Source organism: Pseudoalteromonas nanhaiensis (assembly GCF_051235485.1).
Classification (GTDB): Bacteria; Pseudomonadota; Gammaproteobacteria; order Enterobacterales; family Alteromonadaceae; genus Pseudoalteromonas; species Pseudoalteromonas lipolytica_C.
On sequence record NZ_JBPNYQ010000001.1, the window covers coordinates 173015 to 230685 of the forward strand.

The window sequence follows — 57671 nt, forward strand, 5'->3', positions numbered from 1 at the left end:
ATGGTGTAAAAAGGGACTGTCAATTAGGCCCAAGGTGTCTACTTCTAAATTAGCTGTATTAATAGCTTTATAAATTAGCGTATTTTCAACATACCAAAATATTCCCACTTTGTTTTTAATCATAAGACTCTCCTGTTAAAGCTCCCATCAAAACTCGATTTGATGGCACTTAGAACCCTTTATGGAGCTAAAATGTAGGATGTCTTATGTCATATTTATTTAAAGTTAGAGTAATATCTAATGGCAGAATAAAGGGGGCTGCATAATGAAAATAGTTATAAGGACTGTCTCGCTAAAACTTGGCGCCATAAATGGCGACCTACATAATACCGCTTACCGATTTTTTCTCCCCTAAGCCGCTACTTCAACACAATTACGGCCATTACTCTTCGCTTTATACAATGCTTTGTCGGCAATGGTGAGTGTTTCTTTTATAGTAGTTGCGGCATGGGCTACGCTGTGAACACCAATGCTCACTGTAAATTTAACTGTTTGCGTATCATCAACATTAATAATGGTTTCTTGTGCTTGTTTGCGAATTCGTTCGGCAACCTGCTTGGCATCTTCAAGGTTACAATTAAGCAGTAATACGAACTCTTCACCGCCGTAGCGACAGGCTATATCGCCTTTGCGCTGCTTTGCTGTAAGTATATTGGCAAACTCAATAATAACTTTGTCACCAATATCGTGCCCATAGGTATCGTTTATATTTTTGAAATGATCGAGATCGGCAATCAGTAAAGATAATGGCTGATTATTTGTGGCTGTTGCTGCAATTAACTCTTCACTTTTTCTATCGAAGTAGCGACGATTAAACAGGCCTGTCATTGGATCTGTGTCGACTAAGCGAGTGAGCTCTTTTTGCTGCGCTTTTACTTTTTCAAGTGTTTTAATTCGGTATGAGAGAATAAACGCCATCATTAAAGCTTCGAGTAAAATGCCTATTCCCACGCCATGACTATTGATCACGTTAGCTTCACTGATCCCTTTGTAATAAAGCACTGCCAACATATTGAAAATGACGAACATAGAGTGACCAAGTAAAAAGTATTTTGCTAGCGGGTTTCCTTTGCGCCATAGCGAAATAGATACCCCAAATGTCACCGTCATCATAAGTGCGGCTAAGCTACTAGCTGGCTTTAATGCGCCAACGATATCGAATAAGCTGTAGATAAAGTCGCCAACAAGCAACAATAATATAATTGAAAGGGCAATATGCTCTTTAGGGTAATGTTTCTTGGTCTCGAAAATGAGCATTACAAAGATCACCAAAAAGCTTGGCATACTGAGTAAGTTTGAGTTTAGTTGGAAAAGCTCTGCACTAAATACACCAAAAAAGTTTGCCGCTACACCGTAAGATAACGCCACCCATACGGTGCCTGAAATCAAGTATAGGGCGTATACGATGTTTTCGATTTTTCGGGCCGATAAATACAAGAAAAAGTTATATATCATTAGCGCAAGCATCATTCCAACGAGTAGCGCAATGTAATTACCGTTACCGACTAATGCACGTTTAGAGTGCTCTTCGTCATATATATTAAGAGTAAACCACTGGTGTGAGTAAGTTACAGATTTCACATAAAGGATTTTTTGCTGAGCTGGTGCTAAAGCAAACGAAAAAACGGCACTCCCGCCAAACATATTGGCTTTTACCCCAGATTTATCTAAATAAACATCTGTTTGATTAATGAGTTGCCCATTGTGGGTTTCGTAAAATCCCACCTCTTCTAGATGGTAAGCATCGGGGTTGTGAACAAATAAACGTAAGCTATCGCTATAGTTATTTTTGATGATTATTTTTGACCAGGTCGTTTTTGCGTTAGTACCTAAAGTGAGCTCATTTTTACTGTTAATAAAATTTTCACTTTGTATCTTAGTGAATGGAGTATTGCCTTGCTTATCGATGAAATAGCTCATGTTGAATTGCGTAAGATTAACGCTGCGCTCGTTAATAGAGATTACAGAGTTAGCCTGATCCGCATAGCTGTTTTCTGTCACAATTAAGCATAGTAAATAGAAAACAATGAGCTGTGATAAGCGTGCAATCATCCTTAATGCCTACATCTTGATATTAATAATAAAGTGTTATTTTTAACTTAAAACACAGGATTGTCGAGCGAATTTTATCCAAAATAAAAAAGCCGCTATACTTAGCGGCTTTGTTGGTTGCGAAAATATTAACGCAGGTCGAAACGATCTAGCGTCATCACTTTAGTCCATGCTGCTACGAAGTCATCAACAAACTTCTGTTTAGCATCGTCAGATGCGTACACTTCAGCAATTGAACGTAGCTCTGAATTTGAACCGAAGATTAAATCTACTGGTGTTGCTGTCCACTTAAGTTTGCCTGACTTACGGTCACGGCCTTCGTAAACACCTTCTTCAGAAGACTTAGACCACTTCGTTGACATATCTAGTAGGTTAACGAAGAAATCATTGCTTAATGTGCCTGGTTTTTTCGTGAATACACCGTGTTTAGTTTGGTCAGTATTCGCGTTAAGGGCGCGCATACCACCTAGTAGTGCAGTCATTTCTGGTACTGATAAGCTCAGTAAGTCAGCGCGCTCAACTAACATTTCAGCAGGTGATTTCCATGCTGAGCTGTAGTAGTTACGGAATGCATCTGCTGTTGGCTCAAGTACTTCGAATGATTCAACGTCAGTCATTTCTAATGACGCGTCCATACGACCTGGCTTGAATGGTACTGTGATAGAGAAACCAGCGTCGCTTGCTGCTTTTTCGATTGCAGCCGCACCACCAAGAACAATCATATCTGCTAGTGAAATTTCTTTACCGCCAGATGCTTTTTTGTTGAACTTAGTTTGGATTTTCTCAAGTTTGCTCAGTACTTTAGCTACTTCTTTCGGGTTGTTTACCGGCCAATCTTTTTGCGGAGCAAAACGAATACGTGCACCGTTTGCGCCACCACGCATATCTGTGTCGCGGTAGCTTGCTGCTGATGCCCAAGCAACACGCACGAGTTCAGATACAGATAAACCAGAATCTAAGATGCTTGCTTTAAGTGACGCGATATCTTTGCTATCAACAAGTTTGTGATCAACCTCAGGGATGTAATCTTGCCAAATTAATACTTCTTCTGGCACTAAGTCACCTAGGTAACGAGCACGTGGGCCCATGTCACGGTGGTTTAGTTTGAACCATGCTTTAGCAAATGCCAGTTCGAACTCTTTCGGATCGTTTAAGAAACGCTCTGAAATCTTACGGAACTCAGGATCTGCTTTTAACGCGATATCAGTTGTGAACATGATAGGCGCATGACGCTTACCTTTAATGTGTGCATCTGGCACTAGGTTAGATGCTTGACCATTTTCAGGGATCCACTGAGTTGCGCCTGCTGGGCTCTTCGTTTTAACCCACTCAAAGCTGAACAAGTTTTGTAGGTAGTTGATTGACCAACGTGTTGGTGTCACTGTCCATGCGCCTTCAAGACCTGAAGTAACAGTATCTTCTGAATGACCTTTACCACATTTGTTTTTCCAACCTAAACCTTGCTCTTCGATAGCCGCAGCTGCTGGCTCTTTATCTAAGCAGGTCGCTTTTTTCGCACCGTGTGCTTTACCAAAGCTGTGACCACCGGCGATAAGTGCAACGATTTCTTCATCGTTCATTGCCATGCGGCCGAATGATAAACGAATGTCTTCTGCTGCGAGCAGTGGATCAGGGTTACCGTGAGGGCCTTCTGGGTTTACATAAATTAAGCCCATCTCAACTGCCGCTAATGGGCCTTTAAGTTTGCCTTTTTTGTCACGACGTTCGTCAGTTAGCATTTTGCCTTCAGGGCCCCAGTATACGTAATCTGGCTCCCAATCGTCTTCACGACCACCGGCATAACCGAAGGTTTTGAAGCCCATTGATTCAAGCGCAACGTTACCTGTTAACGCCATTAAGTCAGCCCAAGAAATGCTGCGACCGTATTTTTGTTTTACAGGCCAAAGTAAGCGACGCGCTTTATCAAGGTTCGCGTTATCAGGCCAGCTGTTTAGTGGGTCGAAACGTTGTTGACCACCGCCTGCGCCACCACGACCATCAAAAGTACGGTACGTACCTGATGCGTGCCACGCCATACGGATGAAGAATGGACCATAGTGACCGTAGTCAGCAGGCCACCAATCTTGAGAATCAGTCAATACTTTCTCAATATCGGCTTTCACTGCGTTTAGGTCTAACTTTAAAAATTCTTTTTTGTAATCAAAGTAAGGACCCATTGGGTTTGATTCTGCCCCATGGGCACGAAGTTGGCTAAGATCTAATTGCTCTGGCCACCAGAATTGGTTTGATTTGATGTCGTTTGTAGCTTGTACGCCTGTTGCCACCAATAGTGATACCGCAACAGCTACTTTAGACAAAGCTGACGTTGATTTCTTAAACATTGTGTTGTCTCCAGTTAGAAGTTGGGTGAAATATAGTTATGTTCTGATTAACTTTCCACTTACAAACTGGGGTTTAAATCGATTGATAAAATCGAAAAAACAGATTGTTTGATTGATTTTATAGAACAAAGCCAGCAAAAATGCTGGCTCTGGGGGAGGTGTGCTTTAAGCTGAAAATCAGCTTGTTGCTTATTCTTCAATAAAAGGGATGCCGTTTTTGATCCAATCAGCAGCAGGCTTGCCTTTTAAGTAATGATCAAAGTATTCCATCATGCGCACCGAGAAATCCACTTGATTAGGGAATTTCTTCAAGTGATGTGGTTCACCTTCGTATTGTAAGAAGGTGGCATCTTTACCTGCGCGACGAAGCGCTAGATAGTACTGAACCCCTTCGTGCCAAGGCACAGCGTCATCTTTGTCACCAAACATAATCAGAATAGGGGTATTCACTTTATCGGCGAAGAACACCGGTGAGTTTTCGATGTACAGCTCTGGCGCTTCGAATAAGGTTTTACCAATGCGGCTTTGCCCTGTTTCGTATTGGAATTGACGCGCAAGGCCTGATTTTAAGCGAATACCGCTATACGCACTGGTCATGTTAGATACAGGCGCACCCGATACAACCGCCTTAAACATATCTGTTTGCGTGATCATAAAGGCACTTTGATAGCCTGCCCATGAGTGACCTTGTAAACCAATTTTGTCTGGATCAGCAATGCCTAAATCAATTAACTTTTGAGTGGCATTGATCATCGTTTGGGTTGACGATTTGCCCGGATGACCAATTTCAAAACGGATATCAGGTAAGAAAATCGCATAGCCATTTGAGGTAAACATCGGGAAGTTAGGACGATGATTTAATTCCATTTTCGGGAAGTCATACATGCGTTGGCTCATATAGCGGTAGAAGTACACAACCACCGGAACCTTATCGCCTTTTTTGTAGCCCGCTGGCTTGATTAATACGCCTTGTAAATCTTCACCATCAAACCCTTTGTAACTAATAAGCTCAGGTTTTTCACCCCATGCAAAGTTGCTAATTTGTGGGTTTAGGTTGGTAACACGCTGTGGCTTTTTAAAGCTAAAGTCAGTTTGGTAGTAATCAGGGAATTGCTGATATGTTTGCGCAGTAAATAGGTATTTGTCGGCATTTTTTGCCTTTTTCACCACATCATAGCGCTTTTTACCCGATAGTACTTTGCTTACTTTATTGCTTGCTAAGTCAAGCTTGGCAATTTCAGTTTGCTTATCTTGCAGGTTGGTTGCGCTTAGCAATAATGTTTCGTCTTTGGCAAAGCCCACTTGGTCTTTATCTAGTTTAATAACACGATATTGGGTATTGGTTTCTTTACCTTGGGTTAGGCGCGTTGCCTTTTTTGTTGCGACATCAAAAGCCCAAATATCAAATTTGCTGTAAACCAGTACTTGGCTGCTGTCGTTTAACCAGCCCGCAAAACCATATCCCGGTTGAGGTGATGGGTAGTCATGCTTATCATCGGCAAAAATAGCATTAATTGCTTTAGATAAGGTCGAAACCTTGTTGTTACCTAAATCTTTTAGCTGAACTTGGCTGTCTTGGAAAAATGCTGCAAATTGGCCATTTGGCGCAAGGCTTGGTCTAAACGGATAGTCGCTGATGATAGCGGTTTGTTTACCAGTTTTAACATCCACGCTGAAGTAATCTGCGTAAAAACCGCCATACATAACACGTTCTAGGTAAGGTAGGTCTGAGTAACCTAATAGAGCTTCGCGATGAGTATTAAGCGAAACCTCTGGCATGTTTGGTGTGCTAAGCTGCACAACTTGCTGACCATTTACATGATAAACCGCTTGGTAGTGGCGCAGCTTATTGGCTTTGTTCCATTGCTGCTCTTCGCGTGGTTTTATTTCAGCGTCTTTGTTGTGCCAAACGTTTAGGCCTTTTTGGTCGCGAATGGTATCGAAATCATATAAAGAGGCTTCACCTTTGTATTCTTTTAAGGCAACTTTTGCAGCGAGTTTAGGGTGGTTTTCAAAGTATAAACGAGCGCCATCGTCAGACCATGTTAATGATGCTGTTTTGCCGATAGTCCAGCTGCTATCTGTAGAGTTAATGGTTGAAAGTGCGCCGTTTTGTAAAAGCTGTAAGCTGTGGTCGCGTCGGCGTGTATCATCATTAACGTAATTACCAACTAACAGTGCTGCGGTATTACTGTTTGGTTGCCATGCAATTTTATTTGCAACCACACCTGGCTCATCAATCAACACGCTAGTTGCAAAGCCATTATTAAGGTCAACTAACACTACTTGGTTGTCGGCCCCATCACTGTAGCTTTGGCTTGCTAATAATTGCTCGCCAGTACTGCTCATCGCATAGCTAAATACATTATTTACAGTGTGAGTGGTTTTGTCTTGTAGGTTAACAAGCACTAAATCAAAGCTTTTGTCTTTTTTGTCTGGCTTGATTTCGCTGCTGTTTTCGTCTTTTTCTTGGTCGTCTTTTTTATCTGCTTTTTCTGCTTTCTTATCGAGTCGGTAAGCAAGCCATACACCATCATCAGATAACGCGTAGTCTTTTACATCGTTAAACGTTTGTTGCTCACCATTTTTAGTATTCACTAAAACTAGGTTATTTTTTAGTTCATCTTTTTTCTTGGTGGTTTCTTTTTCAAGCAGGGTAGGTACCTGAGTAAAAGCCACCCAGTTTGCTGCTTTATTAATAGTAGGGCGAGTACCGCGTTCAACGCTGGCAAGCAGGGTGTTATTGTTTAATGTATAAACCTGACCTTGTGCATTACCGCGATACGGGTCAGCACTAAAGCTAAGAATTTGGCCATCTTCAGAAAGTTGGGTGCCTTTTGCGTATTTAAAATCAAACACGTCTTTAAATTGCAGAGCTTCTTTCGCACTAACTTGTGCACTACCAAGGCTTGTCACCAAGGCTAAGCTCAAAAGTGATAATTGCGCTTTCATTCATCTTTCTCGTTGTTTTTAAAATGATGCACCCAGTGTAGCGTTTTAAATTAACAATTCGAGTAGATACGATAAGTGGCGTGTTTGGGGAGTTGGACGGGAAAGTTTCAAGGGAAAAGTTACAAGGGGAAAGTTAGAAAGCAACTCGTTAACTTTACTCTTTCCCCTAACAACTCACTACAACCAAATCTTTTGTAACTCTGGCCATTGTTTTTCAAATTGTGCACTTGGTTTTGCTTTAAAGTCGCTGCGCACGAATTGATTCATCTTACCTTCTACGTAGGCGAGTAAGAAGTTGGCTAGGGTGGTTTCGTCTGATTGAAATGCTTTGCCTTCGCGCAGTTTACGCTCGCGTAGCACTTGCTTGAACTGAGTTTCTAGCTTTTCAAATAGGCCTTGTACACGCTCACGTAAACGCTCTTGTTCACCTTGCAAGGCATCACCGGTCAAAATGCGGGTAATACCCGGGTTTTTCTCAGCAAAGGCTAATAATAGCAGTAAAATATTGTACACACGTGTTTGGCTTTCTTTCTCATTTTCTAAAATGAGGTTAATGCGTGATAACAGGGTATCTTCAATAAACTCGATTAGGCCCTCAAACATCCGTGCTTTACTCGGAAAATGACGATACAACGCAGCTTCAGACACACCTACCTCAGCCGCTAGTTTTGCAGTTGTGATACGTTGACCTGGGCTGGTTTCTAACATTTGTGCGAGTGCTTGCAGAATCTGCTCTTTGCGATTACTTCTTTTTGTCGCAGGCATGACCATTCCTTTCTTATAATTTATTACTTGCGCTCTTAGGAGTCAGACAAGCCATTTTTTGTGCAAATGAGAGGCTTATGTTAATGTTTTATTCAGTTTCTTTCCAGCATTTTTACAAACGCTTGGCAAGCTCAGTCATCACGCTCATGGCCAAATCTTTTTTACTTCCCATCGCTAAATCTAGCTGCTCATTGTGCCAGAAAAGTGTTAAAGCATTATGATCAGAATTAAAGCCAAGGCCTTCTTTTGATACGTCATTTGCGCAGATCATATCGAGATTTTTGTTCTTTAATTTACCTTGTGCATAGCTTGCAACATCTTGGGTTTCGGCGGCAAAGCCCACTGTATAAGGACGGTTTTTGCTAAGCGCTGCAACGTTTGCGATAACATCTGGGTTTTTAACTAAGGTGAGGGTTAGTTCATCACCTTGTTTTTTCATTTTTTGCTCATGAATTGCTGCTGCACGGTAATCGGCTACTGCTGCACAGCCTATAAAGGCATCTGATTTTACGGCTAGTTGCATTGAGGCGGTGAGTAATTGCTCTGCACTTTCTATAGTAGTAAGCAGGGCATTAGCAGGTGCTTTAATTGTCACTGGGCCAGAAATTAAGTTGACCTTTGCACCTAAAGCAAGTGCAGCCTCGGCAAGGGCATAACCCATTTTGCCAGAGCTGTGATTAGAGATATAACGAACTGGGTCGAGGGCTTCTCGGGTTGGTCCTGCTGTAATAGTAATGGTTTTGCCAGCAAGTAATGGCTCTACTTCAGGTTGTGTACAAAGCGCGACTAACTCGTGAGGCTCTAACATACGGCCTGCGCCTACATCACCACAAGCCTGCTCGCCTTTACCTGGGCCCCAAATAGCCACGCCACGTTCGCGAAGTGTGGCAATATTTGCTTGTGTAGCAGGATGGGCATACATTTGCTGGTTCATGGCAGGTGCTACAGCCACTTTTGCAGGGGTGGCTAATAGAAGTGTTGTCAGTAAATCATCGGCAATACCCATTGCCATTTTCGCTAAAATATTACTGGTTGCAGGGGCAACTAAAATAAGGTCGGCCCATTTAGCAAACTCAATATGGCCCATTGCTGCTTCTGCTGCTGGGTCGAGTAATGAATCAGAAACAATTTCACCGCTTACCGCTTGCATTGTTAAAGGAGTAATAAAGTGTTTTGCCGAGTCGGTCATGACGACTTTAACTTCGCAGCCTTGATCTTTTAAACGGCGGACAAGCTCTGCACATTTATAGGCTGCAATACCACCACTCATACCTAGCAGGATTTTTTTATTTACTGATTTAGTCATTACGTGAAATTTAACTTTTGTCGATATGGGCTAACGATAGCAAATCTTTACCGATAGCATGAAGTTTTCTTTTTCATGACAGGAAAAAACTGGATTTTCTAGGTTTTATAGTACAGTTTAGTCATTGATATAGTTGTTTTAAGGATGAAGCAATGCCATTAACCGATTTACCTCTATCAGCAAGGCCTCGCGAGAAGCTACTTGCTAAAGGTGCTAAAGCACTTTCAGATGCAGAGCTATTAGCAATATTTTTACGCACAGGCGTGCCGGGCATGAATGCTATTGAGCTTGCAGAGCATTTACTCAGTATAAATAGTACATTGCAAAACTTGTTTAACGCGAGCGAACAAGAATTCTGCGCACAAAAGGGCTTAGGGGCCGCTAAGTATGTTCAGTTGCAAGCGGTACTTGAATTAAGCCGGCGCTATATGCTTGAGCAATGTAAACGCGAGGCACTATTTAATTCGCCACAAGCTGTGTACGACTACTTAACTATTCAGTTGCGTGGTTTGCAGCAAGAAGTATTTATGGTGCTGTATTTAGATAACCAAAATCAATTAATTAAAGACGAAGTGCTTTTTTACGGCACTATTAATGCAGCTTCTGTGTACCCACGCGAAGTCGTTAAAGCAGCATTACGTAATAATGCCGCGGCGCTGATTCTTGCCCATAACCACCCAAGTGGAGTAGCTGAGCCAAGTCAGGCTGATAAATTGATCACCACGAAATTGCAGCAAGCGTTAGCCTTAGTTGATATAAATGTGCTGGATCACATCATAGTGGGAGGTGAAAATTGTGTGTCGTTTGCCGAAAGAGGGCTTATATAAAGCTTGTTAGGCTATAGAGTGTGTTAAAAATGAGCAGTTTAGGGCGATTTTAGAAATTAGTTTAATTTAAATGCAGTTTTTACTTTCCCTAAGGGCATTCGATCTTTATAATTAGCCGCTATCAAATTTACACATGAGCTGATTGGATAAGATCTGTTACTTGATCTTTGCCTGTATAAGCTGTATAAAGAGCGCCCTTCGATTTATCCCGGGGCACAAATACTGGCCTAAGGGAAAATTAAGCTCGAGCGAAGTTATTGGAGATATATAGACATGTCTAAAGTATGTCAAGTTACAGGTAAGCGTCCAGCGGTTGGTAACCACCGTTCACACGCGAGAAACGCGACTAAACGTCGTTTCCTACCTAACCTACAAACTCACCGTTTTTGGGTTGAAAGTGAAAAACGTTTTGTAACACTACGCACTACTACTAAAGGTATGCGTATTATCGATAAAAAAGGCATCGACGCGGTTCTTACAGAAATCCGTGCTCGTGGCGAAAAAGTTTAAGGAACTGAATCATGCGCGATAAGATCCGTTTAGTTTCAACTGCTGGTACTGGTTTTTTCTACACTACCGACAAGAACAAGCGTAACATGCCTGAAAAAATGGAAATCAAAAAATACGATCCTAAAGCTCGTAAACACGTGATTTTCAAAGAAGCTAAAATCAAGTAATTTTAGTTTTCAGAATCTCAAAAACCCAGCCTCGGCTGGGTTTTTTGTTTTTAGCGCTTAGAAAATCTTATTAGAGCACAATAATCTAGCTTGGCTTGCTGTTTTATCTTGCTTAATTATCAATCTAAGCGTAAAATGCGCGCTCATTTCGGCTTATTAAATTTAATTCCTTGCCTTAAACCGACTGGCCGAAACGGTAGAAGGCTCTATTAACCGTAAGGAATATCCATGCGTCATTACGAAATCGTATTCATGGTTCACCCTGATCAGAGTGAGCAAGTAGCTGGTATGATCGAACGTTATACTGGTTCTATCACTGAAGCTGGTGGTACTATCCACCGCCTTGAAGACTGGGGCCGTCGTCAATTGGCTTACCCAATCGACAAGCTTCACAAAGCTCATTATGTTCTTATGAACGTTGAAGCACCTACTGAAGTAATCAGCGAGCTAGAAACTACTTTCCGCTACAACGATGCAGTGCTTCGTAACTTAGTTATGCGTACTAAAGACGCTGTAACTGAAGCATCTCCTCTTGCGAAAGAAGAGAAGAAAGAAGCACCAGCTGCTTAATCGTTTTGAGTTCAAGCATGGCGCTTGCAGTTGAGACAAAAAGATGAGCCAACCGCTTAATCCTTATATGAATCAGCTGACACTATCTGGGGTTGTATGTAAAACCCCAAAGTATAGTCAAAGCCCTGCTGGTATACCGCATTGTATTTTTGTTCTTGAACATAAATCGATGCAAGTTGAAGCAGACCTTAACCGTAATAGTTATGTCAGGCTTCAAGTTGTTGCCAGCGGCACGCTATTGCAACAACAGACTCAACAATTGCACGTTGGGCACCAAGTGCAGGTGACGGGGTTTTTAAACCGTCACGAAGGTCGAAATGGCTTAAGCCAATTGGTCTTGCATGCTCAACATATAGAAAGAATTTTTTGAGGAATTATACTCATGGCACGTTATTTCAGACGTCGTAAGTTCTGCCGCTTTAAAGCGGAAGGCGTACAACAAATCGATTATAAAGATCTAGCTACTCTTAGAAACTATGTTACAGAAAGTGGCAAAATCGTACCTAGCCGTATCACAGGTACTAGCGCTAAATATCAGCGTCAGCTAGCAACTGCTATCAAGCGTGCTCGCTACTTAGCCCTTCTTCCATACACTGACTTACATAAGTAAGCAGCGGATTAACAGTTTTTAAAAGGTGTAGAGACATGCAAGTTATTCTACTAGACAAGATCGCAAACCTAGGTGGCCTAGGTGACCAGGTTGTAGTTAAATCTGGCTTCGCACGTAACTTCCTTTTCCCAAAAGGTAAGGCAGTTCCTGCAACTAAAGCTAACATCGAAACTTTCGAAGCACGTCGTGCTGATTTAGAAGCTAAGATCGCTGAAGATCTAGCTGCTGCTCAAGCTCGCGCTGACAAGTTAGAAGCATTAGCTGAAGTTACACTAGTTTCTAAAGCTGGTGACGAAGGCAAGTTATTCGGTTCTATCGGTACTCGCGACATCGCTGAAGCTATTTCAGCTGTTGGCGTTGAAGTTGCTAAATCAGAAGTTCGTTTACCTCTAGGTACTATCCGTGAGACTGGCGAATTTGACGTAGCAATCGCAGTACACTCAGACGTAACGGCTACTATCAAAGTAATCGTTATCGCTGAAGCTTAATAGCAATATTAAGTAAAAAAGGCCGCGCTTAGGTGCGGCTTTTTTGTGCCTGAAATTTGAGTAATAGCCACTTTCTGAATTAGCCTTAAACACGCTTAATTGTAGCGTTTTGTACCGCTATCAACTCATAGGTTTACGGTAAATAGTATTAGTTTTCATATTTTAAACACCTAATAGATAATCCTATAATCTTACCTATTTTACAAACAAGCATTCTTTTTTCTTAATTTTATTCTTCTTATTAGTATAATCGGATGAATAAAGGTAAATTGGTTAAAATTGACACTGACAACGCTGTCATTTATATTGTTTTAACAAAAAAGTATTAGAGGTATTAAGATTGTTAAATGCGCTCGTGTTAAGTCGACAAGGTAAGCAACGTGGTTTTACATTAGTTGAATTACTTATTGTTGTAGCAATTATAGGTATTCTCTACAGTGTGGCATTACCCGCTTATACTGAGCATATGCAGCGCAGCCGACGCGCTGATATTCAACAAGAATTACTTCAATATAGTGCAAGTCTTGAGCGTATCTATTCGCGAAATGGTGGATATCCCAATACATTCACAACGCAAGATACTAGCTATTACTCTTTTACTTATACTGCCACCGATAAAGCTGCTGGTGCAGTGAGTGATTTTAAAAACCGTGGCTACAGTTTAAAAGCAACGCCTAATACGGGCTCTGCACAAGCGGGCGATCGCTGTGGTGAGCTTGTCGTTAACCATGATGGTAGTTACAGCGCGACAGCCAATGATTGTTGGGAGTAACTAAATTGCGTCGTTTAGTTGGTTTTACCCTAGTTGAATTATTAGTGGTGCTCGGTGTTATTGGGATTTTGGCAAGTCTTGCATTGCCATCTTTTAGCCAGCAGATTTTGCAAGATCGCGTCATTACTACCGCAAATCAACTCAACAACGTTTACAAATATGCACGCAGTGAAGCTGTAAAACGCGATAAGTCGATTCGATTAGTTGTGAGTGATAACCGCTGGGAAGTGACTTTAAATGAAGCCGGTGTTGATACTATTTTAAAAGCATTTTCTGTGACAAAAGCTGGCGTTAGCGTCAATTTGGTCTCATTAACGGTGAGTGCCAGTGGTGAGGTTGATAGACAAGCAAGTATTCGTATTCAAGATGAGCATGTTAACACCACAGACTATGTGATGTGTGTACTTAAAAGTGGGCAAAATTGGTTAGTTGAAAGTTCACAGCGAGGGTGTGCATGAAGAAACAAGCAGGTTTTTCATTACTAGAGGTCATGATTTCTGTTGTTATTGCTGGGATAGCGTTATTGGGTTTAGCTGCAGCGCAGTTGAAGTCTTTACAGTATGCGACCAATAGTTTTCATTATACGGTGTCACTTATTCAAGGCCAAAACACAATTGAGCGTTTATGGCCGCATGTGTGTGAAATTCAAAAAACCGATCCCGCTTTGTTTCAGGATGCCACTTTTAGAGAAAGCCTTAAGCCACAAGTAAACGACTACCAACTGACGATTCCGGCTTCTTACAGTAACGATATGCAAATAAATGTTGGCTGGGTTGATAAACGTATGACTGATAACGCTGAAAACCAAATTAGTTTAAACGCCAGTTTTCCCGATTTATCGGCGGCTTGCTAATGATGAAGCGTGGTAAGGGTTTTAGTTTAGTTGAGCTGATGGTTGCACTTGCAGCAGGGGCATTTTTACTTGCAGGCGTGAGTTTATCTTATTCGGCTATTAAAAGTACGATTGCGGTAAGTAAAGAACTTGAAAACGCCCAAGAAGTGATTCGCTTCACAAGTAAAGTGTTCACCCGAAGTATAAAACAAACGCAATTAACGCCAATCGTTAGTGCAGATAACAGCACGATCACAATTACGCAGCCAAGTGGCGTTATTGCCTGTGATGGCTCTATTACCACGTCTCAAGTGACAGAAATCTATCGTTTAAATGGCAACGACTTATTATGCTCGTTAAATGGTGCGGTTGCCGAACGCTTACTAACTGGTATTGAAGCATTATCGTTTAGTTTATCTGGTGACTTGGTCACGATAAGTGTCAAACCACGGGATTTACCAACTCAATTTGGTCAAGGTATCAACATCGATATTGCCTTAACGAACGCAATTTTACTCAAAGCATATGGGAATAGTCGTGTTTAATAAACAAGCTGGTTTTACGCTTTTTACGGTTCTTATTTTAACCAGCATGGCGAGTATTGTGGTGCTGAGTTCATTACGCGAAACAATTGTACAAGAGCGCTTAAGTGGTAATTTTCAGAAAAAACTAAACAGTCGTTTACTAGCCGAAAAAGGTGTTTTTGAACAAGCTAAGTTATTGCAGCAAACTATTAATCGAGAAGGTATTCTCGCGGTTGATGAGTTGATCAATAAAACAAGCGATGCCTCAGGAGTGGGCGTTATCGCTGCTGATGCCACGTTTAATGCCAGTGTAAGTAAAAATGCCGATGGTGAACTAGAAATTGCCAGTTTAGGTCAGCGTTTTGAGGGAGATGCACAAAGTAATCTAGTTGCACGTTTTGCACTGCAAGGAGCTAAAGGAAGCTCTGTATTTACTAATGCGATGGTGGGTTGTAAAGGAGTTAACTTATCGGGGAGTGGCAGTATTGATAGCTACGACTCTAGCAAAGGTAGCTATGAAGAAACAAAATCGAATGATGGCGATGTATCGACCATCGCTGGTGATTCGGATGTTGTGCTGTCTGGTCATTCACCTATAAGAGGTGATGTTAAGGCTACAGGGGTTATCTACTTAAATGGTTCATCACCGATTATAGGTAATATTCATTCAAATACCGGGGTGTATATTTCACCAGGTAGTGGTTTACGTGTTGACGGTAACGTCTACACAGGTGGGTATTATACCCATCGTGGTGGCACTGTGTCAGGTGTTGTTAGAGCCAATGGCGATGTCAAAATGCAGTGGTCAACGTTTATTACAAATAACCAAGGTGAAGCGCTGGATATTATGTATGGTGGAACAGGTGACTTTAAAGATACCTATAATAATCAGCAAAATGGTGTTCATTACAGTGATAGTAAGTTTAATGTAAACCCAAATGTTGCACCTGTTACCGTTGCAGATCCTAGTGCACCAGATTACGATCCGAGCAACCCTGACACCAACTGTGATCCACTTATACTTCCAGAGAAAATGGTCGATATTCTCGATGAGGTTACTGACTATGATGCTGTTTCGATTGGGCCAACACAGCAATTCAAGCTGAACACTCAAAAAGGTTTTTTTAGTCAAAATGGTCGACAAATTATCTTTCCGACGTTTGCGGATATTTTCTTGTTTGATTCAAATCCACAAACAAAAACAAGCGGTAGTAATAGTAAGGAATCTATATTTGCACTAGACCGATTAAAAATGACCAGTGACGGCAAAATGGAGGTCTCTGGTGGTGATGTTATTTTATTGGTTGATGGTGACTTCTCAATGGAAGGCGACACGACTCTTACAATAAAGAAAGACAGCAGTTTAACCGTGTTAATCACCGGCAAAGTGAGCATTGGTGCGGGAGCAAAAGTAATCACTGAACAAGAAGGATTAACCAGCAGTGGTCATCCTTCATTGTCATTTTATTCAACATTTAATGGCATCAATGGAGTGCAATTTAGTGGAGCTGCTAATTTATATGCTGCGATATATGCGCCCCTCACAACGGTAAAATTATCTGGTAGTGGTGAGCTATTTGGTAGCGTTCGTGGCTCAAGTATCACAGCAACAGGGGGCAGTGGTGCCCATTACGATGCAAGTTTGTTGCAGGTTAAAAATGGCACGACACCGTCATCTCCAGCTCGTATTGTGTTTTTAGGTTGGCGCTACAAAACCGCAGAAACAAGCGAAGACGAAAGCGACGCATCACCTGCAGAATAACGCAAATCCCCCAAATAAAATTGTGTAAGCTCAATTATTTGTAGCTTACACAAAAAAATTTAATTTCATTTAAACCTTTTGAATCCCCCCTTACGTCTAATACACTAAATTCACAATAATAATCATAAAGGACAACATCCAGGATGTTGATAGATGCAGAACAAGCGTTCGTCCAGCAAAGTGAGCATGCCTTGATCGAGCGGGTTAAAAGCGGTGATCAAGCTGCCTATGCAACACTTTATGAGTTGCATGTGAAGCGAGTATATAGCCTTTGTTTACGATTGCTTGCAGATAAAGAGCATGCAGAAGATGCCACGCAAGAAGTGTTTGTACAGCTTTGGCATAAAATTGCTAACTTCGATGGACGCTCACAGTTTTCGACTTGGTTACATAGTGTTACCAGCAATATTGCGATTAGCTACATTCGCAAACACAAGAGTTGGCTGCAAAAAGTCGTGAGTTTTGAACAAAGTGGTATGGATGAGCAAAGCGCTGCAGATTGCGACGGCTTTAACGGCCTCGATAAGTTAGTGCTGAGATTACCTGAACGAGCACGTATGGTCTTTGTGCTGCACGCCATTGAAGGTTATCGCCATGAAGAAATAGCGAAAATGCTAAACATGGCAGTTGGTTCAAGTAAGTCGCAATTTCACCGTGCAAGGCAGTTATTAAAAGAGTGGTATGAAAATGAGTAAGCAAGAATTTGAACAATTTTTAAATGACTCGCTTAACCAGAAGCAAGATATTAGCCCAGATAAAGATCTCTGGCCGGGTATTGAGCGAGCAATTGCTGAGCCGCAAACGCAGCAAATTGAGAAACCAACTCATGGCTGGAATAAGCTCGCGGCTGTGGCTGCTTGTTGTATTGCTGCACTGTTGACCGTACAGCTTTTTGTCGGTCAAGGTGAATCAAATAGCATGATGGCAATGAGTGATTATTTCACTAAGCAAAAGCAAGGTTTATTGGTGCAGTATCAAAATCAACCTGCATTAACCGATAATTGGCAGCAACAGCTTAAAGAGTTAGAAGAAGCAGAAAGCGCCATCAAGCAAGCACTTGAGAATGAACCTGAAAATCCAGCTTTATTACAAATGCTCTCACAGGTTTATCAGCAACAACTGGACTTAATTAACAAGGTGCATGCACCGAAGTGGCAAACGATTTAGGAGTGACAATTATGAAATTACTAGCTTTAACATTAGGATTATTGCCACTGATGGCAATGGCAGGACAAACCATTAATGAACAAATTGATGTGCCTGTAAATAAACGTATTTTTATTGAAAATCAACGGGGTGATGTACGCATTGAAGGCTGGGATAAGCCTCAACTTAAAATCGAAGGTGAGCTTGATGATAAAGCCGAAGGTTATCGTTTAGAGGTTGAAGGCAGCCGTGTTGAATTTATCGTCAAAATGCCGCGTAACTTACGTGGTTGGAATAACGGTGACGGTTCACGTTTAACCATTTACATGCCAAAAAGCAGTGAGCTTGAGTTTGCCGGTGTGAATGTAACCGTCAGTGCTAAAGAGCTTGAAGCCGGCGCTGAAATCGATACCGTCAACGGCGACATTACAGTGCAAAAAATTAGCGGCAACATGAGCTTTGAAACAGTCAATGGCGATGTAAATGCCCATGATCTTAACGGTGATATTCGCTTTGAAACAGTCAATGGTGAAATCAACGATAAAAACTCACAGGGTTCCTTACGCTTTACTGCAGTTAATGGTGATATAAAATCAAAAACAAAAGCGCAAGATGTTCGCCTTGAGAACGTAAATGGTGATATTGACTTTGCCTTTGATGCAATTAAAAAGCTACGCATAAACACGGTAAACGGTGAAGCGGAAGTTCACATCAACAAGCTGCTAGCAGATGCCAATATTCGTTTTGAATCAGTCAGTGGTGACGCCGAGTTTTACTTCCCTGCAGATGTATCGGCAAAGTTTGAAATTGAAGCTCATGCAAACGGTAAAATCGTTAATGAGCTGAGTGATGACAGAGCAACGAAGGCTAAATACGGCCCATCTAGCGACTTAGAATTTAGTATTAACGGTGGCGATGCTGATATCGAAATGGATACGATTAGCGGACGCATTGAACTTCGTAAACAGAAATAACGATTACAGTTCACTCAATTACAATATTTCACTCAATTACAATAAAGCGGGAGGACTTCCCGCTTATACCAATCGTGTTAAGTTGTTGGTCTTAAATAGCGACAGATAAATGAAGTGATAACAAGGCAGAAATTTTGACATGTAGTTACTCTACTTTAGACATTTCTAACGCAGTTAGCGCTTTATTTAGCACGCTAGAATGACCAAATATTTAAGTCGATTGGTATTAACTATTTGCACAGCCTTAGCAAGTCGATAGAATAGAGCCATTCAATTTAAGTTTTGTGAAGTTATGGCCAAACCAGATAAGCAAGTCGACACATTAAAAGTTCCTCCCCATTCAATTGAAGCTGAGCAATCTGTTTTAGGTGGTTTAATGCTTGATAATCAAGCGTTTGACCGTGTTGCTGAGTTAGTGGTTGCACAGGATTTTTATACCCGCACCCACAAGCTAATTTTTGAAGCAATGGTGAGCCTTGCTGAAAGTGGCGACCCTATCGATTTGATCACTATTTCTGAAAGCTTAGAAAAAAATAATCAGTTAAGTAGTGTCGGTGGTTTTGCCTACCTTGCCGAAATTGCCAAAAACACGCCAAGTGCAGCGAACATTGATGCTTACGCGAATATTGTTCGTGAACGTGCTGTTATCCGTGAAATGATTGGTGTTGCGAACGAAATTGCCGAAGCTGGCTTTAGCCCTGAAGGGCGTACCAGCCATGATTTGCTCGACTTTGCCGAAAGTAAAGTATTTAAAATTGCAGAGCAACGCACAAAAAGTACTGAAGGGCCGCAAAGCTTACATAGCATCTTAGAAAAAACCGTCGATAAGATTGAAGAGCTTTATCAGTCGCCGCAAGATGGTGTAACCGGTGTAAGTACAGGTTATACCGACCTTGATAAAATGACGGCAGGTATGCAGCCTTCTGACCTTATCATCGTGGCGGCACGTCCATCGATGGGTAAAACCACCTTCGCGATGAACTTAGCCGAACACGCAGCTATGACACAAGATAAGCCTGTGCTTATTTACTCACTAGAGATGCCTTCAGAGCAAATCATGATGAGGATGCTGGCATCGCTAGGTCGCATTAACCAAACTAAGGTGCGTACTGGTCAGCTTGATGATGATGACTGGGCGCGCCTGTCGTCAACCATGGGCTTGTTGATGGAAAAAGGTAAGATGTATGTTGATGATGCATCGGGCCTAACACCCACAGATGTACGCTCGCGTGCACGTCGTATTGCCCGCGACCATGGCGGTATTAGTATGATCATGGTCGACTATTTACAGTTAATGCGTGTACCAAGCTTATCTGATAACCGTACCTTAGAGATTGCTGAAATATCTCGCTCATTAAAAGCACTGGCAAAAGAACTGCAATGTCCGGTTATTGCATTATCACAGCTAAACCGTACTCTAGAGCAACGTGCCGATAAACGCCCAATCAACTCCGACTTACGTGAATCAGGCTCGATCGAGCAGGATGCCGACTTAATCATGTTTATTTACCGTGATGAAGTGTATAACGAAGACAGTGCTGAAAAAGGCGTGGCCGAAATCATCATTGGTAAGCAGCGTAACGGCCCAATCGGTAAAGTACGTTTAACGTTCCAAGGTCAATTCTCGCGTTTTGATAACTACGCGGGTCCAGCTATGGATGACGAATACTAATGCGCTTAGCCATTGCCGAAATCAACCTTCAAGCTCTTGCCCATAATTTAGCGCAAGTGAAGCGCTTTGCGCCTGGTTGCAAAGTAATGGCGGTGCTAAAAGCCAACGCCTATGGTCATGGCTTAGTAAAAATTGCCCAATACTTAAATGATGCCGACGCTTTTGCGGTAGCACGAATTGACGAAGCGTTAGCGCTACGTGCCGGTGGACTGACAAAACCGATTGTATTGCTTGAAGGTTTTTTTCATCAAGACGATCTGCCAATTTTGCTGGCGAATAACTTTCAAACCATCATTCATGATGAGAATCAGCTCACCAGCCTTGAAAATGCAATGCTTGATGCACCGATTGCATGTTGGTTAAAAATTAACACCGGCATGCATCGCTTAGGGATTGCACCATCGCAATTTGAGTCTTTTTACAGTCGCTTAAAAGCAAGTCCTAATGCCCGTGATGACATTAAATTAATGACGCATTTTTCGTGTGCCGATGACATCAATGATGAAAAGACCGCTCAGCAAATTGCTTTGTTTGATTCATTAGCTGATGGCAAAAGCGAGCAGTATTGCCTTGCAAACTCAGCTGGCATTATTGCTTGGCCAAAAGGTCATGGCGAGTGGGTACGCCCGGGGTTGATGCTCTATGGCGTATCGCCAATGCTTAATGGTGTTGGTCAACAGCACGGGCTTGAACCTGTTATGCGTTTAACGACACGCGTTATTGCGATTCGTGATGTTGAGGCTAATCAATGTGTTGGCTATGGTGGCCGTTGGTGTAGTGATAAAGCCACAAAGCTTGCCGTAGTTGCGATGGGCTATGGTGATGGTTATCCGCGTCATGCCGAGCAGGGCACACCGGTTATTATTAAGTCGCAGCGCTATGGTATTGTCGGCAGTGTGGCGATGGATATGATCACGGTCGATATTGGTGATAACCACGACAATATCAAAGTAGGAGATGAGGTGATCATGTGGGGGCCTGAGCTTCCTGTTGAAGAGATTGCCCAGTGTGCGACCACCATTCCTTACGAGTTACTGTGTAATATCACCCCGCGAGTAAGCTACGAGTATCAAGAATAACTATTCTTTAATAAAATACACGTCGCTAAAGCCCATTCGTGCGAATTCTTGATCACGAAAATTACGCACTGCTGCAGAGCCTTTTGAAGTCATTTCGACTTGCTGTTCCATCTTTAAATAATTCGTTAAATCAATGCCTTCAGCCGCAGCTATCGCATGATACATATCGCGGTATTTATCTTTAGCAAAATTAATTTCGCGCGGTTGGTTTTTAAATTTATAAGTGATGCGGCGTGCCATAATGAGTCCTCAATGTTTATCGGGGCTGATTTTACACTAAAAAATAGCCAGAGCCATGACTTGTTAGTATAAGCGAGTTACAATGCAATACTTTGAAAATACTCGGTAACGCATATGAAACTTTCAGTAGAGATCAGCAAGTATCCACTTCACCAAGATTATATTCCGTTTATTAAAGGTTTTATTGACCGTGTAAATAGTTATGAAGGTCTAAAAGTGATCACCAATACCTTATCGACACAGATTTTCGGTGATTATGATTTAGTGATGTCTGTACTTAATACTGAAATCAAACGTTCATATGAAGAGTTTGGTAAAGCTATTTTTGTTTGTAAGTTCTTACATGGTGACTTGTCGCCTAGCGAAGACTAATCTCTAAAGTAGCGCGTGTTATGGAATTTTTGAGCGAAACCTTCTCAGGCTTTACTGCCATGTCGCATTGGGAATACATTGCCGTTGCATTGTCGATGGCGTATTTACTGTTAGCGATTAAAGAAAGCCTATGGTGTTGGCCTGCCGCGTTTTTGAGCACCTTTATTTATACCGTAATGTACTGGAATGGCGCACTGTTGATGGAGTCGCTACTTAATTTTTACTATATGTATATGGCGGTATATGGTTGGGTAGTTTGGCGCCGGGGCATGAACAATAAAGATCATCTGCCAATAATTTCTTGGTCGTTGAAGCGCCATGCAGTGATTCTGCTTGCTACTTCATTAGCTTCAGTTGTTATTGGTTTTGTGATGACCAATTACACCCATGCTGATTTTGCTTATTTAGACAGTTTTACCACCTGTTTTGCTGTGGTGACAACCTACCTTGTTGCTAAGAAGGTACTGGAAAACTGGTTATACTGGATTGTGATTGATGCAGCTTCGATGTATTTGTACTTTGAAAAAGGTTATTACCCAACCTTAGTGCTTTTTGTGTTTTACACCATTATGGCAGCGTGGGGCTTTAAAACTTGGTACGAAGAATACGAGCAGCATCAGGCTAAGCCGCTTGCACAGCTATAGATGAAAACTGAGCAACAAATTCACGCGTTGTTTGCGCGTTTTGACCCCCATTTAATTATTATCTCAATCAGCCCGCTGGTTGAGGGATTAAGCAATGATAACTACTTAGTAAAAACCTCAAATAAAGATTTCTTGGTTAAGCACTATCGCGACCACTGGCCTGCAATTGGCCTTGCTGCGCAAACGCACTTTGCAAAGCAAAGCTGCTGCCCTGCACCGCTTTGGTTAGAGCAAGCAACCGATACCGCTATTTTTGAATACGTGGCAGGAAACATTGCAAGCGGGGAGTTCTGTAGTAGCTTATTGCCTGATTTAGTGAATTTACATCGTTATCCTGTGCTAACTGAGCCTATGGATATTGCCTACGAAATTAACTATTACCAGCAAACACCCCGTTACCAGCAACACGCAGAGCTAATTAAGCAATCACTGGCTTATATTGCTTCAGCACCAAAAGATATGGGCTTTTGCCATAATGATTTAGTAAAAGAAAATATCATTGTGAATGAATCAGGTATGTTTTTGATCGACTTTGAATATGCCAAAAGTAACGATGTTTATTTTGACTTAGCGGCGCTAGTGGTGAGTTTTGCACTGAATGACGAGCAGCAACTAGCATTACTTAAAAGTTACCATGCGCTTGTGTGCGACCATCACGAGTTTAACTTATCAGTTGAAAAGCTCGCGGCGTTTCATGCATTGTTTTTACTTTTATGTATTTGCTGGTATGAACAACGTGGTGCGATGGACAAAGTGGCGCCACTGCTTACACAGCTTAACCACTTCATATTAAAAGTTAAAAACTAAAGACCGCCAATTCGCTCGGCAAGCTCTTTATATTTTTTTACGTCTTCTGGATCAAACAAAGGCTCACCTTTGTCATCTTGTGATTTAGAGATCAGTAAATGTTCGCGAGCAAGGCGTTTTACACGTTCAACTTTGACACCTAAAAATTCCGCCACTTGCTCTGTAGACATTAAACTCATGATCAAATTCCCCTTATGCGGCAAAGAATGCCACCTTGTTATTAATTTTACTAAGTATACGTTAATACCTTGGTTCTGCCCGAAAGTGAAGTGTTTTAATGCAAATTGCTGAATTTATGTGCATATAGAGAGCTCGGCGCTAGCATTTAATGACAGATGCCATTATCATTGCCGGGTTGTCATGCTGATATCGCGAGTCAGTACTGGCGACGACAAATGTGCTCTCGTGGTGAAATGGATATCACGTGGCCCTCCGGAGGCTAAGTTGCAGGTTCGATCCCTGCCGAGAGCGCCATTTGCTCTTCACTTTAATATCTTCTAAGCTCGATTTACTCTTTAATAAGACTCAAAAGTAAAATGACCTATCAACCCATAGACTGTGGCGACTACGATAAGTACGAATTATGGTGCATGCATAAATCATTATTGAGTATTACCTTAGTATCTGGTGAACAGGTAGAGGGAAGGGCTGAGACACTCAAAATATTTAACTCCGATGGCGAGCACCTGATTTTGGCGACAAAAAAAGGCGAACATGCCGTCCGCCTTGATTTAATTAAAAAGGTTATCGCGTTATAGCCACTTCTTATTTTTAAAGTAAATGCCAATTCCAACGGTTAGCACCAGCAAGAAAATAATAAACAAGCTAAATGCATAAGGGCTTTCAGTCCCCGGAATTCCACCCACGTTTACACCGAGTAAGCCTGTTAAGAAGCCAAGTGGTAAAAACAGTGCAGCAACCACCGACATCACATACATGCGTTGGTTTAGTTGCTCCGACACTTGGCTGGTAATCGCTTGTTGAATAATTTGCGCACGTTCAATCGAGCTGTCTAGCTCCTCTAAATAACGGATCAACATATTGGTTGTTTCGTTTAAGCGTGCTTTATCGTCTTCATCTAGCCACTTATATTTGTTGTTTAACAAAGTAATAAGTGCTTCTTTTTGTGGTCTTAAATAACGTTTTAACGCGATTGTCTGACGACGAATTTGCGCTAGCGATTGATGATCAAAGCCTTTGTTTGGTTCATCAATTTCATCTTCAAAGCCATCGAGTGTGTCATCAAGGCTATCGATCACCGCTTGCATACGAGACGTTAGGTTTTGCGCTAATTGACACACTAATTCAGAGATTGAGCAAGGGCCATTACTACCATCGAACGATTCAACAACGTCTTGCACCGATAATAAACGGCGTTTACGCGTTGTAACAATAACATTCTCGTTGATGAATAAACGTAACGACACCATATCTTCTGGACTTTGCGCGGGGTTTAAATTTACACCACGTAAAAACAGCATGTTACCGTTGGTAACTTTAGTTAGGCGAGGGCGTGTTTCATCAGCAATAAGGGACTCAAGTTCGTAATCTGTTAATAAGTTACTTTGTTCAAGCCACTGCACTGCATCGGCCTGACTGTAGTCCATGTGAACCCAAAGTTTTCCGTGTGCAGGTTGCCAATTTTGCAGCTCAGTACTATTGTCAATAGCACGTGCGCCGCCTTGTTCGTCTAAGATTAAGACATGAAGTAACCCATTGATCATATTGAGCTCTCATTTTACAAATAGTGCGATATAGTTGAGTATATACATAAGTATAGTCAAGACTATATTAATGAAATCGATTTATCGAGGGGATAAATATATTTCGTTGGAGTTTCTAGCGCTGTAGCGTATAAGACACTTTTTTAAAGAGGGCACATGAATGACCGCAAAAATGATAGTTGGCTGGCGTGAGTGGCTGAGCTTGCCAGAACTGGGCATTGAGAAGATCAAAGCGAAGGTGGATACAGGTGCGCGTACATCTTGTATTCATGCGTTTGATATTGAGGAATTTTCAGAAAATGGCGAAAACTGGGTGAAATTTAGTACCCATCCTCTGCAAGAAGATGTAGAAACAACAGTGTTGTGTCGTGCAAAAATCGTTGAGCGTAAGTACGTGACCAGTTCGAGTGGTCAGCGTGAACTTCGTTACTTTATTGAAACAAAACTCGTTGCAGGAGACCAAAGCTGGCCTGTAAGAGTAACCTTAAGTAACCGTGCAACGATGAAATTTAGAATGTTGCTAGGGCGCACAGCAATGGAAAATCGTATAGTCGTTGATCCGGCTTTATCACACTTATTATAAAAAGGACTTATGACACATTTTTAATGTGTATGAGTTAAACAGTTAAGGTTTTAACTATGAAACTTGGTATTTTATCTCGCAACCAAAATTTATATTCAACACGTCGCTTGATAGAGGCTGCAGAACAGCGTGGTCATGAAGTAAAAGTGATTGATGCACTACGTTGTTACATGAACATTAATTCAGAGCAACCAGAAATTCATTATCGTGGCGAAAATTTAAAAGATTTTGATGCTATCGTGCCACGTATTGGTTCATCAGTAACTTTCTATGGTTGTGCGGTATTACGTCAGTTTGAAATGATGGGCGTATTTCCTGTGAACGAGTCTGTTGCTATTACCCGTTCACGTGACAAATTACGTTCACTACAGCTACTCTCGCGAAAAGGTGTGGGTATGCCAGTAACAGGCTTTGCGAGCAAACCTGATGACGTAAAAGACTTATTAAGCATGGTAGGTGGCACACCTGTAGTAATTAAACTACTTGAAGGTACGCAAGGTATCGGTGTGGTATTAGCTGAAACACGCAAAGCAGCAGAAAGTGTAATTGAAGCATTCATGGGCTTGAAAGCCAATATCATGGTGCAAGAGTACATCAAAGAAGCTGGCGGTGCTGATATTCGCTGTTTCGTACTAGGTGACAAAGTTATTGCTGCTATGAAGCGTCAAGCTCAAGAAGGTGAGTTCCGCTCGAACTTACACCGTGGTGGTAGTGCGACACTTGTGCGTATTACGCCTGAAGAAAGAAAAACCGCAGTTGCAGCTGCTAAAGCGATGGGCTTAAACGTAGCGGGTGTTGATTTACTTCGCTCTGCACGTGGTCCATTAGTGATGGAAGTAAATTCATCACCAGGCCTTGAAGGCATTGAAGTAGCAACAGGCAAGGACATTGCTGGCATGATCATCAATTTTATTGAGAAAACAGCCGCTACAAAAAGAACTGCAACTCGTGGTAAAGGCTAAGCCTTTTGGTATAAGCGCTCTATTAAAAGGAACAGTGCGTGGCTAAGGTTAAGAAAAATACACCGTTTTCAATTTTAGGTGATACGGTGGGGGTTGGCGAACGTAAAACATTTTCTATTGAAGCTGCTAAGCTTTATACCCATTCGCCGTTAAATATTCCGATTGAAGTCGTCAATGGTGTGCAGCAAGGACCGGTATTAATGGTATGTGCGGCCATTCATGGTGACGAGCTCAATGGTGTTGAGGTTGTTAGGCAATTACTGGCTAAGATTGAGCCTGAGCAACTGCGAGGGACAATTATTGCAGTACCGATTGTGAATGTATTTGGATTCATTCACAAATCACGCTATTTACCTGATCGCCGAGATATGAACCGTAGCTTTCCGGGCTCAACCCGCGGTTCATTAGCTGGGCGCATGGCTAATGCATTTTTCTCGCAAGTAGCTATGCATTGTACGCACATTATTGACTTACATACGGGCGCGATACACCGGACAAACTTGCCGCAAATTCGTGCTAACTTGAGCGACCCTGCAACAGCAGCTATGGCGAAAGCCTTTGGTACTCCAGCGGTGATTGATGCGTCACTTCGTAATGGTTCATTACGTAGTGAGGCGGCAAATTTAGGTATTCCAGTAATTACTTATGAAGCTGGTGAAGCGCTTCGCTTTGACCCTATTGCCATTGCTGCAGGTGTGCAAGGTGTTGATTATGTAATGCGCCATTTAAAAATGGTACGAGGTAAGCGAGCTAAGAAGCTACCAGAGCCGGTTATTGCAAGCTCAACAAGCTGGGTGCGCGCCGAAGTTGACGGTATTGTGCGTGCACAAGTATCACTTGGTGAGCGAGTAATGAAAGGGCAAGTGTTAGCTTATATCAGCAGCCCACTTGGTGATGCTGAGCTTGAGCTACTCGCTCCGCGCAGTGGTATTGTGATTGGTCAACAAACCATGCCGCTTGTGAACGAGGGGGATGCCGTATTCCATCTTGCTTACTTTGCTCATGCAAATAGTATTGTAGAGCAACAACTTGAAAACTTTATTGATGAAATAAGCGATATTGAAGACGAGTTGAAAACGGCAGATTTAAATAATTAGTCGTTAAAGTATTTTATAAAAAAGCCGCAAATTGCGGCTTTATTTTTTGGGCCCTAAAATGCGCTTGATGGTTGGCGCTTTAGTCGCTGTTGGTGGGGTCTTTAACACCATCACAGGGCGGGTAACAAAGATGTTGTTTGGATAAATTACTTTGTGGCCATCAACATGCTCAAGCACCACGTTCATTAACCCCATTTCGATAATACGCCCTTCTAAGAAGTTTGCACCGTCAATTACTCTCACCCAAAAACCAACCCGACAATCGTTTTGAATAAACATCAACAAGAAGGCTGTTAGGTTGCTTAGTAACGACCAAGCAGCAAAAAGGGCTACCCCCAACATGGCAAAAATGGATGAGCCTAGTACTAACAAGCCGCGCAGCTCTATACCCCAAAAAACTAATACTAAGCATAGCATTACGATCGCCAAAATAATGTTAAGGAGTAGCTCTGCACGGTACTCTCGGTGCGGATCAGCTTTACCTTTAATGGCTTTTAAAAGCAGTTTTTTGGTGGTTTTACGTAGTAGCGGATAGAGCAAAACCGCGATGATTGTCACGATTAAATGATATTGCTCATTAAAAAATTCGACGAAGTCCAAAGGGGTTCCCAAGCTAATAATTTACGTCCGATTTTAGCGCGTTAGTTGCTGAATAACACTAGCTTAAAAGGTATTTTTAACAGTCACAAGCCATTGTACTGAATCTATCTCATCATCGTGATTATTTATCGGTGCGGCAACATCTAGATGGATTACTGTTCCTGCATTGGCACGACTAGGGGCTAAACGAAGACCCACACCGACATTTTGTAGTACATTGCCATTTTCACCATTGTTTTTGTCGTTATACCAAGCTCTGCCAATATCATAAAATGCCGCGCCACCGACTTTGAATAACTGCAATAAATCGTATTCCCAATAATAGCGTTTTTCTAAAGTCACTAAAAAGCTACGATCGCCTACTTGGTAATTGAGCGGGTAGCCTCTGAGGCCGTTTTCTCCACCTAGAGTAAGTTGTTTGTCGGCGGTCAGGTTTTTTGCGTACTGCAGGCGTGCTTTAGCATACCAGCTTTGCCTAAGAGTCGTATTAAGGTAATACTGAACTTGCGTGCTTGTGAAAAGATTTTCAACATCATCAAGGGCTTCGTTCCAATAGCCGTCTATGTCGGCTTTAAAGCGCCAAAGTTGATTATCTCCGCTGTAGTGCGCTTTTGATAATGATAATGAGTAAATGGCACGACTTGAATCATCGCTAAAGTCTTTGCTTGAATAACCAAGAAGAGCTTGGATATTCCATCCAAGGTTGAGGTCTTCGGTACGATATATGCTGTCGAAGTTTCTTACTTTGATGTAATGATCTTCAAACCATTGCGCACTCACATAGGGGTAACTAAGGCTACGATCATCTGCAATAGGGTAGCGCGTTTGTGAAATGGCTTTAAAGGTCTCTTCGCGGTTTTCAATGCCGAGTTTTATGCGCTGGGTCCAATTATTGGCAAGTTGTGATGAGTGACCAAAGTAAGCGCGGCTTAATACAGTTTTTTGTTCAAACTCACTGACCACATCTCCCCGATAATAAAGTGATTCGCGGCGCTCATCAGAGTAGCTTGTTGCGCCATAACTATAAGGTGTATCGATAGAAAAAAACGGGTAACTTACATCGATGTAATGACGCTTACCATCGTCGTTATCGGAATATTCTAGCCGCCCACGATAGCGGCTTGAAAAGATATTAGGATCATCATAAACAAATAGGTAACCGGTGCGGTCAGCATCATGCGTACGCGAGAACGACACGCGTTTACCCCAACCTAAAAAGTTTGACTCGCGAAATCCAAGGCTTGACTCATTTTCGCCACCGCTGCGGCTGAAACTTATTTCTGGCAGTAAGGTCCATAAATCGCGGGTGACAACATTAACGTGTACATTTCCGTCACAGTCAAGTTTGGCGTTAATACGGGCGTCATACAAATAACCTTGTTTACGCAGCAGTCGCTCAGACTCTAGTAATTTACGTGGATTGTAAACATCACCTTCTTTGAACAGTAAAACGCTATGTATTACATCCGGCTCAGTGGTCATGTGAGCACGATTAGCAAAGCGAAATAAAAAGTTATTTTCTTCTTCAAGCTCGGTATTAAATACATTGAGCTGCTCAAGTTTTATAGAAGTTATTTTGCTGCCTTCAGCAGCCTGCGGAAGTGGGTTATCGGTATCAAGTTGGCGGCGCAAATTGTTATCTTGGGATTTTAGTGTGCGCTGATTTTGACAATAGTTGCTATCGCCTATGTCTTGCTGTTCTGCATACACGTTCGTTACCAAGCTCACTGGCAACAAAATTAGTAGAGCAACGAAGTGCGACTGCTTAAAACCCATTTACACCCTTAGTTGATTGTTTCCTATACAGTCACTACATACTAAGCGTGGAAAAAAGTCTAGCTTATTATTGTAACTGTGTGACTAAATGCTGATAAAGCTCGCCTAATATCTCTGTAGCTTCTACGCCCTCAGCATTTATCCAAATACTTTCACTGTAATGTTCAAAGTTTAGATTAAAACTATGATCTGTAAAGTGAAATCTTAACTGATGTCGATCGGCTCCAGCATCAAAGTCGGCAATTTTTATTGCGGGTGTATGTAAAAACAAGGTAGCCCATAATTCAAAATCTTCGTCATGAGGAGGCTCGCTTGCTTGCACAATGATGACTGCATGTTCTGCATCAAAAGTAAGTTCAGTCATGGTAGTCCTAGTTTGCGGCTAAGTAGTCGCGGATAGTATTTAAAAATGGTGCGCCGTATTTATTTAGTTTAGTAAAACCAACACCCGACACTTTTAAGAACTCGCTATCATTAGTTGGCATAAGTTGCGCCATCTCAGCAAGCGTTTTATCGTTGAATACTACATAAGGTGGCACATCATCCGCATCAGCCAGTTCTTTACGTAAGGCACGTAATTTAGCAAACAGTTTTTTGTCGTAATTAAACTGGGCGAGTTTATCTTGGTATACGTGCTTGGCTTGTAAGCGGGGCTCGGCAAGTTGTAATGCATATTCACTTTTAAGCACTGCACGGGCGGCTTCGGTTAAACGTAACGATGAGCCTTGCGTGATGTCTTGGCTTAATAACCCTTGGTGAATAAGTTGCCTTAAAATACTTAGCCAAAATTCCACGCTGTGATCTTTACCAATACCATAAGTACTTAGCTGGTGGTGATTATTATCACGAATGCGGCTGGTATTTGCACCACGTAGTAGCTCAACAATATAGCCAATACCAAATCGTTGCTCGGCACGATACACACAAGATAGCGCTTGCTGCGCAACGAGTGTGCCATCAAAGCTGGTTGGTGGGTTTAAGCAAATATCACAGTTGCCACAGGTTTCGCGCTTATATTCACTAAAATAATTGAGTAAAATTTGTCTGCGGCATGTTTGTGCTTCGGCAAAGCTGGCCATCGCATTAAAGCGCTGTTCTTCAACGCGGCGTCGTTGCTCGTCTTCAATATCTTCAAAAAAACGGCGTACGCGGCCTATGTCAGCTGGATCAAAATACATAATCGCTTCTGCGGCAAGGCCATCACGACCAGCTCGGCCTGTTTCTTGGTAATAGGCCTCAATGCTTTTTGGAATATCGTAATGCACCACAAAGCGCACGTTTGGTTTGTTGATACCCATACCAAATGCAACCGTTGCAACCACAATTTGAATATCGTCTCGGGCAAAACCTGATTGCACAAATTGGCGTTGCTCGTTACTCATGCCTGCATGATAGGCTGCGGCATTAAAACCTGCATCAGCAAGTTTTTCAGCAACATCGTCAACCCGTTTACGGCTGGTGCAGTAAATAATGCCACTTTGATTCTGCTGCTCTTTTAAATAGCGAAGCAGTTGCACCATAGGTTTGAATTTTTCTTCAATGGTGTATCGAATATTAGGTCTATCAAAGCTGCCTGTGTGCACATACGGTTGGTTAAGCTGGAGCTGTTCGATTATATCGTAACGAGTTGCCTTATCTGCTGTCGCTGTAAGTGCCATCATAGGTACATGCATAAAGCGATGTTTTAACTCGTTGAGTCGACAATAATGTGGCCTAAAGTCATGGCCCCAATGAGACACACAGTGTGCTTCATCGATGGCAAAAAGTGCTAAATTAAGATGACTTAAACGTTCTAAAAATTCATGTTGCAACACTTTTTCTGGCGCCACATACAACAGCTTAATTTGCCCGTAGTGCAATTGCTGATACACCGCTTGCTGCTCTTCAAAGGGAAGGCTGTTATTAATATATGCAGCCTGTACGCCAAGCGCTCTTAGTTGGGCAACTTGGTCTTGCATCAGAGAAATAAGTGGCGAGATGACCACAGTCACACCATCGAGTATTAATGCTGGGACTTGATAGCATAAGGATTTGCCTCCACCTGTTGGCAGAAGTACAAGCGAGTCTTGTCCGTCTAGCGCTGCGGCTATAATCGCTTCTTGGCCATCACGAAAATCTTTGTAACCAAACACTTGTTTGAGTACGGCGTGTGGTGATCGAACGGGTGTGTTGGACATTGCGGTATTGGTATTCATCGCCGAGCATTTTAGTGGTTTTTTAAGGCGATGTCTTTAGCAATATACCAAATGACCTCAAGATGCAGAATTAAGCGTTTCACAGGTGCTTAATATCAAGGCGTTACTTTGCAACAATGGCAGTCCCTTTTTAGAAGTAAATACATGGGTTTATTTAACGCGTTTTGGTTGCGTCACTGCTTAGTGGGCGTAAAATAAGGTTTTTAACCTACAAAGCCAAGCTTATGCCTACCAATATTGAACAGCGAAAAGGGGTTATTTTCGCATGTTTAGCTTTTTTTATGTGGGGTCTTGCACCCATTTACTTTAAGTTTTTGCAGCAAATATCTGCATTTGAAATCTTGATGCACCGCGTTATTTGGTCGGTGTTATTTTTACTTCTTATTATCGCAGCTCGTCATCAATGGCAGCGTATTCGTATTGTGCTTGGGCAACCTAAATTACTACTGATGTTGGTGATAACAGCCAGTTTACTAGGCTTTAACTGGGGCTTATTTATTTGGGCTGTGAACAATAATCATATGCTTGATGCAAGTTTAGGATATTACATCAATCCATTGCTCAATGTGTTACTTGGTATGTTGTTTTTAGGTGAGCGACTGCGTAAATGGCAAGGCGTTGCGGTAGGTTTAGCACTTTGTGGTGTGTTACTTCAACTTGTGAGCTTTGGTTCATTCCCCGTGGTTGCTTTCTCATTAGCCGGTTCGTTTGCCATTTATGGATTATTACGCAAAAAGCTGCCAATTGAATCATTACCAGGCTTATTGCTAGAAGCGCTTATTTTATTGCCTGTGGCGCTTATTTACTGGTGGTTGATGGCGCCTTCAGCAAGCTCTGATTTAACAGCGAATGATTGGCACATTAACCTGTTACTCATCAGTGCCGGAGTGGTAACAACCTTGCCGCTGTTATGTTTTACAGGTGCCGCAAAGCGCCTGCAGTACAGCACGCTGGGCTTTTTCCAATACATAGGTCCAAGTTTAATGTTTATACTTGCAGTGGCTTTTTACGGTGAAGTATTTGATGCTGAGCGTGTAGTGACCTTTGCGTGCATTTGGAGTGCGCTGGCACTATTTAGTTGGGACTCGTATCGACAAAGCCGTAAACAACGAAAGGCGCAACTAGAAGCTGTGACAAAGCCTGTTTAGGCTTTAGCTAACTAACTTATTGCGTCCAGACTCTTTTGCTTGATAAAGCTTTAAATCAGCCTGTTTAATCAGTTCATCTAGACTGTAAATAGGCTGATGATGAAAGCCTATGGATAAAGTAAAATGAATTTGCTCTTTACTAAACTCTGGGCTGTGCTTTTCAATAAAAGCGCGAAATTTTTCTAGGCGTTGTAATGCTTCTTCTGGATCTTGATCTGCAAAATACACGGCAAACTCTTCACCACCAAAGCGGCCTACTAAATTATCTGCAAAATATTGGGTCATGTAATGTGATAACGCTTTGAGCACTTCATCACCTGCATCATGGCCATAATTATCATTAATAGATTTAAAATGATCAATGTCGATCATGCCAAGGGATACCGCCGAGCCAGCTTGTTTAGCGGCTTTTAAATGTCTATTTGCTTCACCGAAAAAGTAACGTCGGTTTGGTAGTTTAGTTAGGTAATCGGTATTTGCTTGTAAACGAATCGTTTTGATGTTTTCAAGCATGTCGACGTTTTGGCTTAGTCGACAGTAGAATTCTTCATTATTAAATGGCTTTCGTAGGTAATCGTCTGCGCCTGACTTTAAAAAACGCGTTGATAGATGCAAAGTATCATAAGCAGAAATACCGATAATTGCTTTTTCATCGTTGGAGTATAAACGGCGTATTTCAACACAGAGCTCAGCACCGCTCATGTTCGGCATTTCGTTATCAGTTATTATCACTGAAATTGTTGGGTTTTCAGCTAATACTCTGAGAGCATCGACGCCATCAACGGCTTCAATTGTCTGGTATTTGTGGCGAGCTAATAAATGACAAATTAGCTGACGAGTTGCTTTTGAATCATCGACCACTAACACCAGTATTTGCTCATTGCGAGGTAAACGCGCCAGTTGTTTTTCTAGGTATTGATAAGCTTGTTTATTTTCTTTGGTAATGTAATCAATGATTGGGTGCTTTTCGACTATATTACGCGTGGTTTCGTCAAGGTTACCGGTCATAACAATAGTCGGTATATCGGCAGCGATGGTGCAGGGGACGGCTTCACCTAAAGGTGCGTCTGGGAGAATAAAATCAACCACAGCACAAAAATAATTGTGCTCACTTATAAGCTTTTTTGCTTCGGCTAAATTACCTGCAATGTCTGCTTCATAGCCAACTTTTTGCGCGATATGTTTTTGCACTCGCGCAATGGTTGGCGTATCTTCAATTATTAGTATTCTTCGAGTCACAGCTTGCCTTGTAATAACTTATTGGCGAAACAAAAGTTATTACAAGTTTTAACCCTAAAAGGGTAAAAAAGCAAATCGTTATAAGCTATCTGACTCAGAATAATACTCAACACTTTGCGGTGTAGGACTGGCAATACGTGAACGACCAAACAAAGTGTGAAACTTCGTTTTACAGGTTGTTTGTTTTAGGTATTTCATCCAAGCGCGTTCAACTGGGTTTGTTGCTTCAAGGTTACCGGTAACAACTTGCACAAATTGAGTTTGAAATTCATTTTGCGGTTCTAGGGTTTTGTTGTATAAACCCTTTAATACAACACCATGCTGTTCGAGAATGTCGGCTTCTAGCAAAGTGAAGTGACCACTACGACCAAAACCGCGTGGGAAGTTTTGATCATCATAAAATTGACGTTGGCTTGCAAATGCCTGACGAAGTGATGAAATGTCATTGCTCATGGCTTTATCCTCATGCCCTAATTTCTTGCAGGAGTATGGATCAAGTTGTCGATTTTATTAAACAAGTTATTTTTATCGTAAGGGTAAAAAATGGATATCGATTTATTGAAGACTTTTGTCGAAGTGGTTCGTACTCGCCATTTCGGCAAAGCAGCTGAAAATTTATATATTACGCAGTCTGCAGTGAGTTTTCGGATCAGGCAGTTAGAGCAAGGTTTAGGCGTTAACTTATTTATTCGTCAACGTAACAATATTCAGTTAACAGCACCGGGTGAGCGATTACTGCCACATGCGCAAATGATCATTACCGGCATGCAACGTGCAAAAGTTGATGTGGCGCTTGCTGATAATATGCATAAGCAAATTAGTCTAGCAGGTACACCTAATATTTGGGATGCTTTTTTACAGTTTGGGATCACAAATATTGTTTCTGCCATGCCGGGTGTATCGTTAGTCGCTGAAGTAAAAGCACAACAAGAAAGCACTCGCTTACTATTAGAGCGTACATTAGATTTAGCGGTACTGTTTGATCCTCCTAAAGTGGATGAGCTAGTTGTTGAACGAATTTGTGAGCTGCCAATCATTCCTGTGAGTGCTTTTGAAACAGCTAACAGCGAAAACTTTTTCGACAATCAATATGTTTATGTTGATTGGGGTACTACCTTTTCTTTGTGGCATGCTCGTGAGTTTAACGGCCACGCGCCTCCTTACTTTAGAACCAGCACAGGGCGTATTGCTCTTGATTTAATTTTGAAGTGCGGTGGTAGTGCGTTTATTCCTAAGTTATTAGTAGAAGAGCAGTTAAAAGCGGGTGATTTATACCATGTTGAAGATGTTGCTCATACCTCGCGAGATGTGTTTGTTGCTTACCACAGAGATAATGAACAAACACCTCTTTTAGAAAAGTTGGTAACCTTACTAACTGAGCTGCAAATAAAAACTTAAAATTTATTTAAATTAGCTTTTATAAAAACTTAACTGTGAAACAGTAAGTTACGTTTTTATTTCAGAAATAATTATATTTCGTGAAGCTAAATTGACGATTTTATTTCAACTGTCATCTTTCTGTCATTTTTCGCTGTCACACTGCGCGCATTGAAACACAACATGTGTTTTTTGTTGCGATTATTGAGGAAACGACATGAAATTTGCAAAGTCTAGCTTATTCCTAGCTTTATTTGGTGGCTTATCTTTTTCTGCATTAGCTGATGTAGATGTATATGGTAAAGCAAACGTGACTGTTCAATCATCAGATGATGGCGAAGGGTCTTTCACAGAAATTAAAAGCAATAACTCACGTTTTGGCTTAAAAGGCTCAGAGAAAATCTCTGAAGGCTTAGAAGCGGTTTATAAATTTGAGTTTGGTGTTGACGTATCTGACGCTGATTCAAAAGGCGACAATGATGACAACATCACTGCACGTAACCAATATGTAGGTCTTAAAGGCAGCTTTGGTCAGGTTGTTATCGGTCGTAACGATACAGCTATGAAGCAATCTCAAGGTAAAATTGATTTATTCAATGACCTTGAAGCAGATATCAAAAATGGTTTCAAAGGCGAAAACCGTTTAGGTGACACAATTTCTTATGCTTCTAAAGATTTCAGTGGCTTTAAAGTATTAGCAACGTATGTGGCTGAAGATGATGTAGATGCTGATAACGGTTACTCAGTAGCGCTAACTTACGGCGATGCAAAACTTAAAGAAAGCAAACTTTATGCATCAATTGCAGCTGACAGCGAAGTAAAAGGTTACGACATTGTTCGTGCAACAGTGCAAGGTAAAGTTGGTGACTTCAAACTAGGTGCTATGTACCAAACACAAGAGAAAGTGGATGGTAGTGCAGAAGCTGATGGTTACTTAGTAAATGCTGCTTACCAAATGAATAGCAACACCTTCAAAGTACAATATCAAGTAATTGACTTTGATGAAGGCGACAAGAAAACAGCTATCTCTGCAGGTGTTGATCACAAGCTTAGCAAAAACACGAAAGTATTTGGTTTCTACTCAACGTTTGATACAGATAATCAAGTTGACCAAGATTACTTAGGTGTTGGTATTGAATACAAGTTCTAATCCAACCCTTGGATAACTCCCTAACTTGTCAGCCCAGCTTATTAGCTGGGCTTTTTTATTGTTTAGTAGGAAATTTTTAACGCAGTTAGCGACAGGTTTAATCCCTCAAAATGATTAAGTATTATCGCGGATTGGTATTAGACACTTGCGATTAAGCTTGTGCGTAGTCTGATTTGCCAGCAAGCCAGCGTTGAATCAATTTATCGGTAAGTGTTGGGTAGTCGTTTAATATTTTGAAGGCAATGGGTCTTACATGATTGAGCGTTTGTTTGTCGCGGTTTAGGTCGGCGATTTTAAATTCAGCTAGGCCTGTTTGTTTGGTGCCAAGTACTTCGCCTGGGCCACGAATTTCAAGATCTCGTTCAGCAATCACAAAACCATCATTACTTTCACGAAGCACCCCTAAGCGTTTTTGCGCTGTGGCTGACAATGGTGCATGATAAAGTAAAACACAGTGTGATGCAGTTGCCCCACGACCAACACGACCACGCAGCTGGTGGAGCTGTGCAAGCCCTAACCGTTCAGGGTTTTCAATAATGATAAGGCTGGCATTAGGCACATCAACACCTACTTCTATCACCGTTGTGGCAACGAGTACATGAATATTGCCCGCTTTAAACTCACTCATAATGGCTTGCTTTTCGGCGGCTTTCATCCGGCCATGCACTAAGCCAACGTTTAACTCTGGCAGTGCTGCTTTTAATTGCTCTGCGCTATCTTCCGCGGCTTGGCATTGCAGTACTTCAGATTCATCAATCAGAGTGCAAACCCAATACACTTGCCGGCCTTGCTCTGTACACGCTGTTCTCACACGTTGAATTATTTCGTCTCGGCGTGCATCTGGAATAGCCACCGTTGTAATGGGCGTTCTACCCGGTGGTAATTCATCAATTACTGAGGTTTCTAAGTCTGCGTAGGCTGTCATGGCTAAAGTACGCGGAATAGGCGTTGCAGTCATCACTAATTGGTGTGGGTAACAGTCACCAAAACGGCCTTTTTCACGCAGTGATAAGCGCTGATGAACACCAAAGCGGTGTTGTTCATCAATGATGATTAGCACCAGATTATTAAACTCGACCTGCTCTTGGAATAACGCATGGGTGCCAACAATCATTTGTGCTTCCCCTGAGGCTATTTTTTCAAGAGTGGTTGCGCGCTCTTTACCTTTGCTTTTACCACCTAACCAAGCGACTTCAATGCCTAATTGATTAAACCATTGGCTAAAGTTGATGCCATGCTGCTCGGATAAAATCTCAGTAGGTGCCATTAAAGCTACTTGGTAGCCTTCGCTTATAGCGGTGAGTGCACTAAGTGCTGCAACTAAGGTTTTACCTGAACCTACATCGCCCTGTACTAAGCGCATCATCGGAAACGGGTGTTGTAAGTCACCTTTGATTTCTGCCACGACACGACTTTGCGCGTTGGTTGGGCTGAAGGCTAAATTTGCTAAAAACTGTTGCTCAAGTTGGTTATGGGGCTTTAAAGGGACTGCTTTTACGGCTTGCCCTTTTTGGCGTAACTTTAAAAGGCTTAAATTTTGCGCAAGTAACTCTTCAAACACTAACCGTTGCTGGGCAGGGTGCATACCTTGTTCAAGGGCGGTTAAATCAACATCGTTTTGTGGGCGATGTAAGGTCATTAACGCATCAGCTAAGCTCATTCCGGTTGGTTGAAACTGTTCTGGCAGTAATTCTTCTACCGGGTATTTTGACAATAGCGCAAGCGCTTGATCGCTAAGCGCGCGAATAGATAATTGTTTTAGCCCTTCAGTAACAGGATAAACCGGCGTGAGCGTGGTATTTGTAGGTTGCTCTGAAGGGGTATCCGATAGGCTGTATTCAGGGTGCGTCATTTCAAAACCAACACGGCCACGGCGTATTTCACCAAAGCAGCGAATGATCTTACCTGCACTTAAAGCATTTTTTTGAGCTGCGCTAAAGTTAAAAAATCGCAGCGTTAAACGGCCCGTGCCATCGTTAATTTGGCAAACCAGCATGCGTCTTTTACCAAAGGTGATTTGGCTGGTTTCAATGGTGGCTTCAACACTAACATGGCTATGCGGTTGTAGTTCGCAAATTGGGTGAATGCGGGTGCGGTCTTCATAGCGGTGAGGCAAATGAAACAGCATGTCTTGCACCGTATGAATATTTAGCTTAGCGAGGCGCTCGGCCATTTTCGGGCCGACGCCTTTTAATTCTGTGATTGGGTATAACGCTAAGCTAGGGTGACTCAAAGGTGACTCAAATTGTTAATTAGTAGACTATTTTTTCAGTTTACTTGCACTCGTTAGAGGCATCAAGCGATTGCGTATGTTTTAAGGTATGCCAAAACGCTTCATCAGCAATAATGTTGCCGTTTTCATCAAGCTCAGGATAAGGTAGTTCCTTTTCTCGGCATTGCTCAGCAATAATAGGGTGGCAGCCTTCAAATAAAATACGATGCTTAACTTTAGCATCAAGCATATTGCGGTCGTAGAGCCCGGCTACTTCTCTTTGGCGCTGTGCTTCAAATAGAATAAGTGCAGCAGCAACAGACACATTAAGAGACTGCACCATGCCTTGCATTGGAATGATGATGTGCTTATCGGCATGTTCAAGTGCCCGAGGTGAAATTCCATCTCGTTCTTGACCAACAATAACAGCCGTCGGTTTGGTGTAATCAATGTCACGAAAATCAACGGCATCATCACTGAGATTAGTTGCTAAAATTTGTACCTCAGGATTATGGGCACGCATTGTGGCTACAGCCTCATCAATATTGCGGTGTAAATGAGTTTCAAGCCAATTCTTACTACCGCCTGAGGTATTGTTAGTTAACCACTTTTGGTTATCGGGCCACACTGCATGTACATGATGACACCCCGTGGCATCTGCTGTGCGGGCAATGGCTGATAAATTATGATGTTTATGTACTTCTTCTAAACAAACCGTTAGGTCCGTTTGGCGGCGATCTAACACGCGCTTTACACGCTCAAAGCGAGTTGTATCCATAGTTGTGTGCTCGTTGACGGATTCTAATTGGCGCTGATTATACCCTAGGGAACAACAGCACGGCTAATTGGGTTTTGAAGTGAGATCAGCGTTTCTGTTGATTGAATGGCTTCAATCGCTTGGATTTTATTGATCAGTACATCTTGTAAGTGATCAATTGAGCGAGCCATTACTTTGATAAAAATACTGTAATTTCCCGTGGTGTAATAGGCTTCAACCACTTCTTCTAGCTCTTTTAGGTGCAGCAAGGTTTGCGGATAATCACGGGCGTTATTGAGGTTAATACCAATAAAGCAACAGACATCATAACCAAGTTGTTTAGCATTAATACTTACTTGGGTGCCTGTAATAATACCTGCTTGTTTCATTTTTTCGACTCGTACATGAATAGTACCCGCGCTCACAGCAAAGCGTTTAGCAAGTTCTGCATACGCTGTTCGGGCATTTTCCATTAATGCGTTAAGGATGTTTTTATCGAGATTATCGATTTGATAATTTTCCATAGTATTTCTTGTTGCTAATTGTTGAATCAGTAATTTTTATAGCATTATTTTTATGAAAATTTCAATGTTAAGTTCTTTTTGTTGATGGTTATTGAAAATAATCTTGGTTTAGTTGAGGATTGATTTATCGGAGAAAGCCAAGCAGCGGGCTTTTCTCATAAAGCAAGTAACAATAACTGGGAATGAGGCCAATTATTATGAGTTCACACTATCTGCAGCAACAGCAGCAAATTAGTAAAGTAAAACAGTTCTTTTCAAGCCAATTAGAACAACAATTAGGGTTAGTTGAAGTACAAGCACCAATCTTGGCAAAGGTGGGCGATGGTATTCAAGATAATCTAAGTGGTACTGAAAATGCTGTCTCGGTCGCAGTAAAAACAATTCCTGGTAGTCAATTTGAAGTAGTTCATTCTTTAGCTAAGTGGAAGCGTAAAACCTTGGCTGATTACGGTTTTTCAGTAGGTGAGGGGCTCTATACGCATATGAAAGCACTTCGCCCTGATGAAGAGTCACTTAGCCCAATTCATTCAGTGTATGTTGATCAATGGGATTGGGAAAAAGTAATTTGCGAGAGCACGGAGCGTACTCTTGATAAGCTTAAAGAAACTGTGACATCACTTTATCAGGCGATTAAAGCAACCGAGCGCTTTGTAGCGAGTGAATTTGATTTAACGCCTTTTTTGCCTGAGCAAATCACCTTTATACATAGTGAGCAGTTGCGCCAGATGTATCCTGACTTTACTGCGAAACAACGTGAAAAAGCGGTGGCGCAAGAATACGGTGCGGTATTCTTAATTGGTATTGGCGGCACACTCGCCGATGGTAAAATTCATGACGTACGGGCACCGGATTATGACGATTGGTCAACGCAAACATGCAGCAAATTTGCAGGCTTAAATGGTGATATTTTAGTTTGGAATCCTGTGCTTGAAGATGCTTTTGAAATATCTTCAATGGGCATTCGCGTAAGCCCTGATGCTTTAGCTACTCAGTTAGCGATTACTGGCGATCAGGCTCGCTTAGAGTTTGATTGGCATAAACAGCTACTTGCGAAAAAGTTTCCGCAAACAATAGGTGGTGGTATTGGCCAATCTCGACTGGCTATGTTGCTGTTACAAAAGCAGCACATTGGACAAGTACAAGTAGGTGTATGGCCTGAGCAACTAAAACAGCAAGTGGAAGGAATTCTTTAAATTAAGATTAATGACCCTGGTAAAAAGAGGCTTTAAGCCTCTTTTTTATTAACTGGTTTTAAACTCTACCTCAACCTTGTTTTCTTCAAGCTTGACCTTACACGGTGGGTATTGGCGGTTTGTACGCAATACTTTGTCGAAAATATGAATTTCTACACCAGAGTGCAGTGTTTTATTAACAATGAGCTTTGCGTCTTCAAGTAAGTCATGTAGGTGGTTCTCAAGCGTTGATAGTTTTTTTTCTAACATTTCAGCTTGCTCGCAGTAATGCATTTGTGTGGCACCTATTTTAGCGAGTAACAGTTTTTTCTTCTCAACATCTTTTACTTGATCCGCTTTTTCTATTGCTTCTTGAAGAGTGTCTAGTTGTGAGTCTGTCTGCGCAAGATCTTTTAGGCATTGATCTGTTTGTGCGGTGACGTCGGCACCTGATGCTGCTAAGTTTATTAACATTTTTGCGCCAGATTCATTGCCAATTTCACCAGCAATAACCATTTGTGCATCTAAAATCTCACCGCCAAACAGTTTGCCCTGTGGGTTATCTTCTTGACCAACTTGTAACAGCTTAGTGGCCTTCATGACACAGTGGCTAGATTGACGTTCAATAAGGATATTATTCGCTTCTAAGTAGCAATATTGGCCATGAGATAAGTGAATATCACCTTGGCAAATAATATTACAGGAAAGACTTTTATCTTCTAGCTGATGGCCAATGACGCCTTGCTTTATTGTGATGTTGCCAGCGGCGGATAAGTTACCTGACTCAACGGTGCCCATTACGGTAATGTCGCCTTTGGCGTTAATACGCATGCCCGGTTCAACGTTGTGAGTAACAATGACGCTACCTTCAAAGTCTACGTGACCACTTTTTACGTTTACATCGGCGATAGTAAAAATGTCATCTACGCGCATTCCGTTGGCGATCTCAACCGGCACACCTGCAATGACAGAAATAAGTTCTAGTGGGTTGTTTTTAGAGATTTCGGTGCCTTCACCTGCGACCAAAGTGAGGCTCTCTCCCGGTTTGGCGGGAAGTACATCGCCTGTTACAGTAAAGCCTTCTTTTCCTGGAGTCGCTGGAATTTGCTTAATCAACAGCACGCCGGGCTCAACGCTAGCTAATTTACCAAAATCACGCATGTCAACAGTGCCATCTTCGCGAAGTTTTGGTTTTTTTAGGCGATCTTTTAGTGTTTCGACTTGTGGCACAAACTTGGATGGCTGACCATCAATTGGAAGACGGCCTTTTGCTAAAACACCTTCTGTTTTGGTGCCTGCTGGTAATTCAAATTGCTGTTGTAATAACTTTTCTAAAAATGCCTGTTTGTAACCTCGTGCTACACCTGCTTTTATTAGCTCTTTTTTGGCGTCTTCTAAGCTCATAACTTTGCCGCCTTCAGCGACTGTTAATTCGCCTATCGCCTGCATTTTGTCATCACTTATTTTTACTTCTAGAGTTGCATCATGTTTAGAGGCAACAACGAGCGTACGCTCATTCGATTCACTTTTAAAAAAGTTATTAATAGAGTCGTGATCAACTCGGCACTCACTATAAGGTGATTTCTCAAGTGCTTCGATGATAAATGCAGCACTTGGTGGCGAATGTTCATGAACATCTAATAAAACGTTGCCATTGTGAGCGAGCTTAAACACGTGGAGATCCTTTTATACAACAATAGTGAAAGGGTTACTTAGTAAACCCAAACCATCTCAAAAATTTAGCTTCTAATTGGTATTCAAGCACTTCAAATAAGGTTTTGATTCACATAATGGTAAAAATCAATAACGCAATATAAATCGCTTTTAAACCAATCGTTTGAACATTTCTTTGAGCCTAATGTTTATCGGTGGTACTTCTTCAAATAAATTGCCAACAAAGGCAAAGTAATACGTTGATATTAAGCCTATTTAAAATGCAAACTATGACATTTTGAGGTGATCTGAATACCTTTACTATACAGATTGCTAGAGAATCGTTGGTGAGTCAAGAATTTCGGATGAGGTAAAATAGAAATTTGTCAATAAAAGTGCCAGCAACAAATAGCTGCTGGCATAACTGATTAGTTTGTTGAAGGCAGCTCCATGATACCGTCAATCTCAATTTGCACACCTTTTGGTAAAGCGCTAATACCAATTGCAGCGCGTGCAGGGTAAGGCTGCTTGAAGTATTGACTCATAACTTCGTTAACAATCGCAAAGTTTGATAAGTCAGTTAAGAAGATATTTACTTTCACCATATCTTGAATTTGACCGCCAGCAGCTTGGCAAACAGCAGATAAATTTTTGAATACTTGGTGCGTTTGTTCAGTAAAGTCTTCTGAGATCACTTCCATTGTTTCTGGCACTAATGGAATTTGACCTGATAAATAAACAGCCGTGCCTACTTTAACTGCTTGGCTGTAAGTACCGATTGCTGCAGGCGCATTATCAGTAGAAATAAATGATTTGTTCATAATTATCCTTGTTACTTTTTACGATAGACTCTTTGTACATCAGGCATCACGCGAATGCGGCGCATAATGTTGGCAACGTGAACACGGTTTTTAACCGTGATACCTAGGTCTATCATGTATAAATTGCTTTCTTTTTCATCGGTGGCTATCTCAACTATGTTAGCTTGGGTTGAGGCTACAACATTGGTTAATTTAGCCAGCGCACCCTGATGATTGATGATCTCAATACGCAGAGCGGCTATATATTCTTTTTCTGGGTTATCGTCCCATTTTACAACTAAGTATTTTGAGCGTTCTTTTTCCCAGCCTCGAATGTTCTTACATTCTTGGCGGTGGACAGTCAGACCCTTACCTTGGCTGATATGAGCTGTGATGGCATCACCTGGTACAGGGCGGCAGCACTTAGAATAGTTAACTAACATGCCTTCTGTGCCTATGATTGTTGCTTTGGCTTTTTTGGCGATGTCATTTATATCTTCAACATCGTCTTGCATCAAGCGTTTAGCAATTAATACGCTCATAAGATTACCTGAACCAATCTCTACGAGTAATTCAAGTAAAGTATTTAGATTATGTTCTTGTAATACTCGACGGATATTTTCATCTGGGATGTCATCTAATTTTGACTCACCAAGTGCAGAATCTAATAAACGGCGACCAAGCAACATCGCTTCTTCATGTTGTTGGCTTTTCAGATAGTTACGTATACCTAAACGTGCTTTACCTGTTACAACAAAGTTTAGCCACGTCGCATTTGGGTGCGCGCCAGAGCTGGTGATTACCTCAACAGTTTGCCCTGTATCGAGAGGTTTGCTCAAAGGGTGAGGCTTACGGTTTACTCTTGCACCCACACAGGTATTACCTACGTCTGTATGTACTGCATATGCAAAGTCAACAGCGGTTGCTCCCATTGGGAGCTCAACGATACGGCCATCTGGCGTGAAAACATAAATTTCCTCTGGGAAGAGTTCAGTTTTAACGTTTTCTACAAATTCAAATGATGAACCAGCACTTTGTTGCAGTTCAAGTAAGCTTTGCATCCATTGGCGAGCGCGTTGTTGCGCAGTATGTCCTGCGTTATCACCGGCTTTTTTATACATCCAATGTGCCGCTACCCCTTTGTCTGCCATATGATCCATATCGTGAGTGCGAATTTGAATCTCAACAGGAATACCATGCGGGCCAACCAAAGAGGTATGTAAAGATTGGTAACCGTTGGTTTTAGGAACCGCTATATAATCTTTAAAGCGGGTTTCAATTGGCTTATAAAGGTTATGTGCCACACCTAGTACGCGGTAACAGGTATCCATGTTATCGACATTGATCCGAAACGCGTAAATATCCATCACTTCGTTAAATGACAGCTCTTTATTTAGCATCTTCTTGTAAATGCTATATAGATGCTTTTCTCGGCCAGAAATGGTGGCGTCGATACCTGATTCTTCTAAGCGTGCTTCTATTTCTGTTTTAATATTGCTAATGACTTCTTTTCGGTTTCCACGGGCTTTGATAACCTCTGATTTCAAAGCGCGATGACGCATTGGGTATAACGCTTGAAAACCTAAATCTTCCAATTCGTTTTTAATATCATGGATACCTAAGCGATTGGCTATCGGGGCATAAATTTCGAGAGTTTCACGGGCAATACGACGGCGTTTGTCTGGGCGAAGTGCGCCTAAGGTGCGCATGTTGTGAGTTCGGTCAGCAAGTTTAATTAAGATCACGCGAATATCTTGGGTCATCGCCATGATCATTTTTCGATAATTTTCAGCCTGAAATTCTTTTTTATCTTTAAAGCTGAGTTTATCTAGCTTACTCACTCCTTCAACAAGCTCAGCAACGGTCTCGCCAAAAATTTCTGCTAAGTCTTGCTGGCTAAAATCGGTATCTTCAATCACATCATGCATCAAAGCTGCCATGAGTGTTTCATGGTCTAAGTGCATGCCGGCAAGTATTTGTGTAACTTCAACTGGATGAGTGATGTAAGGCTCGCCGCTTGAGCGAGTTTGGCCTTCGTGAGCTTCACGGGCGACCACGTATGCTTTTTGAACCAGCTCTATTTCAGCAGGTGGCAAATATTCGGTTATTTTCTTTTTTAGGCCTTCGAATAGATACAAAGTCACACTCCAATGCGCAAATGAAGTAAATCGGTAACGGTATGAATAGAATATACGATGAAAAGAAGGGCTTGCCAACGGCTAGTGTTGAAATACTAGCCGTTAAGCTAAATCAAAGCAGGGCGCTTGATTATTGGTTGCCACCAACGATAGCAGCAACAGCAGCCATTTCTGCTGCTTCTTGATGTTGTTGCTCTTCACGGTCGATCAGGTCCATAGACGAGCTATTTACTAACCCTTTCTCAATTTCACGTAGAGCAATTACAGTAGGTTTATCATTTTCAGCATCAACGAGTGGATCTTTACCACCAACCGCGATTTGGCGGGCACGACGAGCCGCAACTAAAATTAAGTCAAAACGATTACCAATTGCATCTACTGCATCTTCAACAGTTACGCGAGCCATCTTAGCACTCCAAATAAATTCTTAAGCAAAGGCGTAGTTTACTGTACCAAGTTAAATTCGCCAATAGCTTGTGGTTAATTTTTATCTTATTCTTAAAAAAGTATTATTTAAGTAAGTTCTCTAATAGCGCCTGATGGCGCACAGTTTGGCTTTTTAACGATAAACGTTTAGCCATCACGATCGTTTCGATTTCTGAAAGTGCAGTTTCAAAGTCATCGTTTACAACAACGTAATCATATTCATTGTAGTGGGAAGTTTCAGATTGTGCTTTTGCCATCCGTCCGGCAATTACTTCTTGTGAATCTTGACCACGATTATTTAAACGTGATTCAAGTTCTTCTTTTGACGGCGGAAGAATAAAGATAGTCTCAACGTCATCAACTAATTTACGAATTTGCTGAGCACCTTGCCAATCAATATCTAAAAATACGTCGATTCCAGCGTCTAACTGACTCTCGATTGCTTGTTTAGAAGTACCGTAGTAATTATCAAAAACTTGCGCCCATTCAAAAAAGTCATTTTTCTCGATCAATGCTTTAAACGCTTCAACAGAAACAAAATGATAATGAACACCGTTTTCTTCACCTGGTCGAGGTGAACGGGTCGTGTGTGATACTGACACTTTCATATCGTTGTGTTTTTTGAGTAAAGCACTTATAAGGCTTGATTTTCCAGCACCAGAAGGAGCCGATAAGATAAATAAATTTCCGCGAGTTTGCGCCATGATCTGTCTCTAATAAAAAATAAATAGGCTTGGACTATTGCTAACCCAAGCCTTTAATTTATCCATTGTACTTTATTTCGCTAAATGCGCTCAAGTTCACACAAGCGAACCTTTGACATTAAGGAATAAGCTGTATAGATAATCTAAACAGTCTTTTGCAAATTAGATTTTTGCGAAAGCGTCTTGTAGTGGTGGTACTACTTGCTTCTTACGGCTTAATACACCATCTAACCAAACGCGACCGTCTTCTGATTTAACATCATAAGCAGCTTCGATTACTGCTACGTCATCAGACGCAATTAGCATTTCTGAGCCTTCTTTCATGATATCAGTTAACAGGAGTAATACTGAGTGGCGGCCGCCTTCTTCTTTAAGCTTTGCGATGTCTGCTTCAAGATCTGCTTTGATTTCATCAAATACAGCAAGGTCGATAACTTCTAGCTGGCCAATACCTACTAGCTTACCGTTCATATTGAAGTCTTTGAAATCACGCATTACTAAATCGCGTGCTGGCGTGCCTTCAACTGCTGATTTAACCTTGAACATTTCCATGCCAAGTTCTTTGAAATCTTCAATACCAGCGATTTCAGCAAGTGCTTCAACACACTTGATATCAGCCGTTGTGCAAGTTGGTGATTTAAAGATCACAGTGTCGCTTAGGATAGCGCATAACATGATGCCTGCGATATCTTTTGGAATCTCTACGTTGTAGAAGTCATACATCATTTTGATGATAGTGTTTGAACAACCCACTGGGCGGATCCAACACTCAAGTGGTGTTGATGATGTTAAATCGCCTAGTTTGTGGTGATCAACAACACCTACAACACGTGCTTCATCGATGTCATCAGGTGCTTGTGTTTTTTCTGTGTGGTCAACGATATAAACGTCTTCGCCTGCGTAGCTAAGTTTTAGCTCAGGTGCTTCGAAACCGAATTTATCTAGAATAAATTGTGTTTCAGGTGATACTTCACCTAAACGCGTCGGGATCGCAGGTTCATTGATCTGGTTTTTTAAGTAAGCAAGCGCAATTGCACCGCAAATTGAATCTGAATCAGGGATCTTATGACCCACTACATACATTGACATTGACGGAACTCCTTTAAATTTGGCGGATATTTTAGCAAAGTATCGACAGATTGATACATAACAGACATGAAATTTTGTTGATCAATTACAACTGCCAATTAATGTCCTTTTTGGTTACACTTTAAGATATTGAAAACTGAGGAAGATACTGATGCGTTTGAGCCGAAAAGCGTGGAATAATGTGGTGATTATTTCGATGCTACTGATGATTTTTTTCTTCAATGGCCTACATAAAAAGCTCAATACTCAGCCCGTTGAAGAAGGAGTGCAAGCGTTACTCCCAGAGCAAAGCTTCATTTTGGCGATGGCATTTCCAGAATTAAAAATTGAGCGTATCGGCACCTCTTGGCGCAGCCAGTCATTGCAAGAAGCCTCTTGGCAAGGCGATGAACAACAGCTCGAACAACTCGTTGAGCTTTGGCAACATCAAAAACTCACTATTGCCAGTCTTCCTGTTAGTCAAATTTCTCAGTCGTCAGCAGATTATGTTGCTTCTGTGTGGTTAGCCGGGGAGCAATTGCCTGCTGTTTATCAGTTGTACCATATAGATAGTAAATATTATTTATTAGATAAGCGGTTACAGCGGGTGTTTGTGCTTGAGCAAGCTGATGCCGCTAAGTTATTTCCGTTATACCCGTTTTAAGAGAGTCTCAGATGCCTGAATTACCTGAAGTTGAAGTGAGTCGGTTGGGGATCACCCCACATGTGCTGGGTCAAACTGTTGCTAAAGTAAATATTCACAATGCGAGCATGCGTTGGCCAGTGCCGGATGATGTCTATCAATTACAAGGCCTTAAAGTGACATCAATTGAGCGCAGAGCAAAATATTTACTACTCGGCTGTGAGCTCGGTAGTGTTATTTTGCACTTGGGGATGTCGGGTAATTTGCGTGTTGTTAATGCAGATGAACCATTGAAAAAACACGATCATATTGAGTTTATTTTGGCTTCAGGTAAAGCGTTGCGGCTTAACGATGCTCGCCGCTTTGGTGCTTGTTTATGGCAGGCGCCAGGTGAATGCCATACTTTGCTGAGTAAGCTTGGGCCGGAGCCATTAACAGATGAGTTTGTGGCACAGCGTGTTTACGAACAGTCGAGAAACAAAAAAGTACCGATTAAACAGTTTATTATGGATAACGCGGTGGTAGTTGGTGTAGGTAATATCTACGCTAACGAATCGTTATTTAAAGCGGGGATCCATCCAAAGCGAGAAGCTGGCAAGGTTTCTTTGCAGCGTTATCAGCAATTAGTGCCTATTATTAAAGAGACACTCGCTGCAGCCATCACGCAAGGCGGCACAACGTTAAAAGATTTTGCTCAAAGTGATGGTAAGCCAGGTTATTTTGCCCAGCAATTACTGGTGTATGGCCGCAAAGGTGAGCCATGTGTTAATTGCGAGGAGCCATTAAAAGAAATTAGATTAGGACAAAGAAGCACAGTGTACTGCTCTAATTGTCAAAAATAACAACGAATCCCTCATCTATGTAGTATTGCAACAGATAGCAAGATAGAGACAGGCTTAAGGAATGAGAAGGTTGTATGCTATTAAACAAATACCTCATAGGATATGTGTTGGTAATGGTGCTTGTTGGTTGCTCAAAAGAGCAACCAAACAAGGTAATTGAAGAAGTTGTTACTGCTAAGGTCAAACAGTTTGATGTGCCATTATACGGAAACTACGTGGCACGCACAGATGCGTCGCTGGATGTTGAAGTACGCGCGCGGATCACAGGCTTTGTAGAAAGTGTTGAGTTTGTCGAAGGAAGCTGGGTTGATGAAGGGGATTTACTCTATACCATTGACGATAGACCTTACCGAGCCAAGCTTAATCGCGTTAAAGCGGCGCTGCAAAAAGACCAAGCAGCGTTGGCTAAAGCCAAACGGGATGTAACTCGTTTAAAACCCCTTTACGAGCAAGATGCAGCAAGCCAGCTCGACTACGACAACGCTATTTCTATTCAAGAGCAAGCGCAAGCGTCATTATCAGCAACCCAAGCAGAGCTTGAAGAAACGAAGCTCGAACTCGAATATACCCGCATTACAGCGCCAATTAGTGGCATGGTAGGTAGCTCTGAAGCTGATTTAGGTGCGCTAGTCGGCACTAACGGTATTTCTTTGCTAACCACTATTCAGCAAATAGATCCTATCTACGTTAATTTTAATATGTCGGCACTGGATTACTTAAACGCAAAACGCCGTATGAGTAGTTTGATGGATCAGCTACAAGCCGAACAAAAAGGTAAAGCGCTTGAAGGATTCGTGCGTATTTCTTTGCCAGATGGCAGCGAATATCGCTACTGGGGTGATGTGAGCTTTACTGACCCTAAGATTAGCCCGAAAACAGGCACCTTTAAAGTACGGGCACAATTACCCAATCCCGACAGTGAGTTATTACCAGGCCAATATACTAAAGCGCGTATAAAGTTGTCGCAGATCAGTAACGCCATTGTAGTACCTGAAGAGGCTACGCAAGTTGAGCAAGGTGGTATTTATGTGATGGTGGTGCTTGATTCAGGTGCGATAGAGCGGCGCTTTATTGTTGTTGAGCATTATGGTGAGCAAGGTATTGTGGTCAGCGGTGGCTTGAGTGCGGGTGAACTAGTCGTGGTTAAAGGCTTGCATCGTATTCGTCATGGCCAACAAGTGAAAGCGATTTCACTCGAGGAGTTTGAAAAGCATCAACTAACCCCAAACGCCGATCATCAACTGCTCGCCCCAGATAAACCTGCAAAACAGGAAGATAAAAATAAAGCGCAGGGAGTTTAATTATGTTTTCGCATTTTTTTATTAAGCGCCCGGTGTTTGCCATTGTTATTTCGCTAGTTATTTTACTCACTGGCCTGGTCTCGCTTTTTACTTTGCCAATTGATCAATACCCCGATATCGCTCCGCCATCGGTTAAAGTGTCGGCTTCATTTCCGGGAGCAACCGCCGAAACCGCATCTGAATCTGTAGCTATTCCACTTGAGCAAGAATTAAATGGCACGCCAAACATGTTGTATATGGAGTCAAAGGCCACTAACTCGGGGAGTGTTGGGATCACACTTACCTTTGATGTTGGCACTGACCCAAATCTCGCCCTTGTAGATGTGCAAAATACAGCAAGCCAAGCTGGCAGTAATTTACCTGTTGATGTGCAAACTGAAGGGGTGACAGTGTCTAATGAAAGCTCAGTCGAGCTTTTGAAGCTAGCGCTGACATCTGATGACCCTCGCTATGACGAAATCTACTTGAGTAACTATGCCAGCATTAATGTTGAAGCGGCTTTAAAGCGCGTACCAGGGGTTGGGCGAGTTCGTAATACCGGTTCGCGCTCTTATGCTATGCGGGTCTGGTTAAAACCTGACATTTTAGCGGGCTATGAATTAACCGTGAATGATGTGAGTGCAGCAATCAAAGCACAAAACAAAGAGGCCGCTGCCGGTGAGATAGGTGCACAACCTATGAAAGATGCCATTAAACTTAACTTTCCGGTACGAGCGCAAGGAAGGCTTAATAAGGTTGATGAGTTTAATAATATTATGTTGCGAGTTAATAGTGATGGCTCGATGATTCGCTTGCGGGATGTCGCAAGGGTTGAGCTGGCTTCCTCTGCGTATACCTTAAACTCAAAACTCAATGAACAACCAGCCACTATTTTACAGGTTTATATGTTGCCAGGCTCTAATGCATTAGCGGTTACTGAGCGTGTTAAGGCAGAGATGGAGCGCTTGAGCGCGGCTTTTCCGAAGGGAGTGAAATGGCAGTTGTTTTATGATGCCTCTGAGTTCATCAAGCTGTCGATTAATGAGGTGATCAATACCCTTATTCAAGCACTAGTTTTAGTGATTTTAGTGGTGTACTTATTTTTGCAAAATTGGCGAACGACCTTGATACCTGCTTTAGCTGTGCCAGTGTCGATAATTGGTACTTTTATCGCCTTGGCTGCATTTGGTTTTACCATCAACAATGTCAGTTTATTGGCTATGGTTTTGGCAATCGGTATCGTCGTTGATGATGCGATTGTGGTGGTCGAAAGTGTTGAGCGACTGATCAATGAGCAAAATATGGAGGTAATTGCTGCCACTAAACAAGCCATGACAGAGCTTTCAGGTGCCATAGTAGCAACGTCTTTAGTACTTGCAGCGGTGTTTGTGCCGGTGTCGTTTTTAGCCGGTATTACAGGCATTATGTACCGTGAATTTGCGATTTCAATTACCGTTGCCGTGCTCATATCAACCTTAGTTGCTTTGACCTTGAGCCCCGCTTTATGTGCGATTTTCTTAAAACCTAGTACCCCCTCAAAGAATAAGGTTTTTGTTAAGTTTAATAGCTGGCTTGAAGGTATTGGCGAAAAATACACCTGGCTTGTAAAGGCTAGCTGTGCAAAAGCAAAACGCAGCTACATTGCCTTTTTTATTATGTTAGTAGGAGGCTATTTTATGTTTAGCCAACTACCAAGCAGCTTTATGCCGCAAGAAGATCAAGGGCGCTTTTTTGTTGATATTACCTTGCCAGATGCGGCAACGGTTTCACGTACCAATGAAGTAATAAGCAAAGCAAACCAATTTGTTATGAGCCATGCGGGGGTGGCTTATTCGTTCACTCTCGCGGGTGAAAACCGCCGTGCTGGTAGTGCGCAATCGCATGGTCAAATGGAGGTGATTTTACAACCTTGGCAAGTGCGTGCGGAGCAAGGATTTACGGTCACAAGTGTGATGAATGATATACGTAAGCAGCTGTATGCCATTCCCGATGCTGAGTTTAATGTGTTTCAACCATCAGCTGTGGCAGGGCTTGGTTCGGGCTCTGGCGTTGAGTTTGCACTACAAGAAAAAACAGGAGGCAACTTAACAAGCCTAGTTGAATCGCTTGAGGTTTTACTGGCAAATTTAAATAACCGCCCTGAAGTTGCTAAAGCAAGTAGCTCACTACGTGGCTCAGTACCTCAGCTGTTTTTAGAGTTAGATAGAGAAAAAGCCATGGCATTAGAGGTGCCGATTGCCGATGTCTACAGCACAATGAAAGTGCTTACTGGCTCATCAACAATTAACGACTTCAACTTATTTGGCCGGGTTTATCGGGTTAAAGTTCAAGCTGAAGATGAATTTAGAGCACGCCCTGAAAACCTCAACGAATTTTATGTGCGTTCTAAAAATGGCGCTATGGTGCCATCAAATGTGCTTGCTAAGCTTAATCTAACAACCGGTCCGTCTGCGATAAATCGCTTTAATATGTTTACCAGTGCCATGGTGAATGTGTCACCAGCTGCTGGCTATGCATCGGGTGACGTGATTAAAGTAATTAAAGAGGAAGTGGCTAAATTACCAACAAATATTGGTTATGAATGGACAGGCTTAACTTATCAAGAAATTCGCTCATCCGGTCAACTAGGTATTGCGGTGAGTTTGGCGATTGTGTTTGTTTTTTTGTTTTTAGCAGCGCTTTATGAAAGTTGGGCATTACCATTTGCGGTATTACTTATCAGCCCTATTGCCATGTTAGGGGCCTCTATATTGACCTTGGTGACGGGGCATGAAAACAACTTATTTTTTCAAGTCGCGTTTATTGCATTGATAGGCCTTGCAGCGAAAAACTCTATATTGATTGTTGAAGTGGCTAATCAGCTTTACCAAGAAGGTATGAATGCCGTTGATGCTGCAATAGAAGCCGCCCGTTCTCGTTTTCGACCCATCTTAATGACCGCAGCCTCTTTTGTGCTTGGCGTTTTGCCGTTAGTACTAGCCTCTGGCCCCGGAGCAGTTGGTCGGCAGTCGGTTTCTATGCCTATTTTAGGAGGGATGTTACTGGCAAGCTCTATTGGCATCATATTAGTGCCGTTGTTTTTTATTACCGCTGCACGGTTTGTAAAAAAACAGCAAGCACCCGCCTCTAAAGTGTTAGCAAAGGAGCAAGTTGATGCATAAATTGTTGCCATTGTTTTGTTTTGCTTGCTTACAAGGCTGTGCTGTTGGCCCTGATTTTGAAGTGCCTGAGCATAGCAAAGTCACTAACTTTATGGGGGCCGCAGCAACGCCACAGTCTGAAGCTTTAGCTGGCTGGAAGCAAATATATAGCGACCCACATTTGCAAAAACTGATTAGCCAAGCGCTGGTTAATAATCAAGATATGTTAATTGCGCAATCGAAAATTATCGAAGCGAGAGCTCGATATCGAATTACCGATGCCGCTTTATGGCCTGATGTAAGCTTTGGGCTTACTTCAGAACGAGAAGAAGAGCTTAATAGTAGCCCTGAAAACTCATTTGATTTAAAAGGTTACTTAAGTTGGGAGCTAGACTTATTTGGCAGTAATCGGCGCGCAAGCGAAGCCGCACTGGCAAATTATTATAGCCAAGAGCAAGCTCGCAATGCGTTGCAGCTCGCCTTGATTGCTGATGTGGCACAGCAGTTTTTTGCTCTTAAAGAAGTAGAAGAGCAATTAAAAATTAGCCTAAGTACAATTAAGCTTCGTGAGAAAGAGCTTGAAATTGCGCGTATTCGTAAAAAAGGCGGTATTATTTCAGGGCTAGAACAACGCCAAGCTGAAGTAGAGTTAGAATCAGCAAAGGTGAAGATCCCGCCATTACAGCACAGTGAAAGGCGGATTATTAATCAGTTAAAGTTTTTAATTGGTGATGCCAATGCTGATGTGCAAGGGGGTAATGAGTTATCTGTGCAAACCCTTCCTAAGCAACTACCAACAGGGATACCTAGCGAACTGTTAAAGCGTAGGCCAGATGTGCAACAAGCAATGTATCAATGGCAAGCAGCAATGGCTGAGATTGGGGTCGCAAAAGCGGCGTTATTTCCAAAACTTAATTTGTATGCTGAGCTTGGTAGTGAAAGTACTGATTTTAGTGATTTGCTTGCCAGTAATTCGCAGGTTTGGTTGCTGGGCTCAGAGCTGTTAATGCCAATATTTAATATGGGCCGCAATCAGGCAAATTTAACGGTTGCGGAACAAAGGGCTTATCAGGCAAGTATCAAATACCAAAAAACAGTGCTGGTGGCACTGCAAGAAGTGAGCAATCAGTTATCGAACTACCAGTCGGCAGAGCAAAGCTATGATGCGCAAAGAAGCTTGGTGCTCAGTAGTCAAGATTACTACCGCTTAGCACGCCTTAGGTATAGCAATGGTGTTGCTAGTTCACTTGACTTAATGGATGCGCAGCGGCAGTTATTTTCGGCAGAAATAGCGTTATCGCAGGCAAAGAATGACCGTCTGCAAAGCCTAGCAACGCTCTATAAAGCCCTTGGTGGTGGATGGTATGATACCAATCCGCAATAATACTTAATCATTTTGAGGGATTAAACCTGTCGCTATCTGCGTTAAAAATTTCTGATTTAGAACAACTAAATAACGAAATTTTTGCCTTGCTATCAACGAGGTTTTATTGCCTCAAAATAGATCACTTAATTAAGCGAATTGGTATGAATTGAGCGAACAGGAATTAGAAAAAGAAAAAGTAGTGGATTAATTTAAAGAGCATGCAAAAGCATGCTCTTTAAACACTTATAACTCAAATGGTGCTACGCCAACGGCTTTCATCTTGTAGCCTACTTGAGCAATTTCACCAGACCAGGTTTCTGTGCTGATAACGCCTGTCACTACGATCGCATCGTACAGGCTTTCGATTGGCACACCGCCTTTAATAGTAACATGCACAATTTGGTTTGGTGGCGGTGGTGGTACGTGAATACACGCTCCAAAATAAGGCACTAGTAAAAACTCAGTGATCACTTCGCTATCGCCTTCTAGTGGTACCACAAAACCAGGCAAACTCACTGATTTTCCATCAAGCTCCTTTACCACAGGCGCATCAAGGTCTGGTTGCACCCAGTTTTGCTCGCTACCTTCATGGTTTGCTTGTGCTTGGGTGTCGATTTGGACATGACCTTTGGGAATTAAATCTTCCCAGAAAATTTCTTTTGGTGCGCCAGCATTGGCTGTAGCGCACACAAATAATGTGACTAAAGCGACGAGTTTTCGAAAAAACGGCATAACATTCCTTAAATTTTAATACTCATACCATCAGCAAGAGAGTAGAAATACGCACGGGTTGCAGGAATTAACCCAACAATAAAGCCTGCGACCATTATCGCAGCTAAGAGCATAAGTTCATAGGATGACAATAAAGCTATATTTAGGCTTATTCCGGCATGGCTTTGCAAGTAATCTGCGCCGAGTAGCATTAAAGCATAGAACAATGCGGTGCCAACAATGCAGCCAAGCCCTGTAATGAGTAACGATTCGACACTGATCAAGGTGAAAATATGCCAAGGCCGTGCGCCAACAGAGCGTAAAATAGCAAGCTCTCTGCGGCGTTGATTTAAGCTTGAAAGCAGGCTCGTTAACATGCCAAGTAAACTGATCAGTACCACGACAATAGAAAATAACAGCAAGATTTTTTCCACGATAGAAAGCATTTCCCAAAGTTCACGCAAGGTAACGCCCGGCATAATGGCAAGCAGTGCTTCATCTTTGTATTGGTTGATATTACGACGCACTTGTAAGGTATAAAGCGGAGAGTCAAAACCAAGTAAAAAAGCGGTTATTTGTTTTGGTGTACCCACTAAATCAACATCATCATGCTGGTCGTGGTCGTGGTCGTGGTCGTGGTCGTGGTCGTGGTCATGGTCGTGGTCGTGGTCATGGTCATTTGCATCAGCCTGAGCGGGTTGATGTTGATGAGCATGGCCGCCATGAATCTCATCAATTGCTGCCAGTGGAATATGTAGGGTTTTATCAACAGGCGTCCCCGTTGCTTTTAAAATACCAACCACTTTAAATGGGTTATCGTCATGGTTATGAAAGCTGGTATTGCCCATGCCGTGTGCAATCACCACTTCATCGCCAAGCTGATAGCCTAAGGTGTTGGCAACCTCAGCACCTAACACAACCTCAAACAAGTGATTAAATTCATGACCTTGTGAAAAGCTTAACGGTTGCTT

At 42.0% G+C, this 57671-nt stretch carries 59 protein-coding genes and 1 tRNA gene (2 of these 60 running past the window's edge); 34 read left to right on the plus strand and 26 right to left on the minus strand.

Translation table 11 applies throughout. From position 1 onward, the window contains the following. The 6 genes from ACSFVZ_RS00700 to coaBC all read right to left on the minus strand — a co-directional run. Positions 1 to 123, minus strand: the 5' end (the start) of a protein-coding gene (locus tag ACSFVZ_RS00700; protein WP_135922696.1) for a hypothetical protein. It extends 243 nt beyond the left edge of the window; 123 of the gene's 366 nt are visible here — the first part of the coding sequence; the start codon lies at positions 121 to 123; its stop codon lies off the left edge, out of view. A gap of 228 nt (positions 124 to 351) precedes the next feature. Next, on the minus strand, positions 352 to 2052 hold the full coding sequence (locus ACSFVZ_RS00705; RefSeq protein ID WP_435557919.1) for a diguanylate cyclase: 1701 nt from the start codon (positions 2050 to 2052) through the stop codon (positions 352 to 354). A gap of 128 nt (positions 2053 to 2180) precedes the next feature. Next, positions 2181 to 4394 (minus strand): catalase/peroxidase HPI, encoded by a 2214-nt coding sequence (katG, locus tag ACSFVZ_RS00710; RefSeq protein ID WP_435557920.1) that lies wholly within the window; start codon positions 4392 to 4394, stop codon positions 2181 to 2183. Positions 4395 to 4583: 189 nt separating this feature from the next. Further along, on the minus strand, positions 4584 to 7346 hold the full coding sequence (locus tag ACSFVZ_RS00715; protein WP_435557921.1) for a S9 family peptidase: 2763 nt from the start codon (positions 7344 to 7346) through the stop codon (positions 4584 to 4586). A gap of 177 nt (positions 7347 to 7523) precedes the next feature. After that, positions 7524 to 8111 (minus strand): nucleoid occlusion factor SlmA, encoded by a 588-nt coding sequence (slmA, locus tag ACSFVZ_RS00720; RefSeq protein ID WP_063699831.1) that lies wholly within the window; start codon positions 8109 to 8111, stop codon positions 7524 to 7526. Between the two features lie 112 nt (positions 8112 to 8223). Beyond that, positions 8224 to 9417, minus strand: coding sequence for a bifunctional phosphopantothenoylcysteine decarboxylase/phosphopantothenate--cysteine ligase CoaBC (gene coaBC, locus ACSFVZ_RS00725; protein ID WP_295508801.1), 1194 nt, complete (start codon positions 9415 to 9417; stop codon positions 8224 to 8226). 152 nt (positions 9418 to 9569) lie between these two features. On the opposite strand from coaBC, the gene radC reads away from it, so the two are divergent. From radC to alr, 17 genes are all read left to right on the plus strand, one after another. Next, a complete protein-coding gene (gene radC, locus ACSFVZ_RS00730) occupies positions 9570 to 10244 on the plus strand; it encodes a RadC family protein (protein ID WP_135926190.1) in 675 nt (224 codons plus the stop codon). A gap of 273 nt (positions 10245 to 10517) precedes the next feature. Beyond that, positions 10518 to 10754: a 50S ribosomal protein L28 gene (rpmB, locus tag ACSFVZ_RS00735; protein ID WP_036973115.1), complete on the plus strand. Its 237-nt coding sequence runs from the start codon at positions 10518 to 10520 to the stop codon at positions 10752 to 10754. A gap of 11 nt (positions 10755 to 10765) precedes the next feature. Beyond that, complete coding sequence (rpmG, locus tag ACSFVZ_RS00740) at positions 10766 to 10921, plus strand: 50S ribosomal protein L33 (protein ID WP_022946036.1); 156 nt, start codon at positions 10766 to 10768, stop codon at positions 10919 to 10921. A 228-nt stretch (positions 10922 to 11149) separates the two neighbouring features. After that, positions 11150 to 11491, plus strand: a complete 342-nt coding sequence (gene rpsF / locus ACSFVZ_RS00745) for a 30S ribosomal protein S6 (protein WP_135926189.1) — start codon at positions 11150 to 11152, stop codon at positions 11489 to 11491. A gap of 67 nt (positions 11492 to 11558) precedes the next feature. After that, positions 11559 to 11861 carry a primosomal replication protein N gene (gene priB / locus ACSFVZ_RS00750; RefSeq protein ID WP_435557988.1) on the plus strand — a complete coding sequence of 101 codons (303 nt, stop codon included), beginning with the start codon at positions 11559 to 11561 and terminating at the stop codon, positions 11859 to 11861. A 12-nt stretch (positions 11862 to 11873) separates the two neighbouring features. Then, positions 11874 to 12101, plus strand: a complete 228-nt coding sequence (gene rpsR / locus ACSFVZ_RS00755) for a 30S ribosomal protein S18 (protein WP_002962753.1) — start codon at positions 11874 to 11876, stop codon at positions 12099 to 12101. Positions 12102 to 12136: 35 nt separating this feature from the next. Continuing rightward, complete coding sequence (gene rplI, locus ACSFVZ_RS00760; protein WP_135926188.1) at positions 12137 to 12589, plus strand: 50S ribosomal protein L9; 453 nt, start codon at positions 12137 to 12139, stop codon at positions 12587 to 12589. A 340-nt stretch (positions 12590 to 12929) separates the two neighbouring features. Continuing rightward, positions 12930 to 13361, plus strand: coding sequence for a type IV pilin protein (locus tag ACSFVZ_RS00765; protein WP_435557922.1), 432 nt, complete (start codon positions 12930 to 12932; stop codon positions 13359 to 13361). Between the two features lie 5 nt (positions 13362 to 13366). Next, positions 13367 to 13819 (plus strand): GspH/FimT family pseudopilin, encoded by a 453-nt coding sequence (locus ACSFVZ_RS00770; protein WP_135926187.1) that lies wholly within the window; start codon positions 13367 to 13369, stop codon positions 13817 to 13819. Continuing rightward, positions 13816 to 14214, plus strand: coding sequence for a type IV pilus modification PilV family protein (locus ACSFVZ_RS00775; protein ID WP_135926186.1), 399 nt, complete (start codon positions 13816 to 13818; stop codon positions 14212 to 14214). The genes ACSFVZ_RS00770 and ACSFVZ_RS00775 overlap by 4 nt, the downstream gene beginning before the upstream one ends. Next, positions 14214 to 14738 (plus strand): prepilin-type N-terminal cleavage/methylation domain-containing protein, encoded by a 525-nt coding sequence (locus ACSFVZ_RS00780; RefSeq protein ID WP_135926185.1) that lies wholly within the window; start codon positions 14214 to 14216, stop codon positions 14736 to 14738. Before ACSFVZ_RS00775 ends, ACSFVZ_RS00780 begins: the two co-directional genes overlap by 1 nt. Further along, positions 14731 to 16479 (plus strand): DUF7305 domain-containing protein, encoded by a 1749-nt coding sequence (locus ACSFVZ_RS00785; RefSeq protein WP_435557923.1) that lies wholly within the window; start codon positions 14731 to 14733, stop codon positions 16477 to 16479. Before ACSFVZ_RS00780 ends, ACSFVZ_RS00785 begins: the two co-directional genes overlap by 8 nt. A 143-nt stretch (positions 16480 to 16622) precedes the next feature. Beyond that, the gene (locus tag ACSFVZ_RS00790) at positions 16623 to 17174 is read left to right on the plus strand and encodes an RNA polymerase sigma factor (protein WP_281547065.1); all 552 of its coding nucleotides are present in this window, start codon (positions 16623 to 16625) and stop codon (positions 17172 to 17174) included. Beyond that, on the plus strand, positions 17161 to 17646 hold the full coding sequence (locus ACSFVZ_RS00795) for a hypothetical protein (protein ID WP_138557045.1): 486 nt from the start codon (positions 17161 to 17163) through the stop codon (positions 17644 to 17646). The genes ACSFVZ_RS00790 and ACSFVZ_RS00795 overlap by 14 nt, the downstream gene beginning before the upstream one ends. A gap of 11 nt (positions 17647 to 17657) precedes the next feature. Beyond that, positions 17658 to 18599, plus strand: a complete 942-nt coding sequence (locus tag ACSFVZ_RS00800) for a DUF4097 family beta strand repeat-containing protein (RefSeq protein WP_435557924.1) — start codon at positions 17658 to 17660, stop codon at positions 18597 to 18599. A gap of 292 nt (positions 18600 to 18891) precedes the next feature. Continuing rightward, the gene (gene dnaB, locus ACSFVZ_RS00805; RefSeq protein WP_135926180.1) at positions 18892 to 20271 is read left to right on the plus strand and encodes a replicative DNA helicase; all 1380 of its coding nucleotides are present in this window, start codon (positions 18892 to 18894) and stop codon (positions 20269 to 20271) included. Continuing rightward, a complete protein-coding gene (gene alr, locus ACSFVZ_RS00810; protein ID WP_235382221.1) occupies positions 20271 to 21350 on the plus strand; it encodes an alanine racemase in 1080 nt (359 codons plus the stop codon). The genes dnaB and alr overlap by 1 nt, the downstream gene beginning before the upstream one ends. On the opposite strand, the gene ACSFVZ_RS00815 is transcribed toward alr, so the two are convergent. Continuing rightward, positions 21351 to 21590 (minus strand): DUF2960 domain-containing protein, encoded by a 240-nt coding sequence (locus ACSFVZ_RS00815; protein ID WP_054554201.1) that lies wholly within the window; start codon positions 21588 to 21590, stop codon positions 21351 to 21353. A gap of 114 nt (positions 21591 to 21704) precedes the next feature. On the opposite strand from ACSFVZ_RS00815, the gene ACSFVZ_RS00820 reads away from it, so the two are divergent. Genes ACSFVZ_RS00820 through ACSFVZ_RS00830 form a run of 3 tightly spaced genes read left to right on the plus strand, consistent with a single transcriptional unit; the run spans position 21705 to position 23413 of the window. Further along, the gene (locus ACSFVZ_RS00820; protein ID WP_054563401.1) at positions 21705 to 21962 is read left to right on the plus strand and encodes a YkoF family thiamine/hydroxymethylpyrimidine-binding protein; all 258 of its coding nucleotides are present in this window, start codon (positions 21705 to 21707) and stop codon (positions 21960 to 21962) included. Between the two features lie 20 nt (positions 21963 to 21982). Further along, positions 21983 to 22606 (plus strand): nicotinamide riboside transporter PnuC, encoded by a 624-nt coding sequence (gene pnuC, locus ACSFVZ_RS00825; protein ID WP_135926178.1) that lies wholly within the window; start codon positions 21983 to 21985, stop codon positions 22604 to 22606. Next, the gene (locus ACSFVZ_RS00830) at positions 22607 to 23413 is read left to right on the plus strand and encodes a phosphotransferase (RefSeq protein WP_435557925.1); all 807 of its coding nucleotides are present in this window, start codon (positions 22607 to 22609) and stop codon (positions 23411 to 23413) included. On the opposite strand, the gene ACSFVZ_RS00835 is transcribed toward ACSFVZ_RS00830, so the two are convergent. After that, positions 23410 to 23592 (minus strand): helix-turn-helix domain-containing protein, encoded by a 183-nt coding sequence (locus ACSFVZ_RS00835; protein ID WP_054563404.1) that lies wholly within the window; start codon positions 23590 to 23592, stop codon positions 23410 to 23412. The genes ACSFVZ_RS00830 and ACSFVZ_RS00835 overlap by 4 nt on opposite strands. Positions 23593 to 23812: 220 nt before the next feature. Here ACSFVZ_RS00835 and ACSFVZ_RS00840 point away from each other — a divergent pair. Both ACSFVZ_RS00840 and ACSFVZ_RS00845 read left to right on the plus strand, forming a co-directional pair. Further along, positions 23813 to 23887: transfer RNA gene (locus ACSFVZ_RS00840), tRNA-Arg, on the plus strand. A gap of 62 nt (positions 23888 to 23949) precedes the next feature. Continuing rightward, on the plus strand, positions 23950 to 24171 hold the full coding sequence (locus ACSFVZ_RS00845; protein ID WP_138557041.1) for a Rho-binding antiterminator: 222 nt from the start codon (positions 23950 to 23952) through the stop codon (positions 24169 to 24171). Here the strand turns inward: ACSFVZ_RS00845 and zntB are convergent. Beyond that, positions 24166 to 25137: a zinc transporter ZntB gene (gene zntB / locus ACSFVZ_RS00850; protein WP_135926175.1), complete on the minus strand. Its 972-nt coding sequence runs from the start codon at positions 25135 to 25137 to the stop codon at positions 24166 to 24168. The genes ACSFVZ_RS00845 and zntB overlap by 6 nt on opposite strands. 160 nt (positions 25138 to 25297) lie before the next feature. Here zntB and ACSFVZ_RS00855 point away from each other — a divergent pair, with 160 nt between their 5' ends. From ACSFVZ_RS00855 to ACSFVZ_RS00865, 3 genes are read left to right on the plus strand one after another with little or no spacing between them, the layout of a single operon-like run. Next, positions 25298 to 25720: an ATP-dependent zinc protease family protein gene (locus ACSFVZ_RS00855; protein ID WP_135926174.1), complete on the plus strand. Its 423-nt coding sequence runs from the start codon at positions 25298 to 25300 to the stop codon at positions 25718 to 25720. 56 nt (positions 25721 to 25776) lie between these two features. Next, positions 25777 to 26682, plus strand: a complete 906-nt coding sequence (rimK, locus tag ACSFVZ_RS00860; RefSeq protein WP_435557926.1) for a 30S ribosomal protein S6--L-glutamate ligase — start codon at positions 25777 to 25779, stop codon at positions 26680 to 26682. Positions 26683 to 26720: 38 nt separating this feature from the next. Beyond that, on the plus strand, positions 26721 to 27779 hold the full coding sequence (locus tag ACSFVZ_RS00865) for a succinylglutamate desuccinylase/aspartoacylase family protein (RefSeq protein ID WP_135926172.1): 1059 nt from the start codon (positions 26721 to 26723) through the stop codon (positions 27777 to 27779). Between the two features lie 39 nt (positions 27780 to 27818). Here the strand turns inward: ACSFVZ_RS00865 and ACSFVZ_RS00870 are convergent, their stop codons facing one another. From ACSFVZ_RS00870 to recQ, 4 genes are all read right to left on the minus strand, one after another. Next, positions 27819 to 28379: a mechanosensitive ion channel domain-containing protein gene (locus ACSFVZ_RS00870; protein WP_135926168.1), complete on the minus strand. Its 561-nt coding sequence runs from the start codon at positions 28377 to 28379 to the stop codon at positions 27819 to 27821. Between the two features lie 63 nt (positions 28380 to 28442). Next, complete coding sequence (locus ACSFVZ_RS00875) at positions 28443 to 30155, minus strand: POTRA domain-containing protein (protein ID WP_435557927.1); 1713 nt, start codon at positions 30153 to 30155, stop codon at positions 28443 to 28445. A gap of 67 nt (positions 30156 to 30222) precedes the next feature. After that, the gene (locus ACSFVZ_RS00880) at positions 30223 to 30519 is read right to left on the minus strand and encodes a DUF3630 family protein (RefSeq protein ID WP_135926166.1); all 297 of its coding nucleotides are present in this window, start codon (positions 30517 to 30519) and stop codon (positions 30223 to 30225) included. 7 nt (positions 30520 to 30526) lie between these two features. Continuing rightward, positions 30527 to 32350, minus strand: coding sequence for a DNA helicase RecQ (recQ, locus tag ACSFVZ_RS00885; RefSeq protein WP_138557039.1), 1824 nt, complete (start codon positions 32348 to 32350; stop codon positions 30527 to 30529). A gap of 224 nt (positions 32351 to 32574) precedes the next feature. Between recQ and rarD the strand changes: the two genes are divergently transcribed. Further along, the gene (rarD, locus tag ACSFVZ_RS00890; RefSeq protein ID WP_135926164.1) at positions 32575 to 33498 is read left to right on the plus strand and encodes an EamA family transporter RarD; all 924 of its coding nucleotides are present in this window, start codon (positions 32575 to 32577) and stop codon (positions 33496 to 33498) included. Between the two features lie 3 nt (positions 33499 to 33501). Here the strand turns inward: rarD and ACSFVZ_RS00895 are convergent, their stop codons facing one another. Both ACSFVZ_RS00895 and ACSFVZ_RS00900 read right to left on the minus strand, forming a co-directional pair. Next, positions 33502 to 34737: a GGDEF domain-containing response regulator gene (locus tag ACSFVZ_RS00895; RefSeq protein ID WP_435557928.1), complete on the minus strand. Its 1236-nt coding sequence runs from the start codon at positions 34735 to 34737 to the stop codon at positions 33502 to 33504. A gap of 78 nt (positions 34738 to 34815) precedes the next feature. Continuing rightward, complete coding sequence (locus tag ACSFVZ_RS00900) at positions 34816 to 35190, minus strand: MaoP family protein (RefSeq protein ID WP_135926162.1); 375 nt, start codon at positions 35188 to 35190, stop codon at positions 34816 to 34818. Positions 35191 to 35280: 90 nt separating this feature from the next. Between ACSFVZ_RS00900 and ACSFVZ_RS00905 the strand changes: the two genes are divergently transcribed. Next, positions 35281 to 36135, plus strand: coding sequence for a LysR family transcriptional regulator (locus ACSFVZ_RS00905; protein ID WP_135926161.1), 855 nt, complete (start codon positions 35281 to 35283; stop codon positions 36133 to 36135). Positions 36136 to 36331: 196 nt separating this feature from the next. Further along, a complete protein-coding gene (locus ACSFVZ_RS00910; protein ID WP_135926160.1) occupies positions 36332 to 37264 on the plus strand; it encodes a porin in 933 nt (310 codons plus the stop codon). A gap of 151 nt (positions 37265 to 37415) precedes the next feature. Here the strand turns inward: ACSFVZ_RS00910 and recG are convergent, their stop codons facing one another. From recG to asnC, 3 genes are read right to left on the minus strand one after another with little or no spacing between them, the layout of a single operon-like run. Further along, on the minus strand, positions 37416 to 39497 hold the full coding sequence (gene recG, locus ACSFVZ_RS00915) for an ATP-dependent DNA helicase RecG (protein ID WP_435557929.1): 2082 nt from the start codon (positions 39495 to 39497) through the stop codon (positions 37416 to 37418). A gap of 40 nt (positions 39498 to 39537) precedes the next feature. Continuing rightward, positions 39538 to 40254 (minus strand): tRNA (guanosine(18)-2'-O)-methyltransferase TrmH, encoded by a 717-nt coding sequence (gene trmH, locus ACSFVZ_RS00920; RefSeq protein ID WP_138557036.1) that lies wholly within the window; start codon positions 40252 to 40254, stop codon positions 39538 to 39540. A 44-nt stretch (positions 40255 to 40298) separates the two neighbouring features. Then, complete coding sequence (gene asnC, locus ACSFVZ_RS00925; protein WP_062567385.1) at positions 40299 to 40757, minus strand: transcriptional regulator AsnC; 459 nt, start codon at positions 40755 to 40757, stop codon at positions 40299 to 40301. A 197-nt stretch (positions 40758 to 40954) separates the two neighbouring features. On the opposite strand from asnC, the gene asnA reads away from it, so the two are divergent. Further along, a complete protein-coding gene (gene asnA, locus ACSFVZ_RS00930) occupies positions 40955 to 41950 on the plus strand; it encodes an aspartate--ammonia ligase (protein ID WP_135926157.1) in 996 nt (331 codons plus the stop codon). Between the two features lie 48 nt (positions 41951 to 41998). Here the strand turns inward: asnA and ACSFVZ_RS00935 are convergent, their stop codons facing one another. The 6 genes from ACSFVZ_RS00935 to ACSFVZ_RS00960 form a co-directional block, all read right to left on the minus strand. Continuing rightward, a complete protein-coding gene (locus ACSFVZ_RS00935) occupies positions 41999 to 43603 on the minus strand; it encodes a flagellar assembly protein A (protein WP_138557035.1) in 1605 nt (534 codons plus the stop codon). A gap of 407 nt (positions 43604 to 44010) precedes the next feature. Next, complete coding sequence (gene ridA, locus ACSFVZ_RS00940; protein WP_135926155.1) at positions 44011 to 44403, minus strand: deaminase RidA; 393 nt, start codon at positions 44401 to 44403, stop codon at positions 44011 to 44013. Between the two features lie 11 nt (positions 44404 to 44414). After that, positions 44415 to 46520: a bifunctional GTP diphosphokinase/guanosine-3',5'-bis pyrophosphate 3'-pyrophosphohydrolase gene (gene spoT / locus ACSFVZ_RS00945; protein WP_135926154.1), complete on the minus strand. Its 2106-nt coding sequence runs from the start codon at positions 46518 to 46520 to the stop codon at positions 44415 to 44417. 130 nt (positions 46521 to 46650) lie between these two features. After that, positions 46651 to 46926, minus strand: a complete 276-nt coding sequence (rpoZ, locus tag ACSFVZ_RS00950) for a DNA-directed RNA polymerase subunit omega (RefSeq protein ID WP_036973056.1) — start codon at positions 46924 to 46926, stop codon at positions 46651 to 46653. Positions 46927 to 47029: 103 nt separating this feature from the next. After that, on the minus strand, positions 47030 to 47650 hold the full coding sequence (gmk, locus tag ACSFVZ_RS00955) for a guanylate kinase (protein WP_135926153.1): 621 nt from the start codon (positions 47648 to 47650) through the stop codon (positions 47030 to 47032). A gap of 162 nt (positions 47651 to 47812) precedes the next feature. Further along, entirely contained in the window at positions 47813 to 48739 is a 927-nt protein-coding gene (locus ACSFVZ_RS00960) for a manganese-dependent inorganic pyrophosphatase (protein WP_138557034.1), read from the minus strand. Positions 48740 to 48890: 151 nt separating this feature from the next. On the opposite strand from ACSFVZ_RS00960, the gene ACSFVZ_RS00965 reads away from it, so the two are divergent. From ACSFVZ_RS00965 to ACSFVZ_RS00985, 5 genes are all read left to right on the plus strand, one after another. Then, positions 48891 to 49382, plus strand: coding sequence for a hypothetical protein (locus tag ACSFVZ_RS00965; RefSeq protein WP_199527348.1), 492 nt, complete (start codon positions 48891 to 48893; stop codon positions 49380 to 49382). Between the two features lie 11 nt (positions 49383 to 49393). After that, positions 49394 to 50203 (plus strand): bifunctional DNA-formamidopyrimidine glycosylase/DNA-(apurinic or apyrimidinic site) lyase, encoded by an 810-nt coding sequence (gene mutM / locus ACSFVZ_RS00970; RefSeq protein ID WP_138557032.1) that lies wholly within the window; start codon positions 49394 to 49396, stop codon positions 50201 to 50203. Between the two features lie 74 nt (positions 50204 to 50277). After that, a complete protein-coding gene (locus tag ACSFVZ_RS00975) occupies positions 50278 to 51504 on the plus strand; it encodes an efflux RND transporter periplasmic adaptor subunit (RefSeq protein WP_435557930.1) in 1227 nt (408 codons plus the stop codon). Between the two features lie 2 nt (positions 51505 to 51506). After that, positions 51507 to 54644: an efflux RND transporter permease subunit gene (locus ACSFVZ_RS00980; RefSeq protein WP_435557931.1), complete on the plus strand. Its 3138-nt coding sequence runs from the start codon at positions 51507 to 51509 to the stop codon at positions 54642 to 54644. Continuing rightward, complete coding sequence (locus tag ACSFVZ_RS00985) at positions 54637 to 56007, plus strand: efflux transporter outer membrane subunit (protein WP_435557932.1); 1371 nt, start codon at positions 54637 to 54639, stop codon at positions 56005 to 56007. Before ACSFVZ_RS00980 ends, ACSFVZ_RS00985 begins: the two co-directional genes overlap by 8 nt. 225 nt (positions 56008 to 56232) lie before the next feature. On the opposite strand, the gene ACSFVZ_RS00990 is transcribed toward ACSFVZ_RS00985, so the two are convergent. After that, positions 56233 to 56721 carry a DUF3299 domain-containing protein gene (locus tag ACSFVZ_RS00990; protein WP_135926146.1) on the minus strand — a complete coding sequence of 163 codons (489 nt, stop codon included), beginning with the start codon at positions 56719 to 56721 and terminating at the stop codon, positions 56233 to 56235. Between the two features lie 8 nt (positions 56722 to 56729). Further along, positions 56730 to 57671: the 3' portion of an ABC transporter permease gene (locus ACSFVZ_RS00995; RefSeq protein ID WP_435557933.1), read on the minus strand. It continues 381 nt past the right edge of the window; the window shows 942 of its 1323 coding nt (coding positions 382–1323); the start codon falls outside the window, past its right edge; it ends in the stop codon at positions 56730 to 56732.

Bases quoted from the DNA above. Each gene is read 5' to 3' on its own strand.
- priB (WP_435557988.1), top strand. From the start codon at position 11,559: ATGAATCAGCTGACACTATCTGGGGTTGTATGTAAAACCCCAAAGTAT.
- ACSFVZ_RS00780 (WP_135926185.1), top strand. From the start codon at position 14,214: ATGATGAAGCGTGGTAAGGGTTTTAGTTTAGTTGAGCTGATGGTTGCA.
- ACSFVZ_RS00985 (WP_435557932.1), top strand. From the start codon at position 54,637: ATGCATAAATTGTTGCCATTGTTTTGTTTTGCTTGCTTACAAGGCTGT.
- radC (WP_135926190.1), top strand. From the start codon at position 9,570: ATGCCATTAACCGATTTACCTCTATCAGCAAGGCCTCGCGAGAAGCTA.
- ACSFVZ_RS00715 (WP_435557921.1), bottom strand. From the start codon at position 7,346: ATGAAAGCGCAATTATCACTTTTGAGCTTAGCCTTGGTGACAAGCCTT.
- gmk (WP_135926153.1), bottom strand. From the start codon at position 47,650: ATGGCGCAAACTCGCGGAAATTTATTTATCTTATCGGCTCCTTCTGGT.
- katG (WP_435557920.1), bottom strand. From the start codon at position 4,394: ATGTTTAAGAAATCAACGTCAGCTTTGTCTAAAGTAGCTGTTGCGGTA.
- ACSFVZ_RS00900 (WP_135926162.1), bottom strand. From the start codon at position 35,190: ATGAGCAATGACATTTCATCACTTCGTCAGGCATTTGCAAGCCAACGT.
- ACSFVZ_RS00835 (WP_054563404.1), bottom strand. From the start codon at position 23,592: ATGAGTTTAATGTCTACAGAGCAAGTGGCGGAATTTTTAGGTGTCAAA.
- rarD (WP_135926164.1), top strand. From the start codon at position 32,575: ATGCCTACCAATATTGAACAGCGAAAAGGGGTTATTTTCGCATGTTTA.
- ACSFVZ_RS00980 (WP_435557931.1), top strand. From the start codon at position 51,507: ATGTTTTCGCATTTTTTTATTAAGCGCCCGGTGTTTGCCATTGTTATT.
- pnuC (WP_135926178.1), top strand. From the start codon at position 21,983: ATGGAATTTTTGAGCGAAACCTTCTCAGGCTTTACTGCCATGTCGCAT.
- ACSFVZ_RS00775 (WP_135926186.1), top strand. From the start codon at position 13,816: ATGAAGAAACAAGCAGGTTTTTCATTACTAGAGGTCATGATTTCTGTT.
- ACSFVZ_RS00905 (WP_135926161.1), top strand. From the start codon at position 35,281: ATGGATATCGATTTATTGAAGACTTTTGTCGAAGTGGTTCGTACTCGC.
- rplI (WP_135926188.1), top strand. From the start codon at position 12,137: ATGCAAGTTATTCTACTAGACAAGATCGCAAACCTAGGTGGCCTAGGT.
- ACSFVZ_RS00960 (WP_138557034.1), bottom strand. From the start codon at position 48,739: ATGTCAATGTATGTAGTGGGTCATAAGATCCCTGATTCAGATTCAATT.
- ACSFVZ_RS00855 (WP_135926174.1), top strand. From the start codon at position 25,298: ATGACCGCAAAAATGATAGTTGGCTGGCGTGAGTGGCTGAGCTTGCCA.
- asnC (WP_062567385.1), bottom strand. From the start codon at position 40,757: ATGGAAAATTATCAAATCGATAATCTCGATAAAAACATCCTTAACGCA.
- ACSFVZ_RS00705 (WP_435557919.1), bottom strand. From the start codon at position 2,052: ATGATTGCACGCTTATCACAGCTCATTGTTTTCTATTTACTATGCTTA.
- ACSFVZ_RS00830 (WP_435557925.1), top strand. From the start codon at position 22,607: ATGAAAACTGAGCAACAAATTCACGCGTTGTTTGCGCGTTTTGACCCC.
- ACSFVZ_RS00875 (WP_435557927.1), bottom strand. From the start codon at position 30,155: ATGGGTTTTAAGCAGTCGCACTTCGTTGCTCTACTAATTTTGTTGCCA.
- trmH (WP_138557036.1), bottom strand. From the start codon at position 40,254: ATGGATACAACTCGCTTTGAGCGTGTAAAGCGCGTGTTAGATCGCCGC.
- ACSFVZ_RS00800 (WP_435557924.1), top strand. From the start codon at position 17,658: ATGAAATTACTAGCTTTAACATTAGGATTATTGCCACTGATGGCAATG.
- rpoZ (WP_036973056.1), bottom strand. From the start codon at position 46,926: ATGGCTCGCGTAACTGTTGAAGATGCAGTAGATGCAATTGGTAATCGT.
- rpmG (WP_022946036.1), top strand. From the start codon at position 10,766: ATGCGCGATAAGATCCGTTTAGTTTCAACTGCTGGTACTGGTTTTTTC.
- recQ (WP_138557039.1), bottom strand. From the start codon at position 32,350: ATGAATACCAATACCGCAATGTCCAACACACCCGTTCGATCACCACAC.
- alr (WP_235382221.1), top strand. From the start codon at position 20,271: ATGCGCTTAGCCATTGCCGAAATCAACCTTCAAGCTCTTGCCCATAAT.
- mutM (WP_138557032.1), top strand. From the start codon at position 49,394: ATGCCTGAATTACCTGAAGTTGAAGTGAGTCGGTTGGGGATCACCCCA.
- zntB (WP_135926175.1), bottom strand. From the start codon at position 25,137: ATGATCAATGGGTTACTTCATGTCTTAATCTTAGACGAACAAGGCGGC.
- ACSFVZ_RS00820 (WP_054563401.1), top strand. From the start codon at position 21,705: ATGAAACTTTCAGTAGAGATCAGCAAGTATCCACTTCACCAAGATTAT.
- rpmB (WP_036973115.1), top strand. From the start codon at position 10,518: ATGTCTAAAGTATGTCAAGTTACAGGTAAGCGTCCAGCGGTTGGTAAC.
- slmA (WP_063699831.1), bottom strand. From the start codon at position 8,111: ATGCCTGCGACAAAAAGAAGTAATCGCAAAGAGCAGATTCTGCAAGCA.
- ridA (WP_135926155.1), bottom strand. From the start codon at position 44,403: ATGAACAAATCATTTATTTCTACTGATAATGCGCCTGCAGCAATCGGT.
- coaBC (WP_295508801.1), bottom strand. From the start codon at position 9,417: ATGACTAAATCAGTAAATAAAAAAATCCTGCTAGGTATGAGTGGTGGT.
- ACSFVZ_RS00990 (WP_135926146.1), bottom strand. From the start codon at position 56,721: ATGCCGTTTTTTCGAAAACTCGTCGCTTTAGTCACATTATTTGTGTGC.
- ACSFVZ_RS00795 (WP_138557045.1), top strand. From the start codon at position 17,161: ATGAAAATGAGTAAGCAAGAATTTGAACAATTTTTAAATGACTCGCTT.
- dnaB (WP_135926180.1), top strand. From the start codon at position 18,892: ATGGCCAAACCAGATAAGCAAGTCGACACATTAAAAGTTCCTCCCCAT.
- rpsF (WP_135926189.1), top strand. From the start codon at position 11,150: ATGCGTCATTACGAAATCGTATTCATGGTTCACCCTGATCAGAGTGAG.
- ACSFVZ_RS00845 (WP_138557041.1), top strand. From the start codon at position 23,950: ATGACCTATCAACCCATAGACTGTGGCGACTACGATAAGTACGAATTA.
- ACSFVZ_RS00975 (WP_435557930.1), top strand. From the start codon at position 50,278: ATGCTATTAAACAAATACCTCATAGGATATGTGTTGGTAATGGTGCTT.
- ACSFVZ_RS00790 (WP_281547065.1), top strand. From the start codon at position 16,623: ATGTTGATAGATGCAGAACAAGCGTTCGTCCAGCAAAGTGAGCATGCC.
- ACSFVZ_RS00815 (WP_054554201.1), bottom strand. From the start codon at position 21,590: ATGGCACGCCGCATCACTTATAAATTTAAAAACCAACCGCGCGAAATT.
- rpsR (WP_002962753.1), top strand. From the start codon at position 11,874: ATGGCACGTTATTTCAGACGTCGTAAGTTCTGCCGCTTTAAAGCGGAA.
- rimK (WP_435557926.1), top strand. From the start codon at position 25,777: ATGAAACTTGGTATTTTATCTCGCAACCAAAATTTATATTCAACACGT.
- asnA (WP_135926157.1), top strand. From the start codon at position 40,955: ATGAGTTCACACTATCTGCAGCAACAGCAGCAAATTAGTAAAGTAAAA.
- ACSFVZ_RS00965 (WP_199527348.1), top strand. From the start codon at position 48,891: ATGCGTTTGAGCCGAAAAGCGTGGAATAATGTGGTGATTATTTCGATG.
- ACSFVZ_RS00910 (WP_135926160.1), top strand. From the start codon at position 36,332: ATGAAATTTGCAAAGTCTAGCTTATTCCTAGCTTTATTTGGTGGCTTA.
- ACSFVZ_RS00880 (WP_135926166.1), bottom strand. From the start codon at position 30,519: ATGACTGAACTTACTTTTGATGCAGAACATGCAGTCATCATTGTGCAA.